60 protein-coding genes and 1 other RNA gene (2 of these 61 running past the window's edge) are annotated in these 55,133 nt (G+C 62.6%); 21 read left to right on the top strand and 40 right to left on the bottom strand.

Annotated features, from left to right (window positions below; genetic code table 11):
• The 11 genes from murG to rsmI form a co-directional block, all read right to left on the bottom strand.
• On the bottom strand, positions 1–360 hold the start of the coding sequence (gene murG, locus KUV45_RS10615; RefSeq protein ID WP_224852039.1) for an undecaprenyldiphospho-muramoylpentapeptide beta-N-acetylglucosaminyltransferase. 726 nt of this gene lie to the left of the window's left edge; only the first 360 of its 1,086 coding nucleotides appear in the window; its start codon is at positions 358–360; its stop codon lies off the left edge, out of view.
• Positions 357–1,601 (bottom strand): putative lipid II flippase FtsW, encoded by a 1,245-nt coding sequence (gene ftsW / locus KUV45_RS10610; RefSeq protein WP_206937315.1) that lies wholly within the window; start codon positions 1,599–1,601, stop codon positions 357–359. The genes murG and ftsW overlap by 4 nt, the downstream gene beginning before the upstream one ends.
• Entirely contained in the window at positions 1,598–3,013 is a 1,416-nt protein-coding gene (gene murD, locus KUV45_RS10605; RefSeq protein WP_222163014.1) for a UDP-N-acetylmuramoyl-L-alanine--D-glutamate ligase, read from the bottom strand. Before murD ends, ftsW begins: the two co-directional genes overlap by 4 nt.
• 7 nt (positions 3,014–3,020) lie before the next feature.
• Positions 3,021–4,103, bottom strand: a complete 1,083-nt coding sequence (mraY, locus tag KUV45_RS10600) for a phospho-N-acetylmuramoyl-pentapeptide-transferase (RefSeq protein WP_206937310.1) — start codon at positions 4,101–4,103, stop codon at positions 3,021–3,023.
• A 9-nt stretch (positions 4,104–4,112) separates the two neighbouring features.
• Complete coding sequence (murF, locus tag KUV45_RS10595) at positions 4,113–5,483, bottom strand: UDP-N-acetylmuramoyl-tripeptide--D-alanyl-D-alanine ligase (protein ID WP_222163013.1); 1,371 nt, start codon at positions 5,481–5,483, stop codon at positions 4,113–4,115.
• 2 nt (positions 5,484–5,485) lie between these two features.
• Complete coding sequence (locus tag KUV45_RS10590) at positions 5,486–6,988, bottom strand: UDP-N-acetylmuramoyl-L-alanyl-D-glutamate--2,6-diaminopimelate ligase (protein ID WP_222163012.1); 1,503 nt, start codon at positions 6,986–6,988, stop codon at positions 5,486–5,488.
• A 23-nt stretch (positions 6,989–7,011) separates the two neighbouring features.
• On the bottom strand, positions 7,012–8,679 hold the full coding sequence (locus KUV45_RS10585; RefSeq protein WP_374107030.1) for a peptidoglycan D,D-transpeptidase FtsI family protein: 1,668 nt from the start codon (positions 8,677–8,679) through the stop codon (positions 7,012–7,014).
• Between the two features lie 53 nt (positions 8,680–8,732).
• On the bottom strand, positions 8,733–9,056 hold the full coding sequence (gene ftsL, locus KUV45_RS10580) for a cell division protein FtsL (protein WP_206937299.1): 324 nt from the start codon (positions 9,054–9,056) through the stop codon (positions 8,733–8,735).
• 9 nt (positions 9,057–9,065) lie between these two features.
• A complete protein-coding gene (gene rsmH / locus KUV45_RS10575; protein ID WP_222163011.1) occupies positions 9,066–10,022 on the bottom strand; it encodes a 16S rRNA (cytosine(1402)-N(4))-methyltransferase RsmH in 957 nt (318 codons plus the stop codon).
• Between the two features lie 140 nt (positions 10,023–10,162).
• An RNA gene (rnpB, locus tag KUV45_RS10570) (RNase P RNA component class A) lies at positions 10,163–10,515 on the bottom strand.
• A gap of 32 nt (positions 10,516–10,547) precedes the next feature.
• Positions 10,548–11,402 (bottom strand): 16S rRNA (cytidine(1402)-2'-O)-methyltransferase, encoded by an 855-nt coding sequence (gene rsmI, locus KUV45_RS10565; RefSeq protein WP_222163010.1) that lies wholly within the window; start codon positions 11,400–11,402, stop codon positions 10,548–10,550.
• A 46-nt stretch (positions 11,403–11,448) separates the two neighbouring features.
• Here rsmI and KUV45_RS10560 point away from each other — a divergent pair, with 46 nt between their 5' ends.
• The 4 genes from KUV45_RS10560 to KUV45_RS10545 are packed head-to-tail and all read left to right on the top strand — an operon-like array spanning position 11,449 to position 14,831.
• A complete protein-coding gene (locus tag KUV45_RS10560; RefSeq protein WP_222163009.1) occupies positions 11,449–13,227 on the top strand; it encodes a penicillin-binding protein activator in 1,779 nt (592 codons plus the stop codon).
• A complete protein-coding gene (locus KUV45_RS10555) occupies positions 13,208–13,588 on the top strand; it encodes a YraN family protein (protein WP_222163008.1) in 381 nt (126 codons plus the stop codon). Before KUV45_RS10560 ends, KUV45_RS10555 begins: the two co-directional genes overlap by 20 nt.
• A 46-nt stretch (positions 13,589–13,634) precedes the next feature.
• Positions 13,635–14,228 carry a phosphoheptose isomerase gene (locus KUV45_RS10550; RefSeq protein ID WP_206937288.1) on the top strand — a complete coding sequence of 198 codons (594 nt, stop codon included), beginning with the start codon at positions 13,635–13,637 and terminating at the stop codon, positions 14,226–14,228.
• Positions 14,229–14,240: 12 nt separating this feature from the next.
• A complete protein-coding gene (locus KUV45_RS10545; protein WP_222163007.1) occupies positions 14,241–14,831 on the top strand; it encodes a BON domain-containing protein in 591 nt (196 codons plus the stop codon).
• Positions 14,832–14,964: 133 nt separating this feature from the next.
• Here KUV45_RS10545 and KUV45_RS10540 read toward each other — a convergent pair whose 3' ends face one another.
• The 8 genes from KUV45_RS10540 to zapE all read right to left on the bottom strand — a co-directional run bounded on the left by KUV45_RS10540 (position 14,965) and on the right by zapE (position 22,097).
• Entirely contained in the window at positions 14,965–15,507 is a 543-nt protein-coding gene (locus KUV45_RS10540; RefSeq protein ID WP_222163006.1) for a ClpXP protease specificity-enhancing factor, read from the bottom strand.
• A 232-nt stretch (positions 15,508–15,739) separates the two neighbouring features.
• A complete protein-coding gene (gene sspA, locus KUV45_RS10535) occupies positions 15,740–16,366 on the bottom strand; it encodes a stringent starvation protein SspA (protein ID WP_206937280.1) in 627 nt (208 codons plus the stop codon).
• Between the two features lie 181 nt (positions 16,367–16,547).
• The gene (locus KUV45_RS10530; protein WP_222163005.1) at positions 16,548–17,318 is read right to left on the bottom strand and encodes a cytochrome c1; all 771 of its coding nucleotides are present in this window, start codon (positions 17,316–17,318) and stop codon (positions 16,548–16,550) included.
• Complete coding sequence (locus tag KUV45_RS10525) at positions 17,318–18,577, bottom strand: cytochrome bc complex cytochrome b subunit (protein ID WP_206937274.1); 1,260 nt, start codon at positions 18,575–18,577, stop codon at positions 17,318–17,320. The genes KUV45_RS10530 and KUV45_RS10525 overlap by 1 nt, the downstream gene beginning before the upstream one ends.
• Positions 18,577–19,176 carry a ubiquinol-cytochrome c reductase iron-sulfur subunit gene (gene petA / locus KUV45_RS10520; RefSeq protein WP_222163004.1) on the bottom strand — a complete coding sequence of 200 codons (600 nt, stop codon included), beginning with the start codon at positions 19,174–19,176 and terminating at the stop codon, positions 18,577–18,579. Before petA ends, KUV45_RS10525 begins: the two co-directional genes overlap by 1 nt.
• Before the next feature lie 680 nt (positions 19,177–19,856).
• Positions 19,857–20,246, bottom strand: coding sequence for a 30S ribosomal protein S9 (gene rpsI, locus KUV45_RS10515; RefSeq protein ID WP_206937268.1), 390 nt, complete (start codon positions 20,244–20,246; stop codon positions 19,857–19,859).
• Positions 20,247–20,259: 13 nt separating this feature from the next.
• Positions 20,260–20,688 (bottom strand): 50S ribosomal protein L13, encoded by a 429-nt coding sequence (gene rplM, locus KUV45_RS10510; protein WP_206939133.1) that lies wholly within the window; start codon positions 20,686–20,688, stop codon positions 20,260–20,262.
• Between the two features lie 242 nt (positions 20,689–20,930).
• Entirely contained in the window at positions 20,931–22,097 is a 1,167-nt protein-coding gene (zapE, locus tag KUV45_RS10505) for a cell division protein ZapE (RefSeq protein WP_206937266.1), read from the bottom strand.
• A gap of 204 nt (positions 22,098–22,301) precedes the next feature.
• Here zapE and KUV45_RS10500 point away from each other — a divergent pair, with 204 nt between their 5' ends.
• Positions 22,302–22,733 (top strand): YhcB family protein, encoded by a 432-nt coding sequence (locus KUV45_RS10500; protein ID WP_206937263.1) that lies wholly within the window; start codon positions 22,302–22,304, stop codon positions 22,731–22,733.
• A gap of 171 nt (positions 22,734–22,904) precedes the next feature.
• Here the strand turns inward: KUV45_RS10500 and KUV45_RS10495 are convergent, their stop codons facing one another.
• Entirely contained in the window at positions 22,905–23,666 is a 762-nt protein-coding gene (locus tag KUV45_RS10495; protein WP_222163003.1) for a Nif3-like dinuclear metal center hexameric protein, read from the bottom strand.
• A 113-nt stretch (positions 23,667–23,779) separates the two neighbouring features.
• On the opposite strand from KUV45_RS10495, the gene KUV45_RS10490 reads away from it, so the two are divergent.
• Complete coding sequence (locus tag KUV45_RS10490; protein ID WP_222163002.1) at positions 23,780–25,030, top strand: Do family serine endopeptidase; 1,251 nt, start codon at positions 23,780–23,782, stop codon at positions 25,028–25,030.
• Between the two features lie 311 nt (positions 25,031–25,341).
• Here the strand turns inward: KUV45_RS10490 and hisD are convergent, their stop codons facing one another.
• The 9 genes from hisD to KUV45_RS10445 all read right to left on the bottom strand — a co-directional run bounded on the left by hisD (position 25,342) and on the right by KUV45_RS10445 (position 32,385).
• A complete protein-coding gene (gene hisD / locus KUV45_RS10485; protein ID WP_222163001.1) occupies positions 25,342–26,655 on the bottom strand; it encodes a histidinol dehydrogenase in 1,314 nt (437 codons plus the stop codon).
• Between the two features lie 125 nt (positions 26,656–26,780).
• The gene (hisG, locus tag KUV45_RS10480) at positions 26,781–27,431 is read right to left on the bottom strand and encodes an ATP phosphoribosyltransferase (protein WP_206937245.1); all 651 of its coding nucleotides are present in this window, start codon (positions 27,429–27,431) and stop codon (positions 26,781–26,783) included.
• A gap of 75 nt (positions 27,432–27,506) precedes the next feature.
• Positions 27,507–28,769, bottom strand: coding sequence for a UDP-N-acetylglucosamine 1-carboxyvinyltransferase (murA, locus tag KUV45_RS10475; protein WP_222163000.1), 1,263 nt, complete (start codon positions 28,767–28,769; stop codon positions 27,507–27,509).
• 13 nt (positions 28,770–28,782) lie between these two features.
• Complete coding sequence (locus tag KUV45_RS10470) at positions 28,783–29,037, bottom strand: BolA family protein (RefSeq protein WP_206937239.1); 255 nt, start codon at positions 29,035–29,037, stop codon at positions 28,783–28,785.
• Positions 29,038–29,298: 261 nt separating this feature from the next.
• Entirely contained in the window at positions 29,299–29,634 is a 336-nt protein-coding gene (locus tag KUV45_RS10465) for a lipid asymmetry maintenance protein MlaB (protein WP_222162999.1), read from the bottom strand.
• Entirely contained in the window at positions 29,631–30,281 is a 651-nt protein-coding gene (locus tag KUV45_RS10460; RefSeq protein ID WP_222162998.1) for a phospholipid-binding protein MlaC, read from the bottom strand. The genes KUV45_RS10465 and KUV45_RS10460 overlap by 4 nt, the downstream gene beginning before the upstream one ends.
• A gap of 33 nt (positions 30,282–30,314) precedes the next feature.
• Positions 30,315–30,779 carry an outer membrane lipid asymmetry maintenance protein MlaD gene (gene mlaD / locus KUV45_RS10455; RefSeq protein ID WP_206937232.1) on the bottom strand — a complete coding sequence of 155 codons (465 nt, stop codon included), beginning with the start codon at positions 30,777–30,779 and terminating at the stop codon, positions 30,315–30,317.
• 17 nt (positions 30,780–30,796) lie between these two features.
• Positions 30,797–31,579 carry a lipid asymmetry maintenance ABC transporter permease subunit MlaE gene (gene mlaE / locus KUV45_RS10450; RefSeq protein ID WP_206937228.1) on the bottom strand — a complete coding sequence of 261 codons (783 nt, stop codon included), beginning with the start codon at positions 31,577–31,579 and terminating at the stop codon, positions 30,797–30,799.
• Positions 31,576–32,385 carry an ABC transporter ATP-binding protein gene (locus KUV45_RS10445; protein ID WP_206937225.1) on the bottom strand — a complete coding sequence of 270 codons (810 nt, stop codon included), beginning with the start codon at positions 32,383–32,385 and terminating at the stop codon, positions 31,576–31,578. Before KUV45_RS10445 ends, mlaE begins: the two co-directional genes overlap by 4 nt.
• Before the next feature lie 247 nt (positions 32,386–32,632).
• Here KUV45_RS10445 and KUV45_RS10440 point away from each other — a divergent pair, with 247 nt between their 5' ends.
• The 13 genes from KUV45_RS10440 (at position 32,633) to bioA (ending at position 43,086) form a co-directional block, all read left to right on the top strand.
• Positions 32,633–33,574: a calcium/sodium antiporter gene (locus tag KUV45_RS10440; protein WP_222162997.1), complete on the top strand. Its 942-nt coding sequence runs from the start codon at positions 32,633–32,635 to the stop codon at positions 33,572–33,574.
• A gap of 33 nt (positions 33,575–33,607) precedes the next feature.
• Positions 33,608–34,615 carry a KpsF/GutQ family sugar-phosphate isomerase gene (locus tag KUV45_RS10435; protein WP_374107028.1) on the top strand — a complete coding sequence of 336 codons (1,008 nt, stop codon included), beginning with the start codon at positions 33,608–33,610 and terminating at the stop codon, positions 34,613–34,615.
• A gap of 84 nt (positions 34,616–34,699) precedes the next feature.
• Positions 34,700–35,266, top strand: coding sequence for an HAD family hydrolase (locus KUV45_RS10430; RefSeq protein ID WP_206937209.1), 567 nt, complete (start codon positions 34,700–34,702; stop codon positions 35,264–35,266).
• A complete protein-coding gene (gene lptC, locus KUV45_RS10425) occupies positions 35,263–35,838 on the top strand; it encodes an LPS export ABC transporter periplasmic protein LptC (protein WP_222162996.1) in 576 nt (191 codons plus the stop codon). The genes KUV45_RS10430 and lptC overlap by 4 nt, the downstream gene beginning before the upstream one ends.
• A 44-nt stretch (positions 35,839–35,882) precedes the next feature.
• Positions 35,883–36,413, top strand: coding sequence for a lipopolysaccharide transport periplasmic protein LptA (gene lptA / locus KUV45_RS10420; RefSeq protein ID WP_206937203.1), 531 nt, complete (start codon positions 35,883–35,885; stop codon positions 36,411–36,413).
• Positions 36,413–37,138: an LPS export ABC transporter ATP-binding protein gene (gene lptB, locus KUV45_RS10415; protein ID WP_206937201.1), complete on the top strand. Its 726-nt coding sequence runs from the start codon at positions 36,413–36,415 to the stop codon at positions 37,136–37,138. Before lptA ends, lptB begins: the two co-directional genes overlap by 1 nt.
• 192 nt (positions 37,139–37,330) lie before the next feature.
• Positions 37,331–38,743 carry an RNA polymerase factor sigma-54 gene (locus tag KUV45_RS10410; protein WP_222162995.1) on the top strand — a complete coding sequence of 471 codons (1,413 nt, stop codon included), beginning with the start codon at positions 37,331–37,333 and terminating at the stop codon, positions 38,741–38,743.
• 180 nt (positions 38,744–38,923) lie between these two features.
• Positions 38,924–39,232: a ribosome hibernation-promoting factor, HPF/YfiA family gene (hpf, locus tag KUV45_RS10405; RefSeq protein WP_206937196.1), complete on the top strand. Its 309-nt coding sequence runs from the start codon at positions 38,924–38,926 to the stop codon at positions 39,230–39,232.
• Positions 39,233–39,238: 6 nt separating this feature from the next.
• Entirely contained in the window at positions 39,239–39,721 is a 483-nt protein-coding gene (ptsN, locus tag KUV45_RS10400) for a PTS IIA-like nitrogen regulatory protein PtsN (protein ID WP_222162994.1), read from the top strand.
• Between the two features lie 253 nt (positions 39,722–39,974).
• Entirely contained in the window at positions 39,975–40,856 is an 882-nt protein-coding gene (rapZ, locus tag KUV45_RS10395) for an RNase adapter RapZ (protein ID WP_222162993.1), read from the top strand.
• Positions 40,857–40,858: 2 nt separating this feature from the next.
• A complete protein-coding gene (locus KUV45_RS10390; protein WP_222163229.1) occupies positions 40,859–41,128 on the top strand; it encodes an HPr family phosphocarrier protein in 270 nt (89 codons plus the stop codon).
• Between the two features lie 63 nt (positions 41,129–41,191).
• The gene (locus KUV45_RS10385; protein ID WP_206937188.1) at positions 41,192–41,716 is read left to right on the top strand and encodes a hypothetical protein; all 525 of its coding nucleotides are present in this window, start codon (positions 41,192–41,194) and stop codon (positions 41,714–41,716) included.
• A 95-nt stretch (positions 41,717–41,811) separates the two neighbouring features.
• A complete protein-coding gene (gene bioA / locus KUV45_RS10380; RefSeq protein ID WP_222162992.1) occupies positions 41,812–43,086 on the top strand; it encodes an adenosylmethionine--8-amino-7-oxononanoate transaminase in 1,275 nt (424 codons plus the stop codon).
• A gap of 27 nt (positions 43,087–43,113) precedes the next feature.
• On the opposite strand, the gene KUV45_RS10375 is transcribed toward bioA, so the two are convergent.
• Genes KUV45_RS10375 through KUV45_RS10360 form a run of 4 tightly spaced genes read right to left on the bottom strand, consistent with a single transcriptional unit; the run spans position 43,114 to position 46,334 of the window.
• The gene (locus tag KUV45_RS10375; protein WP_222163228.1) at positions 43,114–44,541 is read right to left on the bottom strand and encodes a 4Fe-4S binding protein; all 1,428 of its coding nucleotides are present in this window, start codon (positions 44,539–44,541) and stop codon (positions 43,114–43,116) included.
• A gap of 2 nt (positions 44,542–44,543) precedes the next feature.
• Complete coding sequence (locus KUV45_RS10370) at positions 44,544–45,383, bottom strand: FTR1 family protein (RefSeq protein ID WP_222162991.1); 840 nt, start codon at positions 45,381–45,383, stop codon at positions 44,544–44,546.
• Positions 45,380–45,778, bottom strand: a complete 399-nt coding sequence (locus KUV45_RS10365) for a cupredoxin domain-containing protein (RefSeq protein WP_224852041.1) — start codon at positions 45,776–45,778, stop codon at positions 45,380–45,382. The genes KUV45_RS10370 and KUV45_RS10365 overlap by 4 nt, the downstream gene beginning before the upstream one ends.
• A 16-nt stretch (positions 45,779–45,794) precedes the next feature.
• Positions 45,795–46,334, bottom strand: coding sequence for an iron transporter (locus tag KUV45_RS10360; protein ID WP_222162990.1), 540 nt, complete (start codon positions 46,332–46,334; stop codon positions 45,795–45,797).
• A gap of 201 nt (positions 46,335–46,535) precedes the next feature.
• Here KUV45_RS10360 and KUV45_RS10355 point away from each other — a divergent pair, with 201 nt between their 5' ends.
• Complete coding sequence (locus KUV45_RS10355; protein ID WP_206937177.1) at positions 46,536–46,841, top strand: helix-turn-helix domain-containing protein; 306 nt, start codon at positions 46,536–46,538, stop codon at positions 46,839–46,841.
• A gap of 81 nt (positions 46,842–46,922) precedes the next feature.
• A complete protein-coding gene (locus KUV45_RS10350) occupies positions 46,923–47,828 on the top strand; it encodes a cation diffusion facilitator family transporter (RefSeq protein WP_222162989.1) in 906 nt (301 codons plus the stop codon).
• 57 nt (positions 47,829–47,885) lie between these two features.
• Here KUV45_RS10350 and KUV45_RS10345 read toward each other — a convergent pair whose 3' ends face one another.
• The 7 genes from KUV45_RS10345 to KUV45_RS10315 form a co-directional block, all read right to left on the bottom strand.
• Entirely contained in the window at positions 47,886–48,479 is a 594-nt protein-coding gene (locus KUV45_RS10345) for a GNAT family N-acetyltransferase (RefSeq protein ID WP_222162988.1), read from the bottom strand.
• A complete protein-coding gene (locus KUV45_RS10340) occupies positions 48,476–49,261 on the bottom strand; it encodes a diguanylate cyclase (RefSeq protein WP_206937169.1) in 786 nt (261 codons plus the stop codon). Before KUV45_RS10340 ends, KUV45_RS10345 begins: the two co-directional genes overlap by 4 nt.
• The gene (gene siaC, locus KUV45_RS10335; protein WP_261315926.1) at positions 49,258–49,650 is read right to left on the bottom strand and encodes a biofilm regulation phosphoprotein SiaC; all 393 of its coding nucleotides are present in this window, start codon (positions 49,648–49,650) and stop codon (positions 49,258–49,260) included. The genes KUV45_RS10340 and siaC overlap by 4 nt, the downstream gene beginning before the upstream one ends.
• Before the next feature lie 15 nt (positions 49,651–49,665).
• Complete coding sequence (gene siaB / locus KUV45_RS10330) at positions 49,666–50,196, bottom strand: biofilm regulation protein kinase SiaB (protein ID WP_222162987.1); 531 nt, start codon at positions 50,194–50,196, stop codon at positions 49,666–49,668.
• Complete coding sequence (gene siaA / locus KUV45_RS10325; RefSeq protein WP_222162986.1) at positions 50,184–52,244, bottom strand: biofilm regulation protein phosphatase SiaA; 2,061 nt, start codon at positions 52,242–52,244, stop codon at positions 50,184–50,186. The genes siaB and siaA overlap by 13 nt, the downstream gene beginning before the upstream one ends.
• A gap of 312 nt (positions 52,245–52,556) precedes the next feature.
• Positions 52,557–54,368: an acyl-CoA dehydrogenase C-terminal domain-containing protein gene (locus KUV45_RS10320; protein ID WP_222162985.1), complete on the bottom strand. Its 1,812-nt coding sequence runs from the start codon at positions 54,366–54,368 to the stop codon at positions 52,557–52,559.
• Positions 54,369–54,677: 309 nt separating this feature from the next.
• Positions 54,678–55,133, bottom strand: partial view of an SDR family NAD(P)-dependent oxidoreductase gene (locus tag KUV45_RS10315; protein ID WP_222162984.1) — the 3' portion only. It continues 312 nt past the right edge of the window; only the last 456 of its 768 coding nucleotides appear in the window; its start codon lies off the right edge, out of view; its stop codon occupies positions 54,678–54,680.

Raw genomic sequence — 55,133 nt, 5'->3', positions numbered from 1 at the left:
CTTACCACACCACTTCGCCGCCAGCCCACCGGGGCCGCTGGCGAAGCCGCCCAGCCCTACCACCAGCTGGGGGTCGTATTCACGAATGATCTGGCGAGCCTGACACACTGCACGGGACAGCCGCACCGGCGCCAACAACCAGCCGGCAGCGCCGTTACCGCGCAAGCCGCTGACAGCGATCTGGTGAAGCGGGATGCCCGCCTCCGGAACCAGACGATTCTCTATGCCCCTGGGGCTACCCAGCCAGGCCACCTCAACGCCCTGAGCCTGAAGGCCCCGCGCCAGCGACAGTGCGGGAATAACATGTCCCCCGGTGCCGCCGGCCATGATCAATGCTCGCCTTCCCTGTTGCTCGCTCACGGCTTCACTCCTGCAGCCTGGGTTCGTCTCGGCGCCCTGCGCCCCGACTCGCGCTTGGCTGTCGGAGACTGCCGGCGCAATCGCTCGCGGGTCTCGACATCCACCCGCAGCAGCAGTGCCACCATGACACAGCTCACCACCAGGCTGGACCCGCCGTAGGACAGTAGCGGCAGGGTCAACCCCTTGGTCGGCAGCATGCCGGTACTGACCGCAATATTGATAAATGCCTGGGCGCCAATCACCAGCGCAATGCCATAACTGAGGTACGCAGCGAAGGGCATTCTGGCAAGCTCAGCCCGGCGACCCACCGCCATTGCCCGCCATACCAGCAGGGCGAACAGGCCAACGACGGCGATGGCCCCGATCATGCCGAGCTCTTCAGCCAGCACCGCAAACACGAAATCGGTGTGTGCTTCCGGCAGGTAGAACAGCTTCTGCACGCTATTACCCAAGCCCATGCCGATCAAATGGCCGCGCCCAAAGGCGATCAACGCCTGGGTCAGCTGATAACCACTGGCGAACTGGTCCGCCCAGGGATCGATAAAACTGGTCAGGCGTGCCATCCGGTAAGGTTCGGCCACCGCCAGGATGGCGCCGAGAGACCCCACCAGGATAAACAGCAGAATGAAGCGCCCCCAGGGCGCCCCAGCCATCAACAGCATCCCCATGACACAGCTGGTCATGACCACGACACCACCGTAATCCGGCTCGAGAATCAGCAGCACCGCGACCACGCCCACCACCACCAGAGGACGCAGGAACGCTCCCCACTGACGCCTCACCTGGGGCAAGAACCGCTCAAGATAACCGGCCATGTAGGTGATCAGGCAGAGCTTGGCTACCTCGGAAGCCTGCAAATTGAACGGCACTCCGGGAATCGACAGCCAGCGACGGCTGCCATTGACCTCACGCCCCACCAGCAGCACCAGCAGCAGAAGCACCAGCCCGACCAGCAGCAGCAGCGGGCCATTGGCCTTCCACCAGGCCAGCGGCACTCGCAGCGCCAGAGCGCCAACCGTCAGGCCACCCAGCACAAAGATGCCGTGTCGAATACTGAAGTACCAGGCATTGCCGGTCAGGCTGGTCGCTACTTCGGTAGACGCCGAGGTCACCATGATCCAACCCATCAACAGCAGCGACAGGGTGGCGACCAGCAACCAGCCATCAAAGCTGTGATCACGAGTCGACAGGTGCTCGCGCAGGACACCGAAACGATGCCGGGTTCGGGACAGGCGACTCATGTACGGCCTCCATTGGCCAGAGCGTGAACAAGCGAGCGGAAGGCCTCGCCGCGAGCCAGATAGTTGGGGAACTGGTCGAGGCTGGCGCAGGCAGGCGACAGCAACACCACGTCTCCCGGCTCGGCGATGTGCCGGGCACGCTCAACCGCAGCGCGTAGATCGTCGACCCGCGTCACCGGCACCCGCTCGGCCAACGCCTGTGCCAGCTGCGGCGCGTCTTGACCAAACAGCACGGCCTCCCGTGCGTAGTGCCCCAGCGGCTGCGCCAAGGGACTGAAGTCAGCCCCCTTGCCCACACCGCCGGCCAGCAGGATGAGCCGCCCCTTGAGGGTCGGCCCGAGACCGGCAATCGCGGCCAGCGTGGCGCCGACGTTGGTGCCCTTGGAGTCATTGATCCAGTCGACCTCGCCTACCGTTGCCAGCCACTCACTGCGGTGCGCAAGCCCGGTAAACCTCTCCAGCACGCTGGCCATGTCCTCCAGCGGAAATCCGAGCCGATACCCCATGGCCATGGCGGCCAAGGCGTTGGCCTGATGATGGCGTCCTACCTGACGCATACGGGAAACCGGAAACAACGGGCGCGGGCCATGCATGAACCACGGCTCGCCCTGGTGCTCTGCCACGCCCCAGTCATCATGCTCGGGCGCGGGATCCACGACCCCAAAGCGCGACACCGCAGGCAGTGACGACTCCGGCCAGGTCTCAGGGTCTTCCGCATTGATGACCCCATGGGAGGCACCGCGGAAAATCCGCTGCTTGGCTCGACGATAGCCCGCCATATCACCATGGCGATCGAGGTGGTCCTCACTCAGGTTGAGAAAGGCAGCGGACTCGGCGCCAAGCCAAGGGGTGGTCTCGAGCTGAAAGCTGGACAGCTCCAGCACGTAGAGATCCGCCGACGGCTCCTGTATCAGCAGGTCGAGGGCCGGGGTACCGAGATTGCCTCCCACCGCGACCTTGCGACCGGCCTCACGCGCCATCTCGCCTACCAGGGTGGTCACCGTGGACTTGGCATTGGCGCCGGTGATGGCGACGATCGGTGCCTGGCAGGCGCGGCAAAATAGTGCAATCTCGCCGATCAGCCGTGGCTCTCCCGTATCGTCCCGGCGATCCTCGGCAAGGGCTGCAAAGCACGGCTGATGGGGGTCGACACCAGGGCTGAGCACGACTTCCCGCGCGTGATCGAGGACGAGCCCCGCTAGTGGGCCTAGGCGGTACGGCACCTCGGGAAACTCACGCAGAAACGCATCGAGTCCAGGCGGGGCGTCGCGGGTATCCACCACCATGAACTCTCGGCCAAGGCGCTCCAGATGGCGACAGATAGCCATCCCCGATACCCCAAGACCCACCACCACCGTCATCGACGCCGGCACCACCAGGTGCTGCGGCAAGCGTGAGCGACTCGCGTTCATGTCAGCCTCAGCGAATCTTGAGGGTTGCGAGACCCAGCAGCACGAGCACCACGGTGATGATCCAGAACCTCACGATCACACGCGGCTCAGGCCAGCCCTTCAATTCGAAGTGATGGTGCAGCGGAGCCATGCGGAAGATCCGCCGCCCGGTCAGCTTGTAGGAGCCCACCTGAAGAATGACCGACACGGTTTCCATGACGAACACGCCGCCCATGATGAACAGCACCACCTCCTGGCGCACAATCACCGCGACCACACCCAGCGCAGCCCCCAGGGCAAGTGCGCCCACGTCGCCCATGAAGACCTGGGCGGGATAGGTGTTGAACCAGAGAAAACCGAGGCCAGCGCCGGAGATGGTGGCGCAGAACACGGCCAACTCACCGGCACCGGGAATCATCGGAATCTGCAGGTAGCTGGAAAACACCGCATTACCGCTGGCATAGGCAAACACCCCAAGCCCCATGGCCACCATGACCGTGGGCATGATCGCCAGGCCGTCCAGGCCATCGGTCAGGTTCACCGCGTTGGACGCACCGACGATCACCAGGTAGGTCAACAGGATATAGAACAGACCCAGGGGCAGGACGAAGTCCTTGAACAGGGGCAGGATCAGGCTGGTTTCCACCGGCGATGCCGCCGTCACGTACAGCACCACCGCAGCCGCCAGACCAATCACCGACTGCCAGAAGTACTTCCAGCGAGCAGGCAGGCCCCGCGGGTTTTTCTCCACGACCTTGCGATAGTCGTCGACCCAACCGATGGCACCGAAGCCGAGGGTCACCAGCAGCACCACCCACACATAGTGGTTGGTGAGGTCCCCCCACAACAGCGTGCTCACCGCCATGGCCATCAGGATCATCGCACCGCCCATGGTCGGTGTCCCCGCCTTGGACAGATGCGACTGAGGACCGTCATCGCGAACCGCCTGCCCGATCTGACGTTCGACCAACCGGCGGATCATCAGCGGCCCGAACCACAAGCACAGCACCAGCGCCGTGATGGTCGCCAGGATCATCCGCAGAGTGAGATAACCAAAGACGTTGAAGGCGCTTTGATAGTTCGCCAACACTTCAGCCAGGAAAAGCAACATGTATCAGGTTCACCTTGAAACATCTGGGCGCAAGGCTGCCACGACAGTCTCCATCCCCGCAGAGCGGGAGCCCTTCACCAACACGCTGGCGCCTTGGGGCAAATGTTGCTGCACGTGGCGGACCATCGCCGCCTGATCAGAAAAATGGCACCCACCTTCACCGAAGGCCTGGGCGGCAGGGTTGGCCGCCTCTCCCAGGGTGCCGAGAAATGTGATACCGCGTTCCCGCGCGTAGCGCCCGATGTCCGCATGCAGGTCATCGGACGCGGCTCCCAGTTCACCCATGGCGCCGAGCAGACACCAATGAGGGCCAGGCAGACCCAACAGCGCATCGATCGCCGCCTTGACTGCCCCTGGGTTGGCATTATAGGTGTCATCCAGCAGCCGACTGTCACGCAGCCCCTGCTCGACCGTCAGTCTCCCGGCCGTCGGGGTGACCAGCGCAAGACCGGCCACCACCTCTTCCCCGGAAAGCCCCATTGCCACGGCCGCTGCGGCGGCTGCCAGAGCGTTTGACACATTGTGCAGGCCCATCAGGGGGAGCTGCACCCGCCCCAGCACACTGCCATCGAAATTCAGCGTGAAAGCATAGCGCCCGAGCTCATCACAGACCAGTTCCGAGGCATTCATGCGTGCTTCTCGGGTCAAGCCGAAACCGATGACCTCGCGCGGCGCCGCCAAGGCTGACCACATCGAGAAGTAGCGATCATCGCGATTCAGCACGGCGATCCCGGAGGCTGCCAGCCCGGCCAGGATTTCCCCCTTGGCCTGAGCTATCCGTCCCATGCCACCAAACTCACCGACGTGGGCCCCCGTCACATTGGTAATCACCGCCACCTGGGGCTCGGTCAGTGCCGTTGTCCAGGCAATCTCGCCGAGATGGTTGGCCCCAAGCTCCACCACCGCCTGGCGGTGCTCGGGCGCCAACCGCAGCAGCGTCAGCGGAGCGCCGATATCGTTGTTCAGATTGCCCTGGGTCGCCAGGGTCGAGCCTGCGCGGCCGAGCAGCGTCGCCAGCATCTGCTTGACGGTCGTCTTGCCGCTATTACCCGTCACCGCGACGATGGGACCCTTCCAGGCCCGACGATGGGCTCTGGCCAGCAGCCCCAGCGCCATCCGCGTATCCCCCACCACCAGCTGTGGCAGCGGATCGTCCACCGCGCGCTCGACCACCGCCGCGATCGCACCGGCCTGGCGCGCCTGGGACACAAAGTCGTGAGCGTCGAAGCGCTCCCCTCGCAACGCCACGAACAGCGAGCCGGGAACCAGCTGACGCGTGTCGGTGACGATCGAAGCCATCTCGCTGTCTTCAACATCCGCCTCTGACAGGCCTAGCGCACGACAGACGCCTGACAGCGTGGTGAGCTCATCACGACGCATGCTTAGAGCCTCCTTGGGCGCTGGTCGAGGGCGGCTTGCGCCTCATCCAGGTCGGAAAAGTCATGGCGGACGCCAAGCACTTCCTGGTAGGTCTCGTGCCCCTTGCCGGCCACCAGAATGACGTCATCGGGACCCGCTTCCGCCACCGTTCGGGCGATCGCAACGCCACGACCAGCAATATTCCAGGCGCTGGCGCGCTGTTCGGCTGTCAGCCCCTCCAGCATGGCCTCACGGATGGCAGCAGGATCCTCGCTGCGTGGGTTGTCATCGGTGATCACCACAGCTTGGGCGTGACGGGCAGCCACCTGTGCCATCAACGGGCGCTTACCGCTGTCACGGTCGCCACCGCAGCCTACCAGACACCATAGCTTGCCACGCCCAGGCAGATGCGCCTTGAGCGCTGCCAGTGCGTTCTCCAGGGCATCTGGCGTATGGGCGTAGTCGATGACCACCACCGGTGCATGCTCGCGCAGTATGGCCTGCATTCGCCCGGGCACAGGGGTCAAGCGCTCGGCGGCAGACACCAGCTCGTCGATGCCCGCGCCCAGCCCATAGAGGCTGGCCATCGCCAGCAGCACGTTGTCGAGATTGAAGCGCCCCAACAACGGCAGCTGCAGCACCCGCTCTTCATCGGGGGTCGCGATCAGCGCGCGCTGGCCGCTGGCATGCGGCTCTACGTCCAGCACTCGCAGCGACACGTCAGACGCCTCACCGCAGGCCAGTACGCGGGTATCACGGGACACCCCGGCCAGCATCAATCGCGCCAGAGGATCGTCACCATTGACGACCGCCAGCCCGAGCTCAGGGCGCTTGAACAGCTTTGCCTTGGCCGCCGCATAGGCCACCATGCTGCCGTGATAGTCCAGGTGGTCTCGACTGAGATTGGTGAACACGGCGGCATGGAAGCGACATCCCGCCACGCGGTCCTGCTCGAGAGCGTGGCTGGACACTTCCATGGCCACCCGTTGCAGCCCCGAGGCCGCCAACTCACCCAGCTGGCGCTGCAGCGTCAAGGGCTGGGGGGTGGTGTGAATGCCCTGCGCAAGAGCGCCAGGGCGCCCGTGACCCAAGGTGCCGATCACCCCGCAGTCGACACCGATGGCCGCTGACAGCTCGGCAATATAATGGGTCACTGAGCTCTTGCCATTGGTCCCGGTCACCCCGATCAGCTCCAGGCTGTCGGGTACCTGGTAGACGCTGCGAGCAAACTCGCCGAGCCTGTCAGCGAGCTCTGGCAGCCACAGCACTCGACCATCGATTCTGGGCTGGTCCTCCTTCGCCTCGGCGAGGACCATCAGTGCCCCCTGGGCCAGAGCCTGATCGACAAAGGCTCGACCGTCACCCGCCACGCCAGGGATCGCGATAAAGACATCGCCTTCGGCGATCTCGCGACTGTCGGTGCTGAGCGTCACCGCCAGCGCCTCGTCCTGATCGTCCTGCGTCAGCGGAAGGTCTTGCCAACACTGCAGCAGCACGCCCTTGAGGCGTGCCAGAGAAAGGGTCATGCCAGGCTCCGTCGCGGTCTGCATCATGGGGTACCGGCCTCCTCATCGGGGCGATCTGGCGGTACGTCGAGAATTCGCAGGGCGCTGCCGGCCACCCGCGAGAATACCGGCGCGGCGATGGCACCACCGTAATAGGCGTCGCCCCGTGGGTGGTCAATCATGACCACGGTGATGATCCGCGGATCCGACACCGGCGTGATGCCGACAAACAGCGCGCGGTAGGCATTTTGTTCGTAACCGCCACTGCCGCTCTTGCGCACGGTACCGGTCTTGCCGGCCACGCTGTAACCGGGAACCAGGGCCCGGCGAGCGCCGGTACCCGGTGCCACGACTTCATCCATCATGGCCAGGACGCGGTCAGCCACGTCCGGCTGGACCACCTGCTCCCCCTGGGGCTCGCGACTGAGGCGCAGCAGAGAGGGCGGAAGACGTTCGCCGTGATTGGCAATGGAGGTATAGGCGCTGGCCAATTGCAGCGCCGTGACCGACAGACCGTAACCGTAGGACAAGGCCGCCCACTGACTGCTCGACCAGACCGCGGGAGCCGGCATGTTGCCCGTGGCCTCGCCGGGAAAGCCGGTGCCCGGCGCCTGCCCGAAGCCCAGTGCGCGGTAGCGGTCAGGCACCACCGGATCATCGAGCTGCAAGGTCAGCTTGGCCATGCCGATATTGGAGGACTTGCGCAGGATACCCGCCAGGGTCAAGGCACCGTTGTTGGATACGTCACGGATCGTGTAGCGATCGATGCGCATCCAGCCGGGGGAGGTATCGACTACCAAGTCGGGGGGAAACCGCCCGGTTTCCAGCAGCGCCGACATGGCCAAGGGCTTCATCACCGATCCCGGCTCGAATACGTCTACCATGGCCCTGTTGCGCAAGCCCTGAGGATCCAGGCCTGCGCGATTGTTAGGGTTGTACGAGGGTTGGTTGGCCATGGCCAACACTTCGCCGGTGCGTGCGTCCATCATCACCAGCACGCCGCCGTCGGCATCGTTTTCATCCACCGCAGCCTTCAGCTCGCGGTATGCCATGTATTGCAGGCGTTGGTCGATGGAGAGCGTGAGGTTGCCGCCCGGTTCGGCTTCCTGAAGAACCTCGAGATCCCGCACCAGGCGGCCACGACGATCCTTGAGCACGCGGCGCTTGCCGGGCTCTCCCGACAGGTAGGACTGATAGGCCAGCTCCAGCCCCTCCTGCCCCTGGTCGTCGACGTTGGTCACACCCAGCAATTGGGCGATCACCTCTCCCGCCGGGTAGTAGCGCTTGTACTCTTCCCGGGCATGGACGCCAGGTACCCTCAGCTTCAACACTTCCTCGGCCTGGGCTGGGGTCATCCGACGCCGCAGATACATGAACTCTCGTTCGCTATACCGCTCGATGCGATCGTTGAGCGCGTCCAGGTCCTGGCCCAGTGCCTGAGCCAGCCTCAGTCGCTGGATGTTGTCATCCGGCAGGTCCTGGGGATTGGCCCAGAGCGTAACAACCGGCGTGGATATCGCCAGCGGCTCCCCGTGGCGATCAGTGATCATGCCCCGATGGGCGGGTATCGGGTCGGTGCGCAGGGTACGCGCGTCGCCCTGCACCTGCAGAAAGTTTCGATTGATCACATGCAGGTCGACGATGCGTCCGGCAAGTAGCCCCAGCCCGACCAGGATCAGCGTCATCATGACGATGTAACGCGCACGACCCATCGGCTCCATGGGCGGAGGTCGTCGCGGCGTCACACCCCGAGGGAGCTCCGCGGTCATGGCCCAATCACCTCGATGTCATGGATATCCGGCAAGCGCATCTCGAGCCGCTCTACCGCCAATCGCTCAATCCGCGAAGGAGTCGACCAGGCGCTCTCTTCCAGCAACAGCTGCCCCCATTCGGTCTGCAGCTGCTGCTGCTCTCGCTCGAGCTCCTGAAGGGTCGCATAGTGCTGGCGGGTTTGATGACTGACGCTGATGACGGCAAGCGCCGACATCAGGCACGCCAGCAGCAGCGCGGCCACCAGCAACAGCCTCGGTGACAGCGCTGTCGGCAGCGGCCAGCCAAAGGCGTTGAGATCCTGTCGTCCTTGAGCCATCTGCTTTCCTCAATAGCGCTTGCGCGCCACACGCATCACGGCACTGCGCGCACGCGGGTTGGCCTCGACCTCTTGCGGGCTCGCCTTCATGGCCTTGCCCACGGATTCCAGTCGACGAGCGATCTGATCATCCCGCAACGGTATACCTTTGGGCACATTGGTATCCCCTTTGACGTGGTCGCGGATAAAGCGCTTCACCCGGCGGTCTTCCAGCGAATGAAAGCTGATCACCACCAGGTGGCCACCCGGCGCCAACGCCTCGAGTGCGGCGTCAAGGGCGAGTTCAAGCTGATCCAGCTCGCCATTGACGTGGATGCGCATGGCCTGAAACACCCGGGTGGCCGGATGCTTGCCTTTTTCCCAGGCAGGATGGGCCTGTTTGATCACCTCAGCCAGGTCAGCTGTGCGCGTGAAGGGACGCTGCTGACGGCGCTCGATCACCGCCCTGGCGAGGCGTCGCGCAAAACGCTCCTCACCATAGCGCTTGAACACCGAGCTCATCTCGGCTTCATCAACGCGCGCCAACCAGTCAGCAGCACTTTCGCCCTGGGTCGGATCCATGCGCATGTCCAGCGGACCATCGCGTAGAAAGCTGAAACCCCGCTCGGGATCATCCAGCTGAGGCGACGACACCCCGATATCCAGCAAAATGCCCGACAGACGACCATCCAGGCCGCGCGCCTGGGCCACTTCCCTGAGCCGCGCGAACTCGGTCTGCTCAATGCTGAAACGAGGGTCATCGATGGACGCCGCTTCGGCGATGGCCTGGGGATCACGGTCCAGCGCCAGCAGGCTGCCACTATCGTTCAATCGCGAAAGGATGGCGCGGGAGTGTCCGCCACGCCCAAACGTGCCGTCCAGGTAGGTACCACCGGCATCATGTACCAGGGCATCGACGGCACCGTCGAGCAAGACGCTTTCATGGGCGAAGCCGCGCACGGACGTTTCTGAGGAGGGTGACGGCATGCAGCTCTCGTTCGACGATGATATTCCAACGCGCGGCCAGCCAACGACGCCGTCAGCGGTGGAACTCTCTCGCCACTGGGCTCCTGGCCGCACAGATTCATGAGGCAATGCCCGGGCCGAAGGCCCGAGCACAGAACATCTGGGGGAGTCGGCCGATAAGCCGGGTTCTGTCGAGGACAGCCATTCCTCTAGGAGCAGTGTCACCACTGCCCTCAAGCAACCTACCCGAACCCAGCGCGGGCCACGCCAACGGGTTCCTATTTGGTCTTGCTCCGAGTGGGGTTTACCGTGCCACGCACTGTTGCCAGGCGCGCGGTGCGCTCTTACCGCACCCTTTCACCCTTGCCGGCCTCCCTGAGGAGACGTAGGCGGTCTACTCTCTGCTGCACTTTCCGTCGGCTCACGCCGCCCAGGGGTTACCTGGCACTCTGCCCTATGGAGCCCGGACTTTCCTCCCCCGCCTTGCGGCGGCGGCGACTGTCTGGCCAACTCCCGCGGCAAGCATACCAGTGCCCCGCCACCCCCTCAATCCCCGTCCTTCAGTGACTGGGCCTTGGCATACCATGTCTTCTTGGCTCCGCCCAGCACCCGCGCGGCGACACCCGCCGCCTGCTTCACACCGACACCTTCGTCGAGAAGCGCTCGCAGCAAGGCATCTTCCTCCACCGCCTGCCCTGCGGACGCCACCTCAGTCGCTCCGGCCACCATCACCACGAACTCGCCGCGGGCTTGATTGGGATCTTCCTCGATCACCGCAAGAAGCTCCGCCGCCGTGCCATCGAGGAAGGTTTCGAAGGTCTTGGTCAATTCACGCCCCAGCACTACCTGACGATCCCCCAGCAGCGCGGCCAGGTCCGCCAGCAGATCCTTGATGCGGTGTGGCGATTCATAGCACACCTGCGTACCTGTATCGCCGCGCCAGGTCTCGAGCCGGGCTCGCCGACCGCTGCCCTTGGCGGGCAGAAAACCATGAAAGGTAAAGGAGGACGTGGGCAGCCCCGCGGCGCTCAAGGCGGTAATCAGGGCACAGGGACCGGGAATCGGCACGATCGAGAAGCCCTGCTGGCGCAGCTCGCGCACCACCACGAACCCCGGATCACTGATCAAGGGAGTCCCCGCATCACTGATCAGCGCCACGTCATCACCCTCGAGCAGGCGGCGCTTCAGCAGCTCTACCCGGGACGCCTCATTATGGTCGTGCACGGAGACCATCGTAGGCGCGACACCGAGGTGGCGCATCAAACGCGCGCTGTGCCGAGTATCCTCTGCAGCTACCAGGGCCACCCGCCCCAGCACCGCCGCTGCTCGCGGACTCAAATCTTCCAGATTCCCAATTGGCGTGGCGACCACGTACAATGAACCGGCTTTCACTTCTGACATCTTGGCTCCCTGGGCTGCCATCCGGAACACGGACAAGGAAGGATTCATGAGGACTTTGACTCGCGGCCCCGTGGCCGCTGCTGTACTGGCCATCTCTCTGGCCGGCTGCAGTTTCACACCAAGCATCGTGCAACGGGCCATGGATGACGACCCGGATCAGCTTCTTGCTCAGGCCGCACAGCAACAAGGCACAGAGGCCGCCGAGACCCGCTTGCGAGCGGGCGATATCCTAGCACGCTCCGGGCGGCGCCCCCAGGCGCTCGAGGTACTGAACAACCTGGACGCAAGCCAGCTCTCTGGCGAGAGCCTGCGTGACTGGGCGATGCTGCTCTCTGAGCTGGGTGACAGCGAGGGCAACCCCCAGGCGGTGATCAAGGCGGCTGGCGTGCTGGATGACCTGCAGCTGGCAAGCGACGATGCCAACCTGCTGCGCCTGCGCCAGGGACTCGCCCTGGGTCAGCTGGGCCAGCCCCAGGAGGCAGCCCGAGCGCTGATGCAGGTGCAGAGCGATACCGGCCGGGAAGACATCAACGACGCCATCTGGGACCAGCTCAGCGTGCTCAACAACCGCCAACTGGACGCCCTGTCCCAGCCCGACAACACCATCGTGACGGGCTGGCTGGAGCTGACCCGTCTGGTCAACAGCAGCGGCGGCGACATCCAGGGGCTTTTTGCCCGTCTTGATGACTGGCGCGTCGCCAACCCAGACCACCCGGCCAATCGCCGCCTGCCCAGCCAAATTGGCAAGCTACGCGAACTGCGCGGCCAGAGCGTGCAGAACATCGCCGTACTGCTGCCTGAATCAGGCCCGCTGGCGGGAGTTGCCGACGCCATCGAGCAAGGCATCCGCACCCAGCAGTCCAACGTTGTCAACGGTGGCGGCAACGGTGCCCAGCTGAGCTTCCTGGATGCCTCCAGCGCAAGCCTCGACCAACTCTACCAGCAGGCCCAGAGCAGCGGCGCCCAGGTGGTGATCGGTCCGCTCGACAAGAGCGACGTGACTCAGCTGGAAAGCCGGGCCGAGCTGCCGCTGCCCACTCTGGCCCTCAACTACGGTCAATCCGCCGCCAACCAGACCAAGAACCTGTACGAGTACGGTTTGTCTGCCGAAGACGAAGCGCGCCAGGCGGCTCGCCGGGGCTGGCAGGATGGCCATCGCAGTGCGTCCATGCTGGTGCCTGACAACGATTGGGGGCAGCGTGTTGGCGAAGCCTTCTGGAACACCTGGAGCGAGCTCGGCGGCGACATTGCCACCGCGGTTCGCTACAACCCGGGGGCGCCGGCCACCGACAGCACCCGCCGCGCCATCAGCAATCCGCGTCCGGACATGCTGTTCCTACTGGCTCTACCAGACTACGCGCGCCAGGTTCCGCCGACCATGGAGTACTATTCGGCCTCCAACCTGCCGGTATACGCGACGTCCCACCTGTACGAAGGCTCCCCTCAGCCGCGCCTCGACAAGGACCTCAACGGCGTTCAATTCGCCGATATTCCCTGGAACATCCCCGACGCAGCGGTGGGCGGCGCCGAGGCACTGCCTTACTACGACAGCTACCGCGAACTCAAGGAACAAGGATCGCCCTCCATGTTCCGCCTGATGGCCATGGGCGTCGACGCCTATGAGCTGGCTCGTCGCATGCCCCAGATCCAGGCACTGCCTGGTTCGCGGATTCAGGGCGCTACCGGTACCCTGAGCACCACAGGTGACGGCCGCATCTACCGTGAGCTGCCATGGGCACAGTTCAGCGACGGCGTGCCGGCCCCGGTGTTCAGCGATGGACTCGGCGATAGCGTTGACGCCAGCAATGACAATGCGGCCCCCTGACCCCAGGAACGCCGTTCAGCGCGGCCAGGCCATTGAGCGCTATGCACAAGCTTGGCTTGAGCAGCAAGGCCTGCTCCCGGTAGCGCGCAACCAGCGCTTTCCGGGAGGAGAGCTCGATCTGGTCATGCGCGATGGCGACATCCTGGTCTTCGTGGAAGTTCGCCATCGCCGCACCACCCGCCACGGCTCGGCCGCGGAAACCATCACGACGACCAAGCAGCGCCGCCTAATCCGGGCGGCGCGTTTTTATCTGCAGCACAACGGGCTATCATGTCCCTGCCGCTTCGATGTTCTGGCGATCACCGGCGCCCCGCCACAGCTTGAGACCGAGTGGTTGGCCAATGCATTCGAAGCGAACTGACACACCGGGCGTCCCCGCGGATGCCCCCATGGACCAGGAAGGCAGCATGGATTTCCAGAGCCGAATTCTCGGACAATTCAACGACAGCATCGACACCAAGACCTATGCCAGCGAAGTGCTTCCTCCGTTCATCGAGGTCGCCAGCCAGATGATGGTCCAGTGCCTGGTCACCGACGGCAAGATCCTGGCCTGCGGCAATGGCGGCAGCGCCGGTGATAGCCAGCACTTCTCATCTGAGCTATTGAACCGCTTCGAGCGCGAACGTCCCAGCCTGCCAGCCTTGGCATTGACCACTGACACCTCGACGCTGACCTCCATTGCCAACGATTACAGCTACAACGAGGTCTTCTCCAAGCAGATTCGCGCCCTGGGACAGCCCGGCGACGTGCTGCTGGCCATCTCTACCAGCGGCAACTCCGCCAACGTCATCCAGGCCATCCAGGCGGCCCATGATCGCGACATGACCGTTGTGGCCCTGACTGGCCGCGACGGCGGCAACATGGCCTCGCTGCTGGGACAGGATGATTGCGAGATTCGCGTCCCAGCGACGTCCACGGCGCGCATCCAGGAGGTGCACCTGCTGGTCATCCATTGCCTGTGCGATCTGATCGACGAACAACTTTTTGGTGCAAGCGAGTAACGAGTGAATATCATGAAACAACCCCACACCCGTCCCACACGCCCCTTGCTGGCCGCCCTGCTGCTCTCCGTTGCCCTGGCGGGATGCACCACCGTCACCTCGGTGACCAACCCCGGCACCATTGACGAGGACTACGGCGAACGCACCTTGGGTGCCACGGTGGAAGACGAGAGCATCGAGACCAAGGCGGCTCACAACCTGGGACGCACCGATGCTCGACTGGCCGACGCCCGTATCAACGTCGACAGCTACAACGGCGTGGTCCTGCTGACCGGCCAGGTGCCCAGTGCTGAACTCAAGCAGCGCGCCGAAGAGGTGGTCAGCCAAGTGCGCAACGTGCGCCGCGTGCACAACGAACTGACCGTGGCAGCAAACCTGCCCACCAGCCAGCGCCTCAATGACGCCTGGCTCGACACCAAGGCACGCACCGCATTGGCCACCAGCGATCAGGTGGACTCCGGAAGAATCACCGTGGTGACGGAAAACGCCACCGTTTATCTGATGGGACTGGTTACCCACGCCGAGGCGGACCGTGCGGTAAATATTGTCTCCAACGCGGGCGGAATGGAGCGCATCGTCAAGGTATTCGACTACATCGACTGATGCTGCCGGCACCGCGAAAAAAAAACGGCGTCCCCATGGGGACGCCGTTTGTTTTTTACGATAAGGCCAGCGCTACCGCCTGATACCCACACCATGGTGACAGCGCAGCGCTCTACCAGGGGTGAGCCCAGCGTTACTTGATGACCCGCAACGATGGCCGCCCCTTGCGCGGAGGCTTCGCCTGCCCATCACTCTTGGCGTCGCTCTTGGCGTCGGCCTCGTCAGCCTCTGTCGCTGAGGCCCGCTCTTCCTCGCCACTGGACTCAGCGTTCTGCTGGTCCGACGGCTCGGCGCCTGCCTGTGGGCGCTTGACACTCTCAAGCACAGGCGCCTCATCAACATCGTTGGCCTCATCGGCCGGCAACTCAGGCTCATGACCAAACACCATGCCCACACCGTTTTCGCGAGCGTACAGCGCGATCAACGCAGGGATGGGAACAAAGAGGAGCTCTGACTTGCCGCTGAAGCGCGCGGAAAACCGAATCATGTCATTGCCCATATGCAAGTCACGCACTGCACTTGGGCCAAGGTTCAACACGATTTGTCCATTCTGGACAAACTGTCTCGGCACCTCGACATTGTCGTACTCGGCATCAACGACGATATAGGGGGTCAATTCGTTATCCAGCAGCCACTCATAGAGCGCCCTGGCCAGATAGGGTCGACTGGACTTCATACTTTGGCCCTCTTGGTTGGCAAATGGGAACTCGGATCGTCCCGACCGAGGCCGGCCACCCGGGGTGTCGCCACACTGGACGTACTCCGTGCCTGCAACCAGGCAGCCGCACCACGGCAACATGCAGAAAGGCGAGAGGCCGCAGCGCTCTCGCCGTCATTCTTTCGGGACCGCTCGCGGCCCCGAACGGCGCGTCGCCACCCAGCACCGACTCTCACCGGGCAGGTTGCCCTCAGGGGCGAATTTCGCGCTCGGCTTCGGACAGAGAAGCGCGGAAGCCATCACGAGCAAACACTTTTTCCATGTAGCTCATCAACGGACGCACCTGCTTCTCCGGCAGCTCGATGTTGAGCGCGGGCAAACGCCACAGAATCGGCGCCAGGCAGCAGTCCACCAGAGTGAACTCTTCACTCATGAAGAACGGCATGTCTTCGAAGATCGGCGAGATCCCTATCAGGCTCTCCCGCAGTTCCTTACGCGCCTTGTCGGCTTCCTTCTTGCTGCCGGACAGGATGCGATCGACCATCGGGCACCACTCGCGCTCGATGCGGTGCATCCAAAGACGGCTCTGAGCACGCGCAACGGGGTAGACCGGCAGCAGCGGCGGATGCGGAAAACGCTCGTCCAGATACTCCATCATGACCTTGGACTCGTACAACACCAGGTCACGATCCAACAGCGTCGGCACGCTGTTGTACGGGTTCAGGTCCGCAAGCTCCTCGGGATGCTTGTCGTCAGTCACTTCGACAATATCCACTGCGACGCCCTTTTCAGCCAGCACGATCCGCACACGGTGACTGAAATGGTCCTCGCCACCGGAATAGAAGATCATCGACGACCGCTTGGCCACTACACCCATGAAACAATCCTCGCATCAGTTCAAGCCGGGATGATAACACGACAACCCCCTGTACGGGGGGCAAGAAGGGGACATCTTTCACCCTCGCGCGAGCGTTTTCGCCACACGGGGCGACACATCATAGCGCACAACGCACGGCGGGCGCATGGTCTCCCATACGCCCGCCCGTGCTGTCACTGCGTCAATGAATGTCGCGCCAATACTCACGCTTGAGGAAGTACGCCACGATGCCGAACAAAAATATGAAGATCAGCACTTTGGGGCCCAGTGCCTGGGCATGAAGCTTGGACGGCTCGCCGACGTAGGCAAGAAAGTTGGTCAGGTCATACACGGCCTGCTCGAACTCCTTGGGCTCCATGCTGCCGGGCGAGGTAATCTGCAACGTCTCGCAGGACTGGAACTTGCCCGTCAGCGGGTCCAGCTCGGCGTCGCCTACCGCATGATCAGACGCCGCGCAGACCTGCTCCTGAACCCCCTGCAGAGGCTCCAGCACGTTGGGCATGCCCACAGACGGGAACACCACATTATTCACCCCGGTCGCCCGCTCGCTGTCGCGATAGAAGCTCAGCAGGTACGTGTAGATCCAATCGGTGCCCCGCAGCCTTGCCTCCAAGGTCAGGTCGGGTGGCGCCTTGCCGAACCACACTTCTGCATCCTCGGCGCTCATGGCCTTGTGCATTTGATCGTTGTAGCCGAGATCCGGCGAAAAGATCAGATTATCCTCGACCAGATCCTGAGGCATATCCAGGTCTTCTGCAGCCCGTGAAAACCGCTGGTACTCGAGCGAATGACAGCCCATGCAGTAATTCACGTACAGCTTCATCCCGCTCTGCAGAGACGCCTGGTTTTCCAGGTCCGGCGACATGCTGCGCAGATGCACCCCCTCTCCGCCCGCGGCCAAGGCGGCCATGGGGACTAGCGCGAAGAGCAGTGCGAACAGTTGCTTTTTCATTAGCCAGTCACCCTTTCAGGAACGGGTTTGGTCTTCTCCAGCCGGGTATAGATCGGCATCAGCAGGAAGAAGGCAAAGTAGATCACCGTGCAGACCTGGGCGAGCAACGTGCGGCCTGCCGTGGGTGGCAATACCCCAAGCACACCAAGAATCACGAAGCTGATGGCAAACAGCACCAGCATGATCTTCGAAATCCAGCCTTTGTAACGAATCGAACGCACCGGCGAACGGTCAAGCCAGGGCAGCACGAACAGCACCGCAATGGCTGCGCCCATGAAGATGACGCCGAGGAACTTGGCATCAAGACCGAACAGCGAGAAGGTAATCGCGCGCAGGATGGCGTAGAACGGCGTGAAGTACCAGACCGGCGCGATATGATCCGGGGTCTTCAAGGGATTCGCCGGCTCGAAGTTGGGCTTCTCGAGGAAATACCCGCCACCTTCGGGGAAGTAGAAGATCACCGCACAGAAGACAAACAGGAACACGGCGACACCCACGATGTCCTTGACCGTGTAGTAGGGATGGAAGGGTATCCCGTCCAGCGGTTTGCCGGTTTCATCCTTCTTGGCCTTGATGTCGATGCCATCAGGATTGTTGGAGCCTACTTCATGCAGAGCAATGATGTGCAGCACCACCAATGCCAGGATCACGATCGGCAGCGCCACCACGTGCAGGGCAAAGAAGCGGTTCAGGGTAATCCCGGAGATCAAGTAATCTCCGCGCACCCACTGGGCCAGATCCGGACCGATGCCGGGGATGGCGGAGAACAGGGAAATGATGACCTGAGCGCCCCAGTAGGACATCTGCCCCCAGGGCAGCAGGTAACCCATGAAAGCCTCGGCCATCAGCGCCAGGTAGATTGCCATGCCGAAGATCCAGACCAGCTCACGGGGCGCCTTGTAGGAGCCGTAGAGCAGACCACGGAACATATGCAGATAGACCACCAGGAAGAATGCCGAGGCGCCGGTGGAGTGCATGTAGCGGATCAGCCAGCCGTACTCCACATCCCGCATGATGTATTCGACGGAGGCAAAGGCGCCCTCGGCGCTGGGATTGAAACTCATGGTCAGCCAGACGCCGGTCAGAATCTGATTGACCAGCACCAGCAGAGCGAGGGATCCGAAGAAGTACCAGAAATTAAAGTTCTTGGGCGCGTAATACTCTGACAGATGTTCCTGCCACATCTGGGTCGCCGGAAATCTATCGTCGATCCAGCGCATGAGACCGCGCTCGGCCTTGGCCTTGTTGGGATTTGCCATTACGCACCCTCCCCGTCTTCACCGACCACGATGACCGACTCGTTGACAAAGTAATAGGGCGGAACCTCCAGGTTCACGGGAGCGGGAACGTTGCGAAAGACCCTGCCCGCCAGATCAAAACGCGAACCGTGGCAAGGACAGAAGAAGCCGCCCGGCCAGTCTTCTACCCCCACCCCTTCGGCATTGGGTTCGGGCTTGAACAGCGGCGAACAGCCAAGGTGCGTACAGATCCCTACCAGCACCCCGATCTCAGGCCGAATGGAGCGCAAATGGCCTCCGGCATAGCCGGGCTGCTGCGGCTTGGCAGACTCGGGGTCGGCCAGCACGTCTTCTCCCAGCGCCTCGGTGCGCTCAATCATCTCTGGAGTGCGATTGATGACCCATACAGGCCGCCCGCGCCACTCGACGGTCATTCTCTGCCCCGGCTCGAGCTTCGAGATATCCGCCTGAACGGGAGCCCCTGCCGCCCGCGCTCTGGCACTCGGCTGCCAGGATGCCACAAAGGGAACCGCTACCCCGACAGTGCCGACCGCCCCAACCACGGAGGTAGCACCCACGAGGAAACGGCGCCGCCCCTTGTTCACGCCGTTGTCTGCCATGATCTGGTTTCTCCCATCAGACTTTATCCGTTGTTGTTTTCACGGTCCCTTGAATGTCCGTGACCACGGATACAAGTGGCTTGTATGTTAGGAAATCCCCCCCACCCGCACAAGAAGACCTCCGGGCAAGACACCCCGTGCAAGCCCCATACATTTGACATGGAACAACTTTATGACGATGTGCCCGAGCGCCCTGCGGCAAAAGAAGGGCCTCAAGCGCATCAAGGCCGCAACTCCAGCCTCACAGGACGGCTAGCGGATCAGCACAAAAGTCACCGTCGGAGCGTCACCAACGGTCGCATCGCGGAACACGCCAGGCAAACGCCCGGCCGGGTCGGGTACAGCACTCGCGGCAGACGCAGCGTGGTATAAGGGGTAGCGCACCGGAAACCAAGAGGGAGGCACGCTAGCAAGAAGGGGGCAGCGCAAGGAGACCATCAGAGGTCGAGCTAGCGAAAAAGCGATAGGAAGGGATAAAAGGAAGAGACACAAGAAGAAGCACAAGAAGATCTACAAGAAGCGGGAGACGCAGAGAGGACACGAGAAACGCACGGAGCGACAGCCCCTGGGAGCAAATTCAGGCTTGCTACCGACGTAGACGCCACACGCAAAAACCGCATCCGAAAACGACAGCGCCCGGGCCAATGGCCCGGGCGCTGTGCGATCGGCAAGCGTATCGATTAACGCTTGGAGAACTGCGGGCGACGACGCGCCTTGCGCAGACCGACCTTCTTACGCTCGACTTCACGTGCGTCACGAGTGACGTAGCCAGCTGCGCGCAGCGGCTTGCGGAAGTCTTCGTTGTACTGCATCAGGGCACGGGTAATGCCGTGACGGATAGCGCCAGCCTGGGCACTGCCGCCGCCGCCCTTGACGGTGACGTAGACGTCGAACTGCTCGAGAGTCTCGGTCAGTTCCAGCGGCTGACGAACCACCATGCGACCGGTAACGCGGCCGAAGTATTCGTTCAGGTCACGGCTGTTGACGGTGATCTTGCCGGTGCCCGGCTTCAGGAAGACGCGCGCGGTAGAGGTCTTGCGGCGCCCGGTACCGTAATACTGCTGTGTCATGGCGAAGATTCCCTCAGATGTTCAGTTCTTGCGGCTGCTGGGCAGCGTGCGGATGTTCGGAACCGGCGTAGACCTTGAGCTTGGCGTGCATGGCACGACCCAGCGGGCCCTTCGGCAGCATGCCCTTGACGGCGCCTTCGATGACACGCTCAGGAGCGTGGTCGATCAGCTGATTGAAGGTCATGGAGCGCAGGCCACCCGGGTAACCGGTGTGACGGTGGTACATCTTGTCGCTGGCCTTGTTGCCAGTCACCTTCACCTTCTCGGCGTTGATGACGACGATGTAGTCACCGGTGTCCACATGGGGAGTGTATTCCGGCTTGTGCTTGCCACGCAGGCGGCGAGCAATTTCGGTAGCCAGACGACCGAGCGTCTTGTCCGCGGCATCGACGACATACCAGTCGCGCTGGACGGACTGCGGCTTAGCACTGAACGTCTTCATGGATGAAATCACCAATTCGATGTGTTGGATCTCCCGGCCCTTCTCCTGATAGCGCTTGAATACTCGCGATACCAGGCAGCACCGTGCAGAGATCATCCCTATTTTTCTTGGTTGCCCGACACCACAACCCACCGGGGTGTCGGCACAACGGTCGAGCGAGCGCGCATTCTACACAACCACACGCTCGACGTCACCCTCTGTTTCTCCAGCGGGGTCTTTTCCTGACAGCCAACGGCGGTGGCTCACGGCTTGTGCGGCAAGGCCAGATATTCCCGTGACTGCATTTCCTGCAGCCGCGATAGCGTTCGCTCAAACTCGAACTCGAGCTTACCCCCGTGATACAGCGCTTCGGCCTCTACCTCAGCCGACATCAGCAGCTTCACGCCGCGATCATAGAACTCGTCGACCATGTTGATAAACCGGCGAGCCTGATCGTCGGTGGCACCGTCCATCTTGCGCACACAGGACACCAGCACCGTGTGGAACTCGCGCGCCAGCTCGATGTAATCGTTCTGACTGCGCGGTCCGTCGCATAGCTCGAGGAAGTCGAACCAGACAACGTCCTCGTGAAGACGACGGGCATGCAGAACCCGATGATTGACCTCGACGGGCACCTGATGCTCACCCTCCTGGCCTGCGATCTCGCGAAAGCTGCGCTCAAGCTCCTGATCCGCCGCATCGTCCAGGGGATGATGGAAGATCTCGGCCCGCTCCAGCGCACGCAGACGGTAGTCCACGCCTGAGTCGACATTGACCACCTCACAGTGGCGATTGAGCAAGTCGATCGCCGGCAGGAAACGGGCCCGCTGCAAGCCGTCCTTGTACAAGTCATCAGGAACGATGTTGGACGTGGCCACCAACACCACCCCCCGCTCAAACAGCGCCTCCAGCAAATTCGCCAGAATCATCGCATCGGTAATGTCCTTGACGAAGAACTCGTCAAAGCAGATCACTCGCGCCTCTTCCGCGAACTTGCCGGCGACCAACCGCAGCGGGTTCTTCTCGCCCTTGCAATGATCGAGTTCGTTGTGGACGCGCTGCATGAACCGGTGGAAATGCGTCCGCATCTTTTGCGGAAAGGGCAAGGCCTCATAAAACGTATCGACGAGATACGTCTTGCCGCGGCCGACGCCTCCCCAGAAGTACAGACCGCGAATGTCGGGCACCGGCGGCTTCTCCGGCGCCTGGTCACGCCCGAACAATCCCTTTAGACGCGATGTCAGACCTCGCTGCGCCGCTTGAGGTGCTCGCGGTGTCGGCGCCGCGACCAGCTCGTCATACAGCCGCTGCAGCTGCGCCACTGCGTTGGCCTGGGCGGCGTCTTCGGTAAAATCAGCGCGCTGCAGATCACGCTGATAGCGTTCCTGCGGGGTTTCTGGGCGGCCTGCGCTCGACACAGAAGAGCTCATGTAGCGTCCTGGCTGTCAACAAGTTCGGAGCCGCATTATACGCAGACCACGACAGAATGGCAGGACCGCCGTGCTGAGCGGAACCACCCAGGCGGGGCCCACGGTCAGGACACGGCATTGACCCTTTATGAGACAAAGCCTCTATAATGGCCCGACGCCCGGGACGAGACGCCCGGCCGTCAGAAAGTGCTCAGGGAGAACCAAGTGGAACCAAGCAACCTCAACATGATCCTGGCAGCGGCTTGCCTGGTGGCAGGCATCGGCCTCGGCGCACTGGGTTACCACCTGCTCAATGGTGGCGCCCGAAGCGCCCAGCGCATGCGCCTCAAGCTGACCGAACGCGAACGCCAGCTGACCGAGTGGAAGGACGGTGTTGATGAGCACCTTCAGCGCATGGAGCAGCTGACACAAAAAGTCTGCCAGGACGCACAGGCACTGAACCGCCAGCTGCATGACTCCGCCCAGCAGCTGGGCAGCACGGCCATCAGCCAGGAGAACACCGTGCAGCCCACCGCTGCCGCCGAGGAAGATCTATCGATTCCTCGCGATTACGCCGACGGCAACCGTGGCACACTGTCCGAAGACTTCGGCCTGCGCAGCGCCAATGAGGACGAGCCGCGTCCGCCTCGTTTCTGACCCTAGCCGCTAACCGCACTCCCGCCCGCATAACAGCAAGAGCCCGCATAATGCGGGCTCTTGCGTAGGGCTGTCGACATCAGCCGAGGGTGACGCCGGGCCCACACCACATGGTCCGCCCAGACGCTTATATAGCGCATCCCTTGCTATCTTTCCTGTTACGCCATGGAGTCAGGCAGGATTGTCGATATCCACAAAGCGGTGCTCCACCCCGAAGCGCTGCTTCAGCCACTCCCCAAGCGCCTCGACCCCATAACGCTCGGTGGCATGGTGGCCTGCCGCCAAGTAGTGGATACCCAACTCTCGGGCCATATGCGTGGTTCTTTCGGAGATCTCACCCGAGATAAAGACCTCGGCCCCCGCCGCCGCTGCCTGAGCAATCATGTCCTGCGCACCACCGGTGCACCAGGCGACCCGACTGACCGGCGCCTGGGACGGTGCCTCGACCAACAAGGGCTCCCGCGCCAACGCCTGACCCACTGCCCCAGCCAGCTCAGCGATCGTCGACGGACGCTTCAATTGCCCGTGCCACAGCAACCCTTCCCCCATGGGGGCATCAAGGGTACCCGCCACGCTAAGGCCGAGTCGGTGCGCCAACATGGCGTTATTGCCAAGCTCAGGGTGAGCGTCCAACGGCAGGTGATACGCCAGCAGATTGATGTCACTGCCCAGCAGCGCACCCAACCGCTTGCGCTTCATGCCGGTAATCGCCACCGGCTCGTTCTTCCAGAAGTAGCCGTGATGCACCAGCAGCACATCTGCCTGCCAGCGCACCGCCTCGTCGACCAGCGCCTGGGATGCAGTCACGCCTGACAAGACTCGGGTAACGCTGGCACGGCCCTCGACCTGCAGGCCATTCTCCGTGTAGTCCTTGAAGCGGGACACATTCAGCAGCTGGTCACAGGCCGCCACCAGCTCATCACGTTGCGTCATGCAGGTTCTCCTGAAGCAGGTCCGGACAAGCATCACCTCAGCGATGCTACAATGCCGCACATTGTACGCACCGCCTCGCCAGCCCGCGACCGCCAAACAAGGACCTCCGCCGCATGCGACGCACCCTTTCCCTCTATTTCTGGCCAGTCCTCACCGGCATCCTCCTGGCCATTGTGCTGATCAATGCCTTCCCGGAGAGACTGGGCCGCACGCCCTCCACGCTGACATCGCCGCCGGTACTGACCCCACCCGAACAACCCCTCTCGGTCGAGCCGACGACGTCCCCGCGGCCCGCACCGGAAGTGCGCGAGGCAGCGCCCCTCAGCCGCGAGGGCGGACCGGTCAGCTACGCCGAGGCGGTCGAAAAAGCGGCGCCCGCGGTGGTCAATGTGTATTCGTCTCGGGTGGTCGAGCGCGACACACACCCTCTCATGTCGGACCCCTTCTTCCGTCAGTTCTTCGGCAACAATGACGTCCCTTCCCGTCAGCGCATGCTGTCGAGCCTGGGTTCTGGCGTTATCGTCAGCGCCGACGGCTACGTCCTGACCAACCACCACGTCATCAGCGGCGCGGACCAGGTACAGGTGGCCCTGCGCGATGGCCGCGAGACACTGGCCCAGGTCATTGGCACCGACCCGGAAAGCGACCTGGCGGTGCTCAAGATCGATCTCGACGATTTGCCCGTGATCGAGCTGACCGACTCGCGCCAAGTGGCGGTGGGCGATGTTTCATTGGCGATCGGCAATCCCTTTGGAGTAGGCCAGACCGTTACCATGGGCATCATCAGTGCCACAGGACGCAGTCATCTGGGGCTCAATGCCTACGAGGATTTCATTCAGACCGACGCGGCTATCAATCCAGGAAACTCCGGGGGTGCCCTGGTCAATCCTGAAGGGGCACTGGTCGGCATCAACACCGCCATCTTTTCGCGTTCCGGAGGCTCCCAGGGCATCGGCTTCGCTATCCCTGCCAATCTGGCACGCAGCATCCTGGATGAGTTGGTGACCCACGGTCGCGTGATCCGCGGCTGGCTCGGCATCGAGGCCCAGGAGCTCAACCAGGAGCTGGCGACCTCCTTTGGACTGCAGGTTCCCGCTGGGGTCATCATCGCCGGCGTCGTCTCCGACGGCCCTGCCGATCAGGCGGGTCTCAAGCCCGGGGATGTGCTGCTGGAGGTCGACGGACGCGCCGTTATCGACCCCCGGCGGACCATGAGCGATATCGCCGCCGTTGCACCGGGAACCGAACTCAGCGTCAGCGTCGCACGCAAGGGTCAGCGACTGAACGTCACGCTGGAAGTCGGCGAGCGCCCCACACCACAGTCACAGGCCTTGCAGGATGAGGAAACCGCCCCCGACAACTGACAGGGGCTTGCCGCCCCCCTCTGCTCTCTGAACCTCCTGTGCGGGCAGTCTCCAGGCCCGTCGTGGAAAGGCCGCTGTGGAAAGGCCGCTGTAGAAAATTCGTTGTGGAGAACCGCGCGGACCGCCCCTGGAACAGCCCCAGCGTCTGCCCAGGGCGCCCTACCCCCTCCAAAGCGCTGACAACAAGACGTTGATAAAAAGCTCTGACCACAACGCCCAGGCAACAACGCCCAAGAACACAAAAGGCCCGGAAATTCCGGGCCTTTTGCGTTCTACCACCAAGCAGAGCAGCGTCCTCCTGGACGCCAGGATCAGCGCTTGATGCGATACTCTGCCGAGCGCGCGTGAGCCGTCAGCGACTCGCCCCGGGCCAGCACCGACGCCGTCTCACCGAGTACTGACGCCCCTTCTGGCGAGCACTGGATCAGAGACGACCGCTTCTGGAAGTCGTAGACCCCTAGCGGCGAGGAGAAGCGGGCCGTGCCGGAGGTAGGCAGCACGTGATTGGGGCCAGCACAGTAATCTCCCAGCGCTTCTGCCGTGTGACGTCCCATGAAGATCGCCCCCGCATGCCGCACCTGGTCGACCATCAGCTCCGGCTTCTCCACCGACAGCTCAAGGTGTTCGGGGGCAATGCGGTTGATCAGCTCAATCGCTTCCACCTCATCACGACAGGCAATCAGCGCACCGCGGTTGGCCAGAGACGCCCTGGCAATCTCTTCCCGCTCCAGGGTGGGCAGCAAGCGCTGCATGGCCTGCTCTACCTCGGCCAGGTGCTGTTCGTCCCAGCTGACCAGAATCGCCTGTGCAATCTCGTCGTGCTCGGCCTGGGAAAACAGATCCATGGCCAGCCACTCAGGGTCCGTCTTGCCATCCGAGACGATCAGGATTTCCGACGGGCCAGCGATCATGTCGATGCCGACCTGCCCGAACACCGCGCGCTTGGCGGTGGCGACATAGATGTTGCCTGGCCCGACAATCTTGTCGACCCTGGGCACGCTGGCCGTGCCGTAGGCCAGCGCAGCCACCGCCTGGGCGCCACCCAGGGTAAACACCTTGTCGACCCCAGCAAGATGGGCAGCTGCCAGCACCAGGTCATTGACCACGCCATCCGGGGTAGGAACGACCATGACGATTTCGCCCACACCCGCCACCTTGGCAGGCACCGCATTCATCAACACCGATGAGGGATACGCTGCCTTGCCACCAGGCACATAGACGCCAGCACGATCCAGCGGAGTGACTTTCTGCCCCAGCACGGTGCCATCGGCTTCGGTGTACTGCCACGACTCTGGCTTCTGGCGCTCATGATAGCGGCGGATGCGATCGGCAGCGGTGGTCAACGCATCTCGCTGAGTGCTCTCCAGGCCGTCGTAGGCCGCCTGCAGGCGGTCCGGCCCGAGCAGCAACTCAGACATGCTCGACACCTCGAGACGATCCAGGCGCCGACTGAGCTCTACCAGCGCCTCATCACCCTGTTCGCGTACCTGGGCGATGATATCGCTGACCGTCTGCTGCACCTGATGGTCGGATACCCCCTCCCACGCCAGCAGCTCGGAAAGCCGCGCTGTGAAATCGCCATCACTGGTCGAAAGTCTTGCCACTATCGGCGCTTGCTGGGCCATCTGGTCATCTCCGCAGTCTTGTCCAACCACCTTCTCTCACCCGCCTTCGTGTCACGCTTTATCACGTCACTTGCCACCGTGTCAGCAGGGGCATACCACCTGATCCCGGCGCTCAAGCCCGCCGATCAGCCAGCGGCTTGCCGACGCGCGTCCACCGCATCACTCAGGCGCTTGATCAACGGCTTGATCCGATCATGCTTGATCGTCATCGAGGCCTGGTTCACCACCAAACGGGTGCTGATATGCGCCATCAGCTCCCTGGGCTCCATGCCGTTGGCACGCAGGGTATTGCCGGTATCGACGATATCGACGATTTCGTCGGCAAGGTTCATCAGCGGCGCCAGCTCCATCGCCCCGTAAAGCTTGATCACCTCTGCCTGGATACCCTGCTCGGCATAGTAACGTCGTGCCACATTGACGAATTTCGTCGCCACCCGGCGCCTGGCCCGAGCCGGCTCAGCCCCCTGGATGCCTGCCGTCATCAGCTTGCAGCGCGCAATGTTCAAGTCCAGCGGCTCGTACAACCCTTCAGCCCCATGCTCGAGCAGCACATCCTTGCCGGCGACGCCAAGGTCGGCAGCCCCAAGCTGGACATAGGTGGGCACGTCGGTGGCTCGAATCACCACCAGCTTGACGTCTGGCAGGTTGGTGTCGAACAACAGCTTACGGCTCTTGCGCAGGTCTTCCGCCGGACGAATGCCCGCATCGGCCAGCAACGGCAGGGTCTCGTCGAGGATGCGCCCCTTGGAGAGCGCCACTATCAATTGCTTACTCATGATCTCGCCCGGTTGTCGGGATGGATGTCGAGGTGGCGTGTCGCGCGTGGGGCGGGGGCGCCCCCGCCAACGCATTTAACCTGGAACGCGCTTGATGCGTGCACCCAGAAGATGCAGCTTTTCCTCGATGCACTCATAGCCGCGGTCGATGTGGTAGATCCGGTCCACCAGGGTCTCACCTTCTGCCATCATCGCAGCGATGACCAACGACGCCGAGGCGCGCAGGTCTGTGGCCATTACCGGGGCGCCAGACAGACGTTCGACGCCGGTGATCACCGCGGTATTTCCCTCAAGGGCGATGTTCGCGCCCATGCGGTTCAGTTCCTGTACGTGCATGAAGCGATTTTCAAAGATCGTCTCCACCACCCGCGAGGAACCCTCTGCAACGGCATTCATGGCCACGAACTGGGCCTGCATGTCGGTGGGAAAGGCCGGGTAAGGCGCGGTGCGGATATTGACGGCTCGCGGTCGCCGTCCTTCCATGTCCAGCTCGATCCAGTCGTCGCCGGTGGTGATCTTGGCACCGGCCTCTTCAAGCTTGGCCAGCACCGCCTCGAGGATGTCAGCACGGGTACGCCGGACCCTGACGCGACCTCGGCTCAACGCCGCTGCCACCAGGAAGGTTCCGGTCTCGATACGGTCAGGCATCACATCATGATGCGCCCCGTGCAAGCGCTCGACACCTTCGATCACGATGGTGTCGGTTCCATGACCGCGGATACGCGCACCCATCTTGATCAAGCACTCGGCAAGATCCACCACCTCGGGTTCCTTGGCGGCGTTCTCCAGAATGGTGGTACCTTCGGCCAGCGTCGCCGCCATCAACAGGTTCTCGGTGCCGGTGACGGTGACCACATCGAAAAAGATGGTGGCACCCTTCAACCGTCCATCACTACTGGCGCGAATGTAGCCGCCCTCGACCCGAATGTCGGCACCCATGGCTTCCAGGCCACGAATATGCAGATCCACCGGACGCGAGCCGATCGCACAGCCACCTGGCAGCGACACATCCGCCTTGCCGAAGTGGGCCAGTAGCGGACCCAGCACCAGAATCGATGCACGCATCTTCTTGACCAGCTCATAGGGCGCATGACAATCGCTGACCTGAGCCCCATTGAGCTGGATACACATCTTCTCGCCCATCACGGCCTGCACGCCCATATGGCCAAGCAGCTCGAGCGTGGTCGTGATGTCCTGAAGATGAGGAAGATTGCCGATGGTTACCGGCTCTTCGGAAAGCAAGGTGGCACACAGAATCGGCAGAGCCGCGTTCTTGGCACCGCTGGCCCAGACATCGCCCTCGGCGGGTCCGTTGCCGGTAATGATCAATTTGTCCATGCGGGCGCTACCATCAGGCTCCAGTGTTCTCAGCGGCCGATTGCCACTGGGAAGGGGTAAACGTCTTGATACTGACGGCGTGAAGGGCACCAGAGGCAATTTCCTCTGACAAGGCGCCGTAGATAACCTGCTGACGCTTGACCGGCGTCAGTCCGGCGAAGCGTTCGCCCACGGCGATGACCTGAAAGTTGCAGCCTTCACCTTGGATATGAAATTCGCAGCCGTCGACTCGGCTCTCGAGCAGCGCTTTAACGTCGCTGGGTTGCATGCCCCTGCTCCTTCAACTGGCGTAAGACACGGTGCGCCGACGAGGGTGCGCCGCGCCCGAAAAAACACAAAGGGCATATGGTAAAGAAAAGCGACGCGCTTGGCGATGACGTAGACACTTTCCCCAGGCTCGGTACTTGCCGCCGGCGGTCAAGCCGGCTACGGCACGACGGGGCCTGTCGCTGATGACTCCCGAAAGCAGCGCGCCCCCGAATACGCATCGCATTCGGGGGCGCGGCATGCACGATAGTGACGACAGCGGTCAGGCCCGTGCGCAGGTCGACGGCAACAGATCGTCGAGTCCCGCAAGCTCCGTCAACTGCCATAGCGGAGGCGACAGCTTGATGCTGTTCAACGACAGTCCTGCGCGACGCATGGTTCGCGCCCATTCGAGCATCATCGTCAGCGCGGCGCTGGACACGTGCTCGACCTCACTGAGGTCGAGACACACAGGGGAGCCCGGCGCCCGCTCTTCGAGCCACTCACGCCCTGCTTCCGCCATTTCGGCAGCGCCTTCGAAGTTGACCTTGCCGCAGACCCTCAGGGTGCCTTCGTCCTCAAGCAACCGGGCCGACGCCACTTCGATCAATACGCTCACGCACCACGCTCCAGCTCGTCGACACCCACGTCGGGGCTCCAGTTGTTGATGACCGCGTCGTAGTCGCGGTTGTACTGGCGCATCGCCTGGTCAAACTGATTGCGGAATGTCAGGCCCAGATTGATGCCATTGACGATCACATTGACCACCTGCCACTTGCCGTTGGACTGACGCAGCGTGTAGCTGACCGGGTACACCGTGCCATCGGTCGCTACCACCTCCATGTCGACGCTGGCCTGATCCTCGTAGCGAGCCGCCGACTGGTTGTCGAGCACCCGAATGGAGTCGTACTCGAACGTCACCAGGCCCTTGGCATAGGTATCCAGCAGCGTCTGCTTGAAGACGTCGACGAAGCGAGAGCGCTGCTGCGGGGTGGCGTTGTTGAAGTACCGCCCCATCACGCTGGCGCCGATGTAGCGAAAGTCGGCAACACCGCGCAGGCTATCGTCCACGACCTGCTTGAGCTCCTGAGGGTGCTCCATGTAATACGACTCACGGCCATCGATCTTGCCCATCAAGCCATCGATGCTGTCGCGAATCATTTGCTCGGGAGATTGCTGGGCCAGAGCGGGCAAGCTGACCAGCACCATCATCAGCGCTACCATCCAGCGCCGCAGCTGAACCATGGCGTGCAGAGAACGGGTCATTGAAGCCTCCTTGTCAGTCCGGAAACTGCCGGATCAGTCTTTCGTCAGGTTGGACACGAATTGCTGTATGAGTTCCTCTAGCACCAGCGCGGACTGAGTGTCTCGCACGACACCGCCGTCCTCGATCATCTCCGGCGATCCGCCGACGGACAAACCGATGTACTGCTCGCCCAGCAGGCCGGACGTCAAGATGGCGGCCGTGCTGTCGTCCGGCAGCATGCCGGAAAGTTCGTTATCGAGAGACATCACGACTTCGGCGTCATACCACTCGGTATTCAGGTCAATGCTCTCGACCCGACCCACGGTAACGCCCGCCATGGTCACCCGCGCCCGCGGCTTGAGACCGCCGATGTTGGCGAAGTTGGCACGTAGCTCGAAGGTGTCGTCGGCGCGCTGCAGGTCGAGCCCGCTGACCTTGAGCCCCAGGAACACCAGGCCCAATATGCCGGCCAGCATGAACAGGCCAACACTCAATTCCATTGTCTTGCTGCGCTTCATGGGCAGTCTCCGAAAAATCAGGAAAGCCCGCCGAACATCACGGCGGTCAACACGAAATCCAAGCCCAGTACGGCCAGGGAGGAATACACTACGGTCCGGGTGGTCGCCCGCGAGATACCTTCGGAGGTCGGGATCAGGTCGTAACCCTGAAACACGGCGATCCAGGTCACGACCAAGGCAAACATCAGGCTCTTGACGATGCCGTTGCCAATGTCGTTGAAGAACCCGACGCTGGCCTGCATGTTGCCCCAATAGGAGCCCTCGAACACCCCCAGCCACTCGACGCCGACAAGATAACCGCCATAGATGCCCACTACGCTGAAACCGATGGTCAACAGCGGCAGCGAGACAAAGCCAGCCCACAGTCTGGGCGCCACAATTCTACGCAGCGGATCGACGCCGATCATTTCCATGCTGGTCAGCTGCTCAGTGGCTTTCATCAGGCCAATCTCGGCGGTCAACGCTGACCCCGCGCGTCCCGCAAACAGCAGTGCCGCCACCACCGGCGCCAGCTCGCGAAGCAAGGCCAGGGACACCATCTGCCCCAGCGCATCCGCCGCGCCAAAGTCGACCAGAATGGTGTAGCCCTGCAGCGCCAGCACCATGCCGATAAACAGGCCAGATACCAGAATGATCGCCAGCGACAGCACACCGACCATGTAGACCTGGGCAATCCACAGACTGATGCCCCCCATGGTGGGACGGCCAAACATCGATTGCGCTAGAAATAGCCCTGCCCGGCCCACTGCCTCGAGCAGGTCACAGCCACGCCGCCCAAGGCGACTGATCCGCTCGATCATGCTTCCTCCTGCCCCAGAATATCGTCATAGAAATCATTGGCCGGATAATGGAACGGGACAGGCCCATCCGGCTCACCATGCACAAACTGGCTGACGCGGGGGTCCTGCTCGACGTCCAGAGAAGCGGGCGTACCGTGGGCCATGACTCTTCCGTCCGCTACCACATAGACATAATCGGCAATGGACAAGGTCTCCTTGATATCATGGGAGACCACCACCGAGGTCAAGCCCAGCGCCTGGTTGAGACGACGAATAAGCTGAACCAGCACACCCATCGAGATCGGATCCTGACCGACGAATGGCTCGTCATACAGAATCAGCTCGGGGTCGAGGGCCACCGCACGCGCCAGCGCCACTCGCCGCGTCATCCCGCCAGACAGCTCCGAAGGCATCAGATCGCGAGCACCACGCAGCCCGACCGCTTCGAGCTTCATCAGCACCACATCGCGCACCATGCTCTCCGGAAGATCCGTATGCACGCGCAGCGGAAACGCCACGTTCTCGAACACGCTAAGGTCGGAGAACAGCGCACCGCTCTGGAACAGCATGCCCATGCGTCGCCGCATCTGGAACAGATCCTTGCGCGACAGTCGGTGCACATCGTGCCCGTCGATCAGCACCCTGCCAGCGCTCGGCGCCAGCTGCCCGCCGATCAACTTCAGCAGAGTGGTCTTGCCGGTACCACTGGGGCCCATGATGGCCGTGATCTTGCCGCGGGGAATGGAGAGATCCACGCCACGAAAGATATCTCTATCGCCGCGCGTGAAATGCAGGTTCTCCACCTCCACCAAGGAGGAAGCCGTCATCGCAGTCCCCAAACAATGATGGTCGCCATGAAACAAACGCCGTTGCCTCGCTCGCTGCAAAACGCAGACGGGCTCCGCCACGACCATGGAACCAGGAAACATGATAGAGCGCGTTGCCATGCGCTCGGTTTTCGAACATCGTATCTTAACTGAAACATGCCACGCCAGTGCAGCGGCTGCGCGCTTGCGCGCAGGATGTTGGCAGGGTTCAATGGGCGCCCTCGATATTCACCATCAGGTTGTCCGCATGTTGTTACCGCTCGTCGCTGTCGCTCTTGGTCTTGTTGGCCTGCTATGGAGCGCCGATCGCTTCGTTGGCGCGGCCGCTGCAACCGCGTATCGCGCCGGCATGAGCATCATGCTGGTCGGCATGACCATCGTTTCCATCGGCACCTCCGCCCCGGAGATCGTCGTGTCGGTGATGGCATCCCTGGATGGCACGCCTGACCTTGCTACCGGCAATGCGCTGGGCTCCAACATCGCCAACATCGCGCTGGTACTGGGCGTGACCGCCCTGGTCGTACCGATTCCGGTGCGTTTCAGCATCGTTCGTCGCGAACTGCCACTACTGCTAGGCGCGACCGGACTGGCCGGCTATGCCCTGGCCGATGGCCAGCTGAACAGCGTCGACGCGGCCCTGCTGCTGGCCCTGCTGGTGTTCAGCATCTGGTGGCTGTTTCGCGCAGACGAAGGGCAACAGGAGGTCGCCGGCGAGATCCCCGGCATGGCGCTGGGCAAGGCCCTTGTCTGGCTGGTCGTGACCCTTGCGGTGATGATCGCCAGCTCCCGCGGGCTGGTCTGGGGCGCAACCGAGCTGGCACGCTCCTTCGGGGTGAGCGAGCTGGTCATTGGCCTGACCGTCGTCGCTATCGGCACCAGCCTGCCCGAGCTTGCCGCCTGTGTTGCCAGCGCCCTGAAGCGTCACCACGATCTCGCCATCGGCAATGTCATCGGCTCCAACCTGTTCAACATGCTGGCCGTGCTGCCCGTACCTGGCTTGCTGGCACCGGGGGCCACCGACCCTGATGCCGCGGGGCGCGACTTTCCGGTCATGCTCGGCCTGACGCTGGCGCTGGCGGCCATCCTGCTGTGGCAGCGCCGCGGGCGCGTCGGACGCATCGTCGGCGCGCTGCTGGCAGCCAGCTACGCCTTCTATCTGTTCTGGCTGGGTACCTCCCTGACAGCCTGACCCTTGTGACAACGGTGGTAAACGGCAACAATCATGGCCATGACCAAATTTCCCGACGGGGCGTCGCCCTCGACACCCATCAATGTTCGCGCTATCGCCCGACGCACGCTGGAACTGGAGCGCGACGCGGTCGATGCGTTGATTCAGCGCCTCGATGAGGCCTTTGAGCGCGCCTGCACGCTGATCCTGGCCTGCCAAGGACGGGTGGTGGTGACAGGCATGGGCAAATCCGGCCACATCGGCGGCAAGATTGCCGCCACTCTGGCCAGCACCGGCACCCCGGCGTTCTTTGTTCATCCCGGTGAAGCCAGCCATGGCGACCTTGGCATGATCACCCCAGGTGACGTGGTCCTGGCGCTGTCCAATTCCGGCGAGACTGCCGAAGTTACCGCCTTGCTGCCTCTATTGAAGCGTATGGGCATTCCGCTGATCAGCATGACCGGCAGGCCCGGGTCGACCCTGGCGCGCCACGCCGAGGCCCATCTGGATGCCGGCGTCGAACGCGAGGCCTGCCCGCTCGACCTCGCCCCCACATCCTCTACCACGGCAGCGCTTGCCCTGGGTGACGCCCTGGCCGTCGCACTGCTTGAATCCCGCGGCTTTACCGCGGAAGACTTCGCGCTGTCCCATCCCGGCGGCAGCCTGGGCAAACGCCTGCTGCTGACGGTGGCAGACCTGATGCATACCGGCGACAGACTTCCCGTCGTGGCGACTGGCTCACCGCTCAGAGATGCTCTGCTCGAGATCACCCGCCAGGGCCTCGGTTTCACCTGCGTAGTGGCCGATGACGGTACCCTGGCGGGCGTCTATACCGATGGCGACCTGCGCCGAACCCTTGACCGCCACCAGGATTTCAGCACCCTGAGCGTGGACGATGTCATGACCAGTCCCGGACGGCGCATCCGTCCCGACACCCTGGCGGCGGAAGCCGTCAAACTGATGGAAGACAGTCGCATCACCGCTCTGGCGGTAGTGGATGACCAGCAGCGCCCGGTTGGCGCGCTACACATGCATGACCTGCTGGCAGCAGGTGTCATTTGACGCCTGGCCTGACGGCACTCCGGGCGCTACAGCCGGGCAGCTGCCGTCACACCTTCTGCCCACTCAACATCAAGGATCGCCATGATGGCCCACGACCCACTTGCCTCACTCTCCCCTGACCTGGTGCAACGACTTGGCCGCGTGAAGCTGCTGGCGCTGGATGTGGACGGCGTGCTGACCGATGGGCAGCTTATCTTCCATGCCGACGGTACGGAATTGAAGGCCTTCAACACCCTCGATGGCCACGGTATCAAGCTGGCCAGGCGCGCGGGAATCGACGTCGCCCTGATCACCGGGCGTAGCTCACCCATGGTCTCCCAGCGCGCCAAGGCGCTGGGCATCCAGCACGTCCAGCAAGGTGTCGAACGCAAGCTACCGGCGCTGGAATCGCTGTGCGCCGAGCTGTCGCTGTCACTGGAAGAGGTGGCCTATTGTGGAGACGACCTGCCCGACCTGCCGTGCATTGACCGCTGTGGCGTGGGCATCAGCGTGCCAGGCGCCCCGTTCTACATTCGCGAACGCGCCCGCTGGGTCACCGAGCGCGACGGCGGTCATGGCGCAGTGCGGGACATCACGGATACCTTGCTGGCTGCCCAGGGCCGCCTCGACGGCGTGGTGGACAGCTATCTGAAGGACGGACCCCTGATATGACATGGCGCTCACTGCGGCCCGGCTTCCGTTTCTGGCTGGTCATCCTGCTGCTGGTGCTGGGCGGCGGACTGGCCCTGCTCGACCCGCGGGACGGCACTGTGCCCGACCTGATCACCGACGATCAGGCCGGCGAGCCGGACTACTACCTGATCGATGCCACCCTGACGCGCTTCGACACCCAGGGTGCGCCCCATCAACGCATTACGACCCCGCGTCTGGTGCACACCCCGCTGGATGACATCACCCGCGTCGACCAACCTGACATGGAACTTGTCGATGACAGTGGCCGCCTGTGGATCGCCACTGCCACCGACGGCGAACTTGGCCCGGACGGCAACCCTCTGACACTGACCGGAGATGCCCACCTCGAGGCCCCTGCCGAGCGCTGGCAGCTGGATACCGAGGTGCTGGTCTATGACAGCGATTCAGGCCACGCCTGGAGTGAGACGCCTGCGGTATTGCGCCAGCCCCCCCAGGAAATGCGAGGCGAGCGCTTCGATGCCTGGATCCATGACAATACCGCCCGTCTGACCGACAATGTCAACGGCTATCATCCGCCAGAGCCTCAATAAGCCAGAGCCGCTCTCAGCCCGAGCTCTAACAAGGAGTCACTTCCATGATGCGTCCCCGTCCCGCGCTACTGCTCGCCCTGGCCCTGGGCCTGACGAGCGTCGCCACCAGCACCGTCACCCTGGCGCTGGAAAGCGACCGCAGCGCCCCCATTCAGGTAGAGGCCGACCAACTGGACCTGGATGACCGCGCAGGCACAGCGGTGTATACCGGCGATGTGCGTATTCAACAGGGCAGCATGCTGCTGACCGGTGAGCGTGTGGAAATTCAGCGCAACGACCAGGGTCAGCTGTCCCGCGCCACGGCGACTGGCTCCCGCGCCTACCTGGAGCAGCAGCCTTCGCCGGAAGAGCCGGTGGTCAAGGGCTGGGGCAAGAAGGTGGTCTACCATGTTGCCGAGCGCCGCATGGAACTCATCGACCAGGCGGAATTGCACAAGGCCAATGACACCTTCGACGGCGCCTACCTGGAGTACTTTCTGGATCGCCGCGTCGTCCAGGCTCGCTCCAGCGCACAGGGTGTCGACGGCCAGCAGCGCATTCGCATGACCCTCGAGCCGGAAAGCCAAGGAAACTGATGAAGACTCTCCACGCTCGCCATCTGGCCAAGAGCTACAAGAAGCGCCGCGTCGTCCAGGACATCAGCCTGTCCATCGAACAGGGCAGCATTGTGGGCCTGCTGGGCCCCAACGGCGCAGGCAAGACCACCTCCTTCTACATGATCGTCGGACTGGTCAGGGCGGATGCTGGCACCATCAGCATCGACGATGACGACCTGAGCCGCGCGGCCATGCACCAGCGGGCACTGGCGGGTATTGGCTACCTGCCACAGGAAGCCTCCATCTTCCGCAAGCTGTCCGTAGCCGACAACATCATGGCGATCCTCGAGACCCGCAAGGACCTCGACCGGGAAGGTCGCCAGGCGCGCCTTGAGCAACTGCTCGAAGACTTCCATGTCAGCCACATTCGCGACAACCCGGGCATGAGCCTGTCCGGCGGGGAAAGACGCCGGGTCGAGATCGCCCGAGCCCTGGCCACAGAACCCGCCTTCATTCTGCTCGACGAACCCTTTGCCGGGGTGGATCCGATCTCCGTCGGCGAGATCAAGTCGATCATTCGCCAGCTCAAGGCTCGTGATATCGGCGTCTTGATCACCGACCACAACGTGCGCGAGACGCTGGACATCTGTGACCGCGCCTACATTGTCGGCGACGGCCAGATCATCGCCGAAGGCAGTGCCGAGTCGATCCTTGCCAACCAGCGCGTCAAGGAAGTCTATCTCGGCGAAAACTTTCGCCTTTAGCCACCACGGGCGCTGCCGGGCCGCTATATTGGCAGGGTCTTCATGGCGCCCGCTCGACCTTGCACTGACGCGCATGCGGGGCATAGCAAGCCCTGCGCGCCACCCCCTGCCCACAAGTTGGCAAGAAGCTTGCATGGTACCTGACCCGCCGTTAGGGTAAGGCTTTTCAGCTCCACGAACGGAAGTCACATCATGGCCCTCAAGGCGTCACTGCAGCTGAAGATCGGCACCCAGCTGACCATGACCCCTCAGCTGCAACAGGCTATTGGCCTGCTCCAGCTTTCCACGCTGGACCTGCGCCAGGAAGTCCAGCAGGCGCTCGAGGCCAACCCGATGCTCGAGCTGGAGGATGAATTCGGCGAGCTGCAGGTCAAGGACAGCAAGGACGACGACTGGGCCGACGAGATCCCCTCCGAGCTAACGGTCGACAGCGACTGGTCCGATACCTATCAAGACCTTGGCACCGCCCCGGCCGGCAGCGCCGAGGCGCCTGACTTCGAGCGCCAGGCCAGCGGGCAATCCCTGCATGGCCACCTTAGCTGGCAGCTGGCCCTGCTGGACCTCAATGATAATGACAGGCGCATCGCAGAGTGCCTGATTGACGCGGTCAACGGCGATGGCTACCTGGTGGGACACCTTGACGATATCGCCCAGGGCCTGGCCGATGACGACGCTGCTGCCCCGCCCCTGCAGGACGTGGCGTCGGTACTGGCCAGGCTGCAGCAATTCGAACCTACCGGTGTATTTGCCCGAGACTTGCGCGAATGCCTGCAGCTGCAACTGGACAGCCTGCCCCGTGACACCCCCCTTCTGCCCCAGGCGGGAAGACTGGTACGCCAGTTTCTCGAGGCGCTGGCCAGCGGTGATCGTCGTCTGCTGAAGCGCCGCCTGAGCCTGACCGAAGAGCAGCTGGACGATGTCATCGAACTGATCCGTGGCCTCGACCCTAGGCCTGGCAGCCAGTACGGCGACAGCGACAACGACTATGTCATTCCCGATCTGGTGGTCCGCCACACCGAAGAAGGCTGGCGCGTCGAGCTGAACCCTGAGGCGATGCCACGCCTGCGCATTCAACCCGACTATGCGGCCTTGATCCGACGGGCCGACAAGAGCCAGGACAACCAGTTTCTGAAGGACCACCTGCAGGAGGCACGCTGGCTGATCAAGAGCCTGGCAAGCCGCAACGACACCCTGTTGAGGGTCGGACGCGAAATCATGGAGCGGCAGCTCGACTTCCTCGAGCAGGGTGAAGCCGCCATGAAACCACTGGTGTTGGCAGACATTGCGGCCAAGGTCGAGATGCACGAATCGACCATCTCACGGGTGACGACCCAGAAATTCGTGCATACGCCACGGGGAGTGTTCGAGCTCAAGTATTTCTTTTCCAGCCAGGTGGGCCAGGATGGGGATGCCCATTCCAGCACTGCCATACGCGCCATGATCAAGTCGCTGATCCAGCAGGAGCCGCCTCGCAAACCGCTGTCTGACAGCAAATTGGTGGAGCTGCTCGCCGAAGACGGTGTCAACGTCGCCCGACGCACCGTCGCCAAGTATCGAGAAGCGATGAATATTCCCTCTTCAAGCGAGCGCAAGCGCCTGCGCTGAGCCCGGTCAGATGGCTCGAGACAGGCAGCGAGCAGAGCGCGTAGCGCAGTTACATGAAAAGCGCAAGCGCTTGAAATATCGCACGACATCTGCGTCTTAATGCGTAGAAGCAGGGGGGTTTGCAGGATCGGAAAAAGGGTTACAATCGAGCTACCACCCGCAAGAGCAAGGAGCCTTGTCATGCAAGTCAACATTACCGGCCACCACGTCGAATTGACCGATCCCCTGCGTGACTACGTACAAGAGAAGCTCGCCCGTGTGGAGCGCCACTACGACAACATCACCAATGTGCAGGTCACCCTCTCGGTGGAGAAGGAGCGCCAACAGGCTGCCTGTACGCTTCACGCTGCCGGTGCAGACCTGCATGCAGAAGCCCAGGACGGCGACATGTACGCCGCCATCGACGCCCTTGCCGACAAGCTGGACCGCCAGCTCGTCAAGCACAAGGAAAAATCCCAAGCCCGCGCCCAAGGCGCCGGAATTCGCTGACCTCTCATGACATTGGATGCCATTCTCCCCCCCGAGCGCACGCTATTTGACGTCCCGGGGGGCAGCAAGAAGAGGGTGCTGGAATTTTTCAGCACCTTCATTGCGCAGAACACACCAAGCCTGGATAGCCAGGAAGTCTTCAGTCGCCTGATCGGCCGCGAACGTCTGGGTAGCACCGGCATCGGCAATGGCGTGGCCATTCCGCATGCTCGCAACCCGCACTGTAAGGCCCCTATCTCTGGCTTTCTCAAGCTGGCAGAGCCGATTGATTTCGACGCCATCGACGGCGAACCGGTGGACCTGGTATTTGTCTTGCTGGTGCCTGAGGAAGCGGATGATGCTCACCTTGCCCTGCTGGGACAGGTGGCCGGGGTCATGAATGACGCCGATACCCGACATCGCCTGCGCCACGCGACGTCCCAGCGCGAGCTGCACGAGCGCTTGCAGGAAGCGATTCGCCAGCAAGCCCCCGGCGACGCCACGACCTGACGGCACGCACCGAAAGCGCCTTGATCCTATGTCTTGATGGCGCACGCCTTGCCTGGCGCCTTGACGAATGGCGCCTCGCTAACAGGGGCCTCGCTGATGGGGAACTCGCTGATTAACCTCTAGCTGATTGCCATTTAGCTGATTACCATCTAGCTAGATAGCACGCTCTGATCGAGCGTGATCTGGCCGTCACCGCGCGGTGACCGCCTGACACCAACTGCCCTCTTATCGCCCCCTGCCAAGGAGACAGGACATGCAGCTCGTGATCATCAGTGGTCGCTCTGGCTCGGGAAAGTCCGTGGCGCTTCAGGCTCTCGAAGACCTGGGCTTCTATGCCATCGACAACTTGCCAGCGACGCTGCTGGGGTCACTGGTCGAAGAGCTGGAGAATGGACATTCACAGCGCATTGCCGTCAGTGTCGATGCGCGCAATCTGCCCGAGGCGCTGGAGCGTTTTCCCGCACAGCTGACGGCGCTGAAGCAAGGTCCCATCGACTGCCAGGTCGTCTACCTCACCAGCGACGCGCGGATTCTGCTGGAACGCTACTCCCATACTCGACGCCGTCACCCGCTGACCCGCAATACCGACATGACCCTGGCCGAGGCCATCGAGTCCGAGCAGAAGGCGTTGTCTGGCATTCGCGACCTGGCAGATCTGATCATCGACAGCTCCCGCCTGTCCGTACATGAGCTGCGTTCACGCATCGCCGAGCAGGTGGCCGATCATCGCAGCGGCCAGCTGAGCCTGACCATCGAGTCCTTTGGCTTCAAGCGTGGCGTGCCCCCCGACGCCGATATCGTGTTCGATGCACGCTGCCTGCCTAACCCCTACTGGGAGCCATCGCTGCGGGATGCCAACGGCTGCGATCAAAGCGTGATCGCCTTCCTTGAGCACTATCAAGACGTCGCCGACATGAAGCGCGACATCCTGACCTGGGTGCGCAACTGGCTGCCACGCTATCAGGCCAGCCAGCGCAGTTATCTGACGGTGGCCGTGGGCTGCACCGGGGGGCAGCATCGCTCGGTCTATCTGGCCGAGAGCATCGCCGCGGCGCTGGTCGACGACCACCCGAGAATACGCCTGCGCCACCGCGAGCTTGGCCAGCAACGTCGTCTGGACAGCGGGGCACAATGAGCGTGGCCAGACGCGAGCTGACCCTTACCAATCGCCGCGGGCTGCACGCTCGGGCGGCCACTCGCCTGGTCACCTGCTGTCAGGCGTTCGACGCCTCCGTGACCGTGCACCACGGTCAGCGCTGTGGGGATGCCGCCAACATCATGTCCCTGCTGATGCTGGCGGCCCCCTGCGGCACCGTGCTGACCCTGGAAGCAGAAGGTCCCGACGCCGATGCGGTGCTCGACGCCCTTGAGGCCTTGTTCGTCGCACGCTTCGACGAAGACGCCTGAGGCCCTCGGCCACTGCGCTGACCCTGCCCTACCCTTCGATTTCGCCTCGCTTCAAAGGACATCATGCAGCTTATCCAGACTGGCAAGTACACCGAGGTCCACTACGACCCGGACCAGGATGCCTTTATCAAGACCTTCACACCCAAGGCGAGCGATCGCTGGCGCTACCGCCTGGGCATTCGCCGCTACCCGGGACACAACTTTCGCTACGTAGCCCGTCGCCTGGAGCGCCTGGGAATCGACACGCCCACCATTCTTGACGCTCAGCGCTACCGTCTGGTCACCGCCAACGTCCATGGTGTGGCGCTGAAACAGTTAGTACTCGATGATCCCGCCTTGCAGGAGCGCTACCTGGACATCCTGGAAGCGCTGTATCGTGACCGCATTCACTGTCGAGGCCTGCATACCGACAACTTCCTGGTGGTCGACGGTACGATCATCGCCATCGATCTGGATGCCTACAAGGCCCCGCGCGTCTTCACCTATCCACGCCGGGAGTTCATCGACTGCCTCAGCCGGTCCCTCAAGAACGAGGAGTCCTTTCTGTTCGAGCGTTTCCTCAAGCGCGTCGACGCCCAGCATCCCTGAATAGCCTGACGGAGCCTACCCGGCTGGTGGGAGCCGCGGGAGCAATGGTAAACTCGCCGAAATATTTTTGGTTTACTAAACCCTCAGGAGCCGAGATGCCCTCTCCCGTCTGGCACCCCTACGCCCACCTCAAGACACAAGCCGCCGCACCCAGGGTGGTCGGCGGGCGCGGCACCCGCTTCACCCTGGACACCGGCGAATCTCTGCTCGACGCGACCTGCTCATGGTGGTGCATGATTCATGGCTACGGTCATCCGCGCCTGGTCGACGCCATCAAGCAACAGGCCGACACCCTGTGCCATGTCATGCTGGGCGGGCTGACCCACGATCCCGCCGATCAGCTGGCGCGGGAGCTGGTGCGACTCACACCTGACGGACTCGAGCACGTGTTCTTCTCCGATAGCGGTTCCGTCGGCATGGAAGTCGCCATGAAGATGGCCGTCCAGTACCACCATCTGCGTGGCCATACGGGCAAGCGCCGGATGCTGTCGCTGATGAAGGCCTACCACGGTGACACCGCCGGCTGCATGGCAGTGTGCGACCCGGAGGAAGGCATGCACTCGCTGTTTGCCGGCTACCTGCCCGAACACCACTTCGCGCCGGCACCCAAGGCGCCTTACGGCGCCACTGCGCAACAGGTCGAGGCGGATCTGGCGGCGCTACGCAGCGTGCTTGAGCAACACCACCACGAGATAGCCGCCCTGCTGATGGAACCCCTGCTGCAGGCGGCGGGTGGTCTCAACATGACGTCACCGCACTATCTGCGCGGCGCACGAGCGCTGTGTGACGAGTTTGATGTCCTGCTGGTGTTCGATGAAGTCGCCACCGGCTTTGGCCGCACCGGCAAGATGTTCGCCGCCGACCATGCCGATATCACGCCCGACATCATGGTGCTGTCCAAAGGCTTGACCGGCGGCTACCTGGGCCATGCCGCCACCCTGGCCACCACACGCGTCCATGACACCTTCATCGGTGACAGCCAGCTGCATGCCTTCATGCATGGCCCCACCTTCATGGGCAACCCGCTGGCCTGTCGGGTGGCCCTGGAGAGCCTGCGAGTGTTCGAGGAGGAGGACTACCTGGGCAAGATCTCGCGCCTCAATGCCATCCTGACCCGCGAGCTTGCCGGCGACGACAGTCTGCGCCAGCATCCTGCTGTCGCTGACGTGCGCGTGCTGGGAGCTACCGGAGTCATCGAAGTGTACGATGCCTCCGCTCTTGCCCATGCGGCTGACATCGCCCGCTCACGCGGAGTGTGGCTGCGCTCCTTCGGCCGATGGCTTTATACCATGCCCGCCTACATCACCTCCGACGAGGAGATGCGCCAGATCATCGACGCCATGAAGGCGCCCTTCCTGGATGCCGCCTAGTCCTGTCGCACTCCCGCGATAGCGGCATCACCAGCCCCAGAACAGCAACCACCAGGCGCCCACCACGGGCGCCTGGGCCAGCACCATCAGCCCCATCGCCAGGCCACGCCGCATGCCTGATACGTAACGCCCGAGCAGGCCCCAGCTCAAGCAAGCGCTGACCACCACCACAAGCGTCAACAGCAGCGCTCTCACATCATCGGCCCACAGCAGCTGCCAGCCATCCCCACGCAGCAGCGTCAGGGTGGTCATCGACAGCCCCAGAAACACACCTCCGCCGGCCAGAGGAATCAGCGCATAGGACAGGTGCCACAGGCGCCGCCAGGACCACCTGCCCAGCAGCAGATTGGCCAACCCCAGCAGCGCGCTTGTCCAGCCTCCCAGGGTTAGCGCCGTCACGCCGATATAGCCCAACAGCAGAGCGCCATCGAGCAGGCTGAACACATCGTGTTGCTCAGGGTAGTGAGTCAGCAGCCACCAGGGTGCCGTGGCATCCAGCAGCCAGCCCGCACCATGACCATAGAGCCACACCGCGCTCGATTGCTTGGCCGCCACGAACCAGGGACTCGCAGACCAATGGAAGGCACCCACCGCCACACCCAGCAGTCCAAACACCACCAGCAGGTACTCCCACACGGTGGCCGGCCGCTGGGGAGGGGGAGCAATCACCTCAGCCCCAGGGGCACGCAGCTCTAGATGAATCGCGCTCTTGTAGCCGGTGCAGCGTGAGCACAGATGGCAATCACTGGCGCTGTCCAGCTGCTTGAGTGGAAGCAGCACGGGACAGTCTGGAGCCGGTTGGCGAGCGACCTCGCCCCTGCGCCGTCTTTGGCCATAGCGGTGCCAGCTGGCTGGCTCGGTGCGAACGTGCAGTGGCGAGAGTTTGGCAAGCAGTGCAAAGACGCCGCTGACGGGACACAGATGACGACACCAGACACGCTTGCCCTTGCCGTAGACCACCCCCACCAGGGCGGCGGCTACGGTTGAGCCTCCCAGCACCAGCAGTGCCGCCTTCGGGTACTGGTAGACACTGATCAATTGGCCATACACGGTGGTCATGACAAAACCCACCAGGGGCCAGCCTCCCCAGCGCATCCAGCGCGGTATCGCACGCCCCAGACCCACGCGACTGGCCGCCTCCGATATCGCCCCTTCAGGGCACAGCAGGCCACACCACAGCCGCCCCGCAACGACCATGCTGACCATCACGAAGGGCCACCAGATACCCCAGAAGACAAATTCGGCGAACACGGTAAGGTGTCCCAGGATGCGGGACTGGTAGTCGGGCAACGGCAACAGGGGGGGTATCAGCAGCAACACTGCATAGAACAGCACGACGCTCCATTGCAGCCCCAGCACCGCTCGACGATGATCGGCCAGCCAATGTCCTAGCTGATCCAGGCGCGAGCGCTCATCGTCGCCGCGCTTTACTGATGCGGACAGACAGCGACGCATGCTCACGATGCCACCCGATCTCTGCTCTGCCTGCGCAGGGGAACATGCAGGTACATGATGACCAGCCACCAGTACGCGATGTAGCCGAACACTAGGGTGGAGGGCGGCCAGGCCCTATAGCCAGCGATGGAGGCTAACATCCCCCCTACTCCCTGACCGTCGTCCAGCCACTGACTGGTATCCCAGAGCGGATCCATGCCAGCGGGCAACCAGCCCAGATTGATCAACCCTTCCAGCGCCGACACCCAAAGACCGGCCGCCACCAGCAGCAACAATGCTTCGCTGATCACAAAATAGAGGCGCCAGGCAAAGCGCCGCGACGTCCATTGCAATGCCCAGAAACATAGCGCTGCCATCACCAGCCCCAGGCCGGCGGACAGGACAAAGTCCCAGCGCGTGCCCTGATGCCATTGCGCGACACCGATGCCATAGAGAAATACCAGTGTCTCGGCGCCTTCCCGGGCGACCGCCAGCGCCGCCAGGCTGGCGATACCCCACTGACGGACCGGTGCCAGGCAGCGCTGGGCGTCGCGCTCAAGTACCCCCTTGAGCTTCGCGCCATGACGCCGCATCCACGCCGCCATATGCACGATCAGAAGCGCCGCCACGGCCGACATGATCACCTGAAACAGCGTTTGGGCGTCTCCGCTCAGCACGTCGCCGACGCCCATCAAGGCCGCGCCTAACGAGATGGCCAGCGCGATGCCCAGCATGGCTCCCGCCCACAGCCACCTCAGGGCATCACGGCGCTCGGCGCAAACCAGCCAGGTGTAGAGGACACCCAGCACCAGAATGGCTTCCATGCTTTCACGAAACACCACCACGAAGGCCGCGCCATTCATGGTGCAGCCTGCTCATCTGGGGCAACCGCGATGATTTCGCCCTGCGCCTCGGGCAGGTGGAATTCATCGAAATACTCGTAGCGGCCTGGCTTGAGCGGATGGATGACCACAAAGGAGTGGACGCCAGGGCCCATCACCTTTTCCTGGCGCAAGCGACGACTTTCGAACTCGACCGGGGTGGCCCCGCTGTTGTGCAACTCCAGCTTGAACCGCTCCCCTGCCCTGACCAGCAACGGGGTAGGCTCGAGACGCCCGTCATCAAGCGTCAATCGATAGCTGGGCAGGCCCTCGGCCAGGCCCTCTCCCGCAACGGCCCACAGCGACATCAGCGACAGGGCCACCAACGGCCCTCTGACGAGGGCTTCCCCCAACGGTGAACGACGTAACAACAGCATGATGTGAGTTCCCTTCTCAGTATCCGCCCTTCTTGCCGACGCCGGCATAGACGAAGTCATACTCGACGTCGAAGGGCGCATACCAGGGCGCGACCCCGGTCTCCTTGTCCACGTGGCGCATCAACTCCGGGGCTTCCACGTGAAAGGTCAGGTGATAGGCTCCCGCGCCATCCAATGCCACATTGCTGCCATAATGAGTGCCGTCACTGGCAATCATCGGCATCAGTGATCCCTCCATCACGCTGTCGCTACCTTCCTTCTGCAGGCGATAGTCGATATGCAGAAAAGGGATCCATGCGCCGGGAGCAAAGCCATTGGCGTTATCTTCCAGGGCGTGAATATCCGCTTCGAGGTGAATATCGGCATCCCCGGCAACCAGCGCACCGGCCGGCTCCATGACGACTGGCTGCAGATACACCGCCGCCACCTCCATGCCGTTGATCAGGGCTGGCTCTCCGATGGGGTACTCGAGCGCGGAGGCGGACGAACAGACGGCAGCGAAAGCGACAGCCGCGACGAGGGAACAGGCTCGGGCAGGGAGCGCAAGTGGGAACATGACGAACCTCAAGGCGTAGATGACAGGGATGGATCACCTCGGGACCTTCATTTACGAATGATTATCCCTTGGCGCCGTGCCACTGTACGTCGGGCCCTGTCGTCAACTACTGACGTGCGTCAAACTAGACGTGACGACTTGCACCACACCTACGATTGGGTAACGCTTACTCACCTTTAAGTGATATCAGGCAGACACTCCATGGCGACTCTGAGCAAGACCCGCACCAGCTTCTACCGTCGGCTATATGTCGCCCACCTCATCGCCAGCGGCGTCGATACGGTTCCCGCCATCACGACAGCGACCGGCATGCCACGTCGCACCGCTCAGGACACCCTGTCCGCACTGGAAGAGCTGGACATCGAATGCCACTTCGAGCATGAACAAGGCAAACCCCACAATATCGGCCATTACCGCATCGTCGACTGGGGCCCCATCGACGCGACCTGGCTAGCCTCACACGCCGAGCGGCTGCGCCAGACGCTCGGCTACCCGGCAATGAGCTGACCCACCCCACTCTGTAGCCGGCGTCATCCTGGCACTCCTCTTACGTTCTTGACCCAGTCTTACTTGACGGTACTTCACATCATGGATGCCAGACTTGAGCAGCGGGCGCTGACCCTCTCGATCATCACGACCCTCGGTGTGGCCCTGCTTGGGGTCATCTTTGGCCTTCTGGCCGGCTCACAAGCGATCTTGTTCGACGGGGTCTTCTCGACCATCGACGCCGCCATGTCGACCTTGGCCCTGGCGGTGTCACGGCTGGTCATGCGTGAAGCGACACAGCGCTTCCAGCATGGCTTCTGGCACTTTGAGCCCATGGTCGCTGCGCTGAATGGCGCGATTCTGCTGCTACTTTGTTTTTATGCGTTTCTCAACGCCCTACGCGAGCTGCTCAGCGGGGGACACGCCCTGGCCTTCGGCGCGGCGACGCTTTACGCCGTGGCGGTACTGGTCATCTGTAGCACCATGGCCATCTACCTGAAGAGGATCAATCGCCGGGCGAGATCGGAATTTCTGCGTATTGATCAAAAGAACTGGCTGATGGCGGCACTGATTACCGGGGCGCTGCTGGTCGCCTTCGTGATCGCGTTGTTGCTGGAGGGCAGCGCGCTGGACCACTGGACGCCCTACGTCGACTCCGCATTACTTGTGGTGCTGACCCTGGTCTTCATCCCGGTGCCGATCGGTATCATCCGTCGTGCCGCCAAGGACATTTTCCTGATGGCACCCAGCGCGATCGATCGTGAAGTCCACGCCGCCATGGCCGAGGTCATGCAGCGAGAAGGGCTTAGCCACTACTACAGCCATGTGGCGAAGAGTGGCCGAGGCCACCGCATTGAAATCCATATTGTCACCGCGCCCCACTTTGCCAGCGGGCGCGGTATGGTCGAGATGGACGAGATTCGCGAGGATATCTCGCGCCGACTCAGCATTCCGCCGGAGCGACGCTGGTTTATCGTGGCCTTTACCGCTGAGGAGCGCTGGGCATAGCGCTTCATCATACTCTGAGCCAGCGTGAAAGCTGGGTGGCATGCCCATGCCACCCTCCTACCTCGCCAGGGTAAGACCCTCTGGGATCCTATCAACGGCCAGCATGGCGTAGACCACGTGGCAAAGGGGGCGGCCTCGAACCCATTCGCAGTCACGCAAGACACCTTCTTGCCTGAACCCGAGTCGCTCGGGGATGGCACGGCTGCGGGTGTTATATTCGGCACAGCGTATTTCGAGGCGATGCAGCGCCAGTTCATTGAAGCCGTAGGCCACCAACGCAGACACACTCGCTGCCATGCGCCCGGCGCCTTGCCTGTCGTGCCGCAGCCAGTACCCCATCGACGCCCAGCGGTGACCTTCGACAATCCGATTGAAGCCGACCACCCCGATCAGTTCGCTGCCGCCACCTTCAGTGCCTTCCATCAGGGCGAAATGACGGGCGAGGCCCAGTCGTCGCTCGGCCATGGCTGCAGTGACAAAGACCTCACAATCCGCGGGGGATACGGTCGTATCCACCCAGGGCAGCCATGGGCCAAGCGAGTCACGGCTGCGTTCCACCGCCTGCCAGATACCGTCACCGTGGACCGCCGCCAGCGGCTCTAGCCACAGCTGGTTGGAGACGGGCAGAGATGCCAGCGACGGACGGCTCATGGTGCCGCCTGCCAGCGGTCGCGACCGCTGCGCTTTGCCTCCAGCAGCGCCTGATCCGCGCGGTTCATGGTCTGCTCGTAGGTTTCGTCACCCCGGTGCTCGGCGGCACCGATACTCACCGTCACGGTCAGATCGCTGCCCTCGATCAGGCGGGTTTCCTTGAGGTTGCCGCGCAGCCGCTCAAACAGAGGTTCTGCCGCCCACAAGGAAGCACCAGGCAGGGCCAGCAGAAACTCCTCCCCGCCCCAGCGACCGACAATGTCGCCGCCGCGCAGGGTGTCGCTCAGCACCCGCGCCACCGTCAGCAGGGCCTGGTCCCCCACATCATGGCCGTGGTCATCATTGAAACGTTTGAAATGATCGATATCGACCATGGCCAAGGTGAACGGCCTCTGCTGACGCCGATTGGCCGCCATCAACCGTCGCAGCTCAGTATGCAGACCACGACGATTGGGAATCTTGGTCAGTGGGTCCAGCATCACCTCACTTTCCAGGGTCTGGTTACGCTCGAACAGTAGCTCCTGATAGCCATCGGCGATGCGCGACAGCTTGCGCTGGCGCCGCTGCTGGCGCTCGAGCCGCCGCTCGGCGGTGGTAAGATCCGACTTCACACCCCGCTGAAAGCCATCTGAGATGGCGGCCATGCGCTCCAGCCGCTCGAGCTGATCGGTGTGCCGCAGGTACAGCGCCTCCAGCGGCGCGCGCAGAGGGTTTTCTGAGTACTCCGGTGACGCCAGCATTTCCTCGATGTCGCGAAGCAGCTGACGATCCCTTTCCGTCATGGAGTCACTTCCTCGATCGGGGTGATCGCGAACGGAAAACTGCAATCTTCCTTGAACTCTTCGGCAAGCTCGGCGATGCGTTCATTTCGCATATCGTAGCGCCAGTCGACGCTGCACGCGGTGCCTTCCTGATGCGCTTCTTCCATCAGGTCAAAGATATCCATCATGGCCTTGACCGAACTGGTGTTGAGATACACCAGGTCGAGCTGTACGCACAGCGGTTTATCGCCGGAACGCAGATAGGCATCCACCCAGCTCAACACGCTGCTGTAGAGCTCGAAGGTGTTTTCCGGATACGAATCGCCGCGCATCGTCAGGCGCCCGGCTTCCCAGTCAGAGCGGATGTCTGGTGTCGACTGGGTTCCGTCAATCGCGAGGTCGTTAATCATGGTGATGACTTTCCGTCAAATGGTAGCGGTAATGCAGAAGAAACTTTGCTGGTCCGACATCGGCTTGAGCGTGGACCGCAGCGGCTGACAGGACTTGCGCGCCATGTCGATCAGCCCCAGGCCTGCACCCCGGGAGCCCTCTTCCCGAGGCTTCCTCAGCTGTTGCTTGTAGACCCGCTTCAACTCACTCGCATCCAGCCCGCTCAGCTCGCCGACGGTAGCCATCAAGCGCTCACCATCGGCATGCTCGACCACGTTGCCCGCGGACACCTGATAGTGCCCTTCTGGACTGCGCGCAACGGCCACCGTGGCCGTCGCCCGATGGTCGTCGTAGCCCATGGCGGTAGCGTAGTGGCTGATATTCTGCGTCATCTCGATGTAGGTCGAGAAGACGTCCATCGCCGCCGACGGCTCTGCCGACTCACTGTTCAGATAGTTGCGAATGGCCTTGCCGATTTCTTCGATCAGACTATGAGAAATCGGGCCATTGAAGCTAAGCAGGACGCGCTGCTGGTCGAACTGCTCACGTAGCGTCAAGAGGTCCATGGGGTGTCCTCATCAAGACCATGGGAGATGTGGGTGGTCGCCTCAGCTGACGGCTCTGATGTGGCGGCAACAGGCTGGAAGCACAGCAATGTGATGTCGTCACGCTGGCGCTGGTCGCCCTGGAAGTGCTCGAGCTCTTGCAGGAATGCCGCCACCTGAGCGCTTGGCGTCAGCGCAGCGTGAGTCATCAGCATGGCCTCGAAGCGACGCTTGCCAAAGCCGAAGCCATCCTTGCCCCCCGCCTGATCCAGGAAACCGTCACTGCACAGGGTACAGGACCAGCCAGGGGCAACTTCCAACGTTTGATTACGATATTCACCTGGACGCTTGTAAGCCAGTGCGCGGCGCCCTCCCGCCAATACCTGAAGCTGGCTGCCGTCGGTGACATAGAGATCCAACTTGGCACCGGCATAGGTCAACCGTCGCTCATCGGCCTCTACCCATACCAGACCCACATCCATATGGGGGGTAACGGCCTCGGACTCGGTCTCGCCAAGCAAGGTACGCCGTATACGACGGTCCATCTCTGTCAGGATCGCCGCCGGGTCCTCTGGCCCGACCTGATTCACGGAGTTGTCGAAGGCCGCACGTGCCAGCATGGTCATCAACGCCCCAGGAACCCCGTGACCCGCGCAGTCGATGACGCCCAGCAGGTAGCCGTGGCCCGCATTGCGGAAGACGAAGATATCGCCGCCCACGGCATCCCGTGGATTCCACAGCACGCCATGATGGAGTCCGGCGCACTGGGTCAGGTCACGGCGGGGAAGTATCGCTTGCTGCAGGGCTCTGGCGCACTCCAGCGAATCATCGATCTGGCGCTTGGCCTCGCTCATCTGATGATTGGCGCTCTCCAATGCCGCCGTGCGGTGTCGGATTCGCTCCTCAAGCTCATCGGTATGCGCCATGACCTGATCCGCCATGCGCTGGAAGTCCCGGGACAGATCGCCGATCTCGTCGCCCCTGTCGCTGTCCAGCTCGACATCGTACTGGCCTCTTGCCAGCGCCTGAGCAGAGCGGCTGAGGCGCTGCACCGGACCCACGATCAGACGCTGCAGGGTGAACACGACCGCCACCAGCATGATGGCAAGACCCGACAGCAGCGCCACCAGCAACGGCATCAGCCAACGCTTTTCCAGCAGTTGCATAGCGTAGGGGTCTATCGCCGAGACCAGCCACCAGTCCAGTTCCGGCAGGTAGCTGACCGCTACTTCCCTTTCATCACCGCCCCAGACCAAGGTGCTGTTGATGACATCCTCATCACCGTCTCGAGCTTGGGTCAGCATCTGCTGCAACGCATCGGCGTCTTCTACCAAGGGTGACAACGTCTTCATTTCATCCGCATCACGGCTAAGGTCCGTGGCCTGGAAGTCGCCTCCCTCGGCGGTCGCCATCACCTGCCCCTGCTGGTCAAGCACGTAGGAAGACACACCCTGTGACTGGTCGTCGAAGCTGCTGGCCAGCAGGTGCTGGAAATTCAGACCTCCACCCACCATACCGAGCGGCTGGTCAACACCATCCACGCGGACGTTGACCCACACCCGGGTGGTATTCAGCGCTCGACTGTAAGCCACCTGGACACCAAATGGCGCGCCGCTGTCCATGGCACGGAAGTACCAGGCATCTTCGTCGCTGTCGGCGTCGAGGCTATAGCGCGGGTCGCGACTCTCCTCGAGCCTGCCGTCGTTGTAGTAGAGCTGTCCTGTCTGATGGTGCACGACGTAGTAGTCATCCCCATCAAACTGCTGGCGAAACCCCTCGGCCTCACGGAAAAAGCGAGCCTTCAGTTCCTGGTCATCAATATCTGCCAGCCACTCGCGGGTGACCGCCATGTCGCCAAAGCGCTTGGCCAACGCCAGCTCGCGGGACAGCGGCGTGAGCATACGCTGCAGGTGCAAGCGGCTGTACTGTTCGGCATAACGCTGAACGAAGTGACGTTCCAGATCCTGCAGCGCGTGCATGCCTATCCAGACCATGGGCACCAACGCCATGAGAAACGACAACAGCGGCACCAGCAGAGACTTGACGCGCAAGCCCAGATGACGACTCATCAGAACTCCTTGGAGGGGCAAAGAAGACAACAGCGTGAGCCCTGGGCTTCACTGGAGGTAACATTCACTTGCTGCGCATCATGCCATGAAACCCCTATGTCCGCTAATGAACGCGCTCATCAGTGTAGTCTGATATTTATGACTTTACTGGTATCAGATAACTCACAGACCGATGCAGGCGCTGGCCAGTCGATCGACAACATACAAAAAAAAGCGGCGAGCCAGGCTCGCCGCCAACGATCAGTCACCTGACCGAGAGAGCTCGATTGACCGACCTCAGCGACGACACACTGAGGCCGGTACGGTTCACGACTACCGCTCGAAGCCCAGACCAAAGGCCCCTTCATCCAATCCCATCAGGCTCTCTGCACCTGACTGCATCTGCGCGGCGTGGGCTCTGGTGCGCGGCAACAGGCGCTCGAAGTAGAAACGGGCGGTATGGATCTTGGCCTCGTAGAAGGCCGCATCGGTTGGCGACTGTGCCAGCGCCTGGCGGGATGCCTTCGCCGCTTTGGCGAACAGATAGGCCAGGGTGACGTAGCCGGAATACATCAGGTAGTCCACCGACGCCGCGCCGACTTCCTCCCGATCATTGATCGCCTTCATCCCGATCGCCATGGTCAGTTCTCCCCACTGACTGTTCAACTTAGCCAGAGGAGCAACAAAGGCGGCCATGTCCTCGTTGTCTGCTTCCGCCTTGCAGAACAGATGGATCTCCTTGGTGAACACCTTCAGGCTTTCGCCCTGGTTCATCAGCACCTTGCGTCCAAGCAGATCGAGGGCCTGGATGCCAGTGGTGCCCTCGTAGAGACGGGTAATCCTGGCGTCACGCACCAGTTGCTCCATCCCCCACTCGTGAATGAAACCGTGTCCACCGAAGACCTGTACGCCTTCATTGGTTGCCTCGAAGCCTAGCTCGGTCAGAAATGCCTTGACGATGGGCGTCAGTAACCCTAACAGCGTTTCGGCGCGCTCCCGTTCTTCCCCAGCCGGCGTCTGTTCGACCACATCGATCAGCTGAGCGGTATACAGCACCAGCATCCGACCGCCTTCTGCGATGGCTTTCTGGGTCAACAGCATGCGCCGCACGTCGGGATGCACAATGATCGGATCCGCGGCCTTCTCCGGCGCCTTGGGCCCCGATAGCGCGCGCATCTGCAGCCGGTCACGGGCATAGCTCAGCGCGTTCTGGAAGCTGGCCTCGGCCAGGCCCAGCCCCTGAATTCCCACCCCGATCCGAGCCGCATTCATCATCGTGAACATGCAGGCGAGTCCCTTGTTGGGAGCTCCGATCAGGTAACCCGTGGCGCCATCGAAATTCATGACGCAGGTGGCATTGCCGTGAATCCCCATCTTGTGTTCCAACGAACCGCAGGTCACACCATTGCGCTGACCGGGCTCACCCGCGGCATCGGGCAGAAACTTGGGGACGAGGAACAGCGAAATGCCTTTGGAACCCTCCGGCGCATCCGGCAACTTGGCCAGCACCAGGTGCACAATGTTGTCGGCAAGATCGTGGTCGCCCGCAGAAATGAAGATCTTGGTGCCACTGATGCGGTAGCCGCCCTGCTCGTCCGGCGTAGCCTTGGTCTTGATCAGGCCAAGGTCTGTGCCGCAATGGGGCTCTGTCAGGCACATGGTGCCCGTCCAGCTGCCCTCCACCAGTTTGGTCAGATAGACCCGCTGTTGCTCCGGCGTGCCGTGATGGCGCAGCGCATCTGCTGCACCGTGAGACAGGCCGGGATACATGCCCCAGGAGAGGTTGGCTGCACAGATCATTTCCGACAACAGCATCGACAGAGACGGCGGCAAGCCCTGGCCACCATGCTCGGGCTCTGCGGCCAACCCGGGCCAGCCGCCATCGACGTACTGACGATAGGCGTCACGAAAGCCGTCGGGGGCCTTTACATCGCCGTCTTGCAGACGGCAGCCTTGCTTGTCTCCGCTCTGATTCAACGGCAGCAACACTTCACGCGCAAAGCGCGCTCCCTCGTCCAGAATGGCAGACACCACGTCTGGCGAAACGTCGTCGCCAGCGGGCAAGCGGGCGTAATGAGCCGGATAGTCGAACAGCTCATCCATCACGAAGCGCATGTCGCGCAGCGGTGCCTGATAATCTGGCATGGGTCACTCCTGTCGATCCGAGGCGATGCCCGTGCCACCATGGCTCATCGGGCTTTCAAACATGTGTTTGAAAATAGCGGCGCAACCGACCACAAGTCAAGCGTTCGTTTGAACCCTTGGCATCCCAGAGACACTGAGTGTCGATGGCACGATCGTCCCTGGCACCATGGTCAGCCATGCCTTGATCACCCGTCCTGTCGTCGGTCGTACTGGCACCACAGGCATCTTGGTCACTGACGCTACGCCATCACCCTGTGGGTGACAGCCGACGAGACGGCCGTCGCCCGCGCCTCGCCGGCACACTGCGCATTACTGCATGCGAATACCGCCATCCAGGCGAATGACCTCGCCATTGAGCATGCTGTTGGTGATGATCTGCTCGGCCAGCCGGGCGAACTCATCCGGCTTGCCCAGCCGCTTGGGAAACGGCACGGCTTGCGACAGCGCTGCGACGGCGTCCTCAGGGATATCGGCCATCATCGGCGTCTCGAATACCCCTGGGGCAATCGCCATTACCCGCACCCCATGGCGTGACAATTCCCTGGCGGCGGGCAGACTCATGCCGACCACCCCTGCCTTGGACGCACTGTAGGCACACTGCCCTACCTGGCCGTCAAAAGCGGCCACGGACGCGGTATTGATAATGACACCCCGCTCACCGTCCTGACCCGGGCTGTTGTGTACCATCGTCGCCGCGGCCAGGCGCATCACGTTGAAGGTCCCCACAAGATTGATCTGGATGGTCCGGGCATAGGCCTCCAGGTC

The sequence above is a fragment of the Halomonas sp. DP3Y7-2 genome, assembly GCF_019800795.1.
GTDB classification, from domain to species: Bacteria; Pseudomonadota; Gammaproteobacteria; order Pseudomonadales; family Halomonadaceae; genus Halomonas; species Halomonas litopenaei_A.
This window is presented reverse-complemented; position numbering and strand designations above follow the sequence as displayed.

Bases quoted from the DNA above. Each gene is read 5' to 3' on its own strand.
- siaA (WP_222162986.1), bottom strand. From the start codon at position 52,244: ATGAGTCGTCATCTGGGCTTGCGCGTCAAGTCTCTGCTGGTGCCGCTG.
- rpsI (WP_206937268.1), bottom strand. From the start codon at position 20,246: ATGACACAGCAGTATTACGGTACCGGGCGCCGCAAGACCTCTACCGCG.
- KUV45_RS10555 (WP_222163008.1), top strand. From the start codon at position 13,208: ATGACAATGCGGCCCCCTGACCCCAGGAACGCCGTTCAGCGCGGCCAG.
- bioA (WP_222162992.1), top strand. From the start codon at position 41,812: ATGCCCTCTCCCGTCTGGCACCCCTACGCCCACCTCAAGACACAAGCC.
- KUV45_RS10430 (WP_206937209.1), top strand. From the start codon at position 34,700: ATGGCCCACGACCCACTTGCCTCACTCTCCCCTGACCTGGTGCAACGA.
- KUV45_RS10370 (WP_222162991.1), bottom strand. From the start codon at position 45,383: ATGAATGGCGCGGCCTTCGTGGTGGTGTTTCGTGAAAGCATGGAAGCC.
- rapZ (WP_222162993.1), top strand. From the start codon at position 39,975: ATGCAGCTCGTGATCATCAGTGGTCGCTCTGGCTCGGGAAAGTCCGTG.
- KUV45_RS10530 (WP_222163005.1), bottom strand. From the start codon at position 17,318: ATGAAAAAGCAACTGTTCGCACTGCTCTTCGCGCTAGTCCCCATGGCC.
- zapE (WP_206937266.1), bottom strand. From the start codon at position 22,097: ATGAGCTCTTCTGTGTCGAGCGCAGGCCGCCCAGAAACCCCGCAGGAA.
- mraY (WP_206937310.1), bottom strand. From the start codon at position 4,103: ATGTTGCTTTTCCTGGCTGAAGTGTTGGCGAACTATCAAAGCGCCTTC.
- sspA (WP_206937280.1), bottom strand. From the start codon at position 16,366: ATGGGTGTAGTGGCCAAGCGGTCGTCGATGATCTTCTATTCCGGTGGC.
- KUV45_RS10355 (WP_206937177.1), top strand. From the start codon at position 46,536: ATGGCGACTCTGAGCAAGACCCGCACCAGCTTCTACCGTCGGCTATAT.
- KUV45_RS10490 (WP_222163002.1), top strand. From the start codon at position 23,780: ATGCGACGCACCCTTTCCCTCTATTTCTGGCCAGTCCTCACCGGCATC.
- KUV45_RS10375 (WP_222163228.1), bottom strand. From the start codon at position 44,541: ATGCGTCGCTGTCTGTCCGCATCAGTAAAGCGCGGCGACGATGAGCGC.
- KUV45_RS10495 (WP_222163003.1), bottom strand. From the start codon at position 23,666: ATGACGCAACGTGATGAGCTGGTGGCGGCCTGTGACCAGCTGCTGAAT.
- ftsL (WP_206937299.1), bottom strand. From the start codon at position 9,056: ATGGCTCAAGGACGACAGGATCTCAACGCCTTTGGCTGGCCGCTGCCG.
- hpf (WP_206937196.1), top strand. From the start codon at position 38,924: ATGCAAGTCAACATTACCGGCCACCACGTCGAATTGACCGATCCCCTG.
- petA (WP_222163004.1), bottom strand. From the start codon at position 19,176: ATGGCAGACAACGGCGTGAACAAGGGGCGGCGCCGTTTCCTCGTGGGT.
- mlaD (WP_206937232.1), bottom strand. From the start codon at position 30,779: ATGAAGCGCAGCAAGACAATGGAATTGAGTGTTGGCCTGTTCATGCTG.
- lptB (WP_206937201.1), top strand. From the start codon at position 36,413: ATGAAGACTCTCCACGCTCGCCATCTGGCCAAGAGCTACAAGAAGCGC.
- KUV45_RS10365 (WP_224852041.1), bottom strand. From the start codon at position 45,778: ATGCTGTTGTTACGTCGTTCACCGTTGGGGGAAGCCCTCGTCAGAGGG.
- mlaE (WP_206937228.1), bottom strand. From the start codon at position 31,579: ATGATCGAGCGGATCAGTCGCCTTGGGCGGCGTGGCTGTGACCTGCTC.
- KUV45_RS10545 (WP_222163007.1), top strand. From the start codon at position 14,241: ATGAAACAACCCCACACCCGTCCCACACGCCCCTTGCTGGCCGCCCTG.
- KUV45_RS10410 (WP_222162995.1), top strand. From the start codon at position 37,331: ATGGCCCTCAAGGCGTCACTGCAGCTGAAGATCGGCACCCAGCTGACC.
- rsmH (WP_222163011.1), bottom strand. From the start codon at position 10,022: ATGCCGTCACCCTCCTCAGAAACGTCCGTGCGCGGCTTCGCCCATGAA.
- KUV45_RS10440 (WP_222162997.1), top strand. From the start codon at position 32,633: ATGTTGTTACCGCTCGTCGCTGTCGCTCTTGGTCTTGTTGGCCTGCTA.
- KUV45_RS10585 (WP_374107030.1), bottom strand. From the start codon at position 8,679: ATGGGTCGTGCGCGTTACATCGTCATGATGACGCTGATCCTGGTCGGG.
- lptA (WP_206937203.1), top strand. From the start codon at position 35,883: ATGATGCGTCCCCGTCCCGCGCTACTGCTCGCCCTGGCCCTGGGCCTG.
- lptC (WP_222162996.1), top strand. From the start codon at position 35,263: ATGACATGGCGCTCACTGCGGCCCGGCTTCCGTTTCTGGCTGGTCATC.
- hisD (WP_222163001.1), bottom strand. From the start codon at position 26,655: ATGGCCCAGCAAGCGCCGATAGTGGCAAGACTTTCGACCAGTGATGGC.
- rplM (WP_206939133.1), bottom strand. From the start codon at position 20,688: ATGAAGACGTTCAGTGCTAAGCCGCAGTCCGTCCAGCGCGACTGGTAT.
- ftsW (WP_206937315.1), bottom strand. From the start codon at position 1,601: ATGAGTCGCCTGTCCCGAACCCGGCATCGTTTCGGTGTCCTGCGCGAG.
- KUV45_RS10550 (WP_206937288.1), top strand. From the start codon at position 13,635: ATGGATTTCCAGAGCCGAATTCTCGGACAATTCAACGACAGCATCGAC.
- KUV45_RS10340 (WP_206937169.1), bottom strand. From the start codon at position 49,261: ATGACGGAAAGGGATCGTCAGCTGCTTCGCGACATCGAGGAAATGCTG.
- KUV45_RS10360 (WP_222162990.1), bottom strand. From the start codon at position 46,334: ATGTTCCCACTTGCGCTCCCTGCCCGAGCCTGTTCCCTCGTCGCGGCT.
- siaB (WP_222162987.1), bottom strand. From the start codon at position 50,196: ATGGACCTCTTGACGCTACGTGAGCAGTTCGACCAGCAGCGCGTCCTG.
- hisG (WP_206937245.1), bottom strand. From the start codon at position 27,431: ATGAGTAAGCAATTGATAGTGGCGCTCTCCAAGGGGCGCATCCTCGAC.
- KUV45_RS10435 (WP_374107028.1), top strand. From the start codon at position 33,608: ATGGCCATGACCAAATTTCCCGACGGGGCGTCGCCCTCGACACCCATC.
- KUV45_RS10540 (WP_222163006.1), bottom strand. From the start codon at position 15,507: ATGAAGTCCAGTCGACCCTATCTGGCCAGGGCGCTCTATGAGTGGCTG.
- KUV45_RS10445 (WP_206937225.1), bottom strand. From the start codon at position 32,385: ATGACGGCTTCCTCCTTGGTGGAGGTGGAGAACCTGCATTTCACGCGC.
- KUV45_RS10385 (WP_206937188.1), top strand. From the start codon at position 41,192: ATGCAGCTTATCCAGACTGGCAAGTACACCGAGGTCCACTACGACCCG.
- ptsN (WP_222162994.1), top strand. From the start codon at position 39,239: ATGACATTGGATGCCATTCTCCCCCCCGAGCGCACGCTATTTGACGTC.
- KUV45_RS10320 (WP_222162985.1), bottom strand. From the start codon at position 54,368: ATGCCAGATTATCAGGCACCGCTGCGCGACATGCGCTTCGTGATGGAT.
- KUV45_RS10525 (WP_206937274.1), bottom strand. From the start codon at position 18,577: ATGGCAAATCCCAACAAGGCCAAGGCCGAGCGCGGTCTCATGCGCTGG.
- KUV45_RS10470 (WP_206937239.1), bottom strand. From the start codon at position 29,037: ATGCAACCCAGCGACGTTAAAGCGCTGCTCGAGAGCCGAGTCGACGGC.
- siaC (WP_261315926.1), bottom strand. From the start codon at position 49,650: ATGATTAACGACCTCGCGATTGACGGAACCCAGTCGACACCAGACATC.
- KUV45_RS10460 (WP_222162998.1), bottom strand. From the start codon at position 30,281: ATGACCCGTTCTCTGCACGCCATGGTTCAGCTGCGGCGCTGGATGGTA.
- KUV45_RS10590 (WP_222163012.1), bottom strand. From the start codon at position 6,988: ATGACCCTTTCTCTGGCACGCCTCAAGGGCGTGCTGCTGCAGTGTTGG.
- KUV45_RS10560 (WP_222163009.1), top strand. From the start codon at position 11,449: ATGAGGACTTTGACTCGCGGCCCCGTGGCCGCTGCTGTACTGGCCATC.
- KUV45_RS10350 (WP_222162989.1), top strand. From the start codon at position 46,923: ATGGATGCCAGACTTGAGCAGCGGGCGCTGACCCTCTCGATCATCACG.
- KUV45_RS10345 (WP_222162988.1), bottom strand. From the start codon at position 48,479: ATGAGCCGTCCGTCGCTGGCATCTCTGCCCGTCTCCAACCAGCTGTGG.
- murA (WP_222163000.1), bottom strand. From the start codon at position 28,769: ATGGACAAATTGATCATTACCGGCAACGGACCCGCCGAGGGCGATGTC.
- rsmI (WP_222163010.1), bottom strand. From the start codon at position 11,402: ATGTCAGAAGTGAAAGCCGGTTCATTGTACGTGGTCGCCACGCCAATT.
- murF (WP_222163013.1), bottom strand. From the start codon at position 5,483: ATGCGTCGTGATGAGCTCACCACGCTGTCAGGCGTCTGTCGTGCGCTA.
- murD (WP_222163014.1), bottom strand. From the start codon at position 3,013: ATGAACGCGAGTCGCTCACGCTTGCCGCAGCACCTGGTGGTGCCGGCG.